Annotated in this window: 40 protein-coding genes (1 of these 40 only partly in view); 14 read left to right on the top strand and 26 right to left on the bottom strand. The window is 49.2% G+C overall.

Features of this window, described 5'->3' with window-relative positions; all coding sequences use genetic code 11:
• The 6 genes from SPL68_RS04610 to SPL68_RS04585 form a co-directional block, all read left to right on the top strand.
• Window positions 1-710 carry the 3' end of a tetratricopeptide repeat protein gene (locus tag SPL68_RS04610; RefSeq protein ID WP_323813898.1) on the top strand. The gene continues 1687 nt to the left of window position 1, outside the view, so 710 of the gene's 2397 nt are visible here — the last part of the coding sequence; the start codon falls outside the window, past its left edge; it ends in the stop codon at window positions 708-710.
• A gap of 287 nt (window positions 711-997) precedes the next feature.
• Window positions 998-2623, top strand: a complete 1626-nt coding sequence (locus SPL68_RS04605; protein WP_323813897.1) for an arylsulfatase — start codon at window positions 998-1000, stop codon at window positions 2621-2623.
• Window positions 2624-2711: 88 nt separating this feature from the next.
• Complete coding sequence (locus SPL68_RS04600; RefSeq protein WP_323813896.1) at window positions 2712-3716, top strand: HAD family hydrolase; 1005 nt, start codon at window positions 2712-2714, stop codon at window positions 3714-3716.
• A 289-nt stretch (window positions 3717-4005) separates the two neighbouring features.
• Window positions 4006-5340, top strand: coding sequence for an ammonium transporter (locus tag SPL68_RS04595; protein WP_323813895.1), 1335 nt, complete (start codon window positions 4006-4008; stop codon window positions 5338-5340).
• A gap of 99 nt (window positions 5341-5439) precedes the next feature.
• The gene (locus SPL68_RS04590; protein WP_323813894.1) at window positions 5440-6057 is read left to right on the top strand and encodes a hypothetical protein; all 618 of its coding nucleotides are present in this window, start codon (window positions 5440-5442) and stop codon (window positions 6055-6057) included.
• A gap of 163 nt (window positions 6058-6220) precedes the next feature.
• Window positions 6221-7003: a sulfite exporter TauE/SafE family protein gene (locus tag SPL68_RS04585; RefSeq protein ID WP_323813893.1), complete on the top strand. Its 783-nt coding sequence runs from the start codon at window positions 6221-6223 to the stop codon at window positions 7001-7003.
• A gap of 100 nt (window positions 7004-7103) precedes the next feature.
• On the opposite strand, the gene tfpB is transcribed toward SPL68_RS04585, so the two are convergent.
• The gene (tfpB, locus tag SPL68_RS04580; RefSeq protein WP_323813892.1) at window positions 7104-8867 is read right to left on the bottom strand and encodes a type IV pilus assembly ATPase TfpB; all 1764 of its coding nucleotides are present in this window, start codon (window positions 8865-8867) and stop codon (window positions 7104-7106) included.
• A gap of 282 nt (window positions 8868-9149) precedes the next feature.
• Between tfpB and SPL68_RS04575 the strand changes: the two genes are divergently transcribed.
• From SPL68_RS04575 to ilvD, 5 genes are all read left to right on the top strand, one after another.
• Window positions 9150-9827: a TIGR00153 family protein gene (locus tag SPL68_RS04575; RefSeq protein WP_323813891.1), complete on the top strand. Its 678-nt coding sequence runs from the start codon at window positions 9150-9152 to the stop codon at window positions 9825-9827.
• A gap of 25 nt (window positions 9828-9852) precedes the next feature.
• A complete protein-coding gene (locus SPL68_RS04570) occupies window positions 9853-11127 on the top strand; it encodes an inorganic phosphate transporter (RefSeq protein ID WP_323813890.1) in 1275 nt (424 codons plus the stop codon).
• Window positions 11128-11280: 153 nt separating this feature from the next.
• Window positions 11281-12435, top strand: coding sequence for an acetylornithine deacetylase (argE, locus tag SPL68_RS04565; RefSeq protein ID WP_323813889.1), 1155 nt, complete (start codon window positions 11281-11283; stop codon window positions 12433-12435).
• A 24-nt stretch (window positions 12436-12459) separates the two neighbouring features.
• Window positions 12460-13791 carry an amino-acid N-acetyltransferase gene (gene argA / locus SPL68_RS04560; protein WP_323813888.1) on the top strand — a complete coding sequence of 444 codons (1332 nt, stop codon included), beginning with the start codon at window positions 12460-12462 and terminating at the stop codon, window positions 13789-13791.
• Between the two features lie 165 nt (window positions 13792-13956).
• Window positions 13957-15801 carry a dihydroxy-acid dehydratase gene (ilvD, locus tag SPL68_RS04555; RefSeq protein WP_323813887.1) on the top strand — a complete coding sequence of 615 codons (1845 nt, stop codon included), beginning with the start codon at window positions 13957-13959 and terminating at the stop codon, window positions 15799-15801.
• Between the two features lie 174 nt (window positions 15802-15975).
• Here ilvD and SPL68_RS04550 read toward each other — a convergent pair whose 3' ends face one another.
• From SPL68_RS04550 to SPL68_RS04500, 11 genes are all read right to left on the bottom strand, one after another.
• Complete coding sequence (locus SPL68_RS04550; RefSeq protein WP_323813886.1) at window positions 15976-17349, bottom strand: tetratricopeptide repeat protein; 1374 nt, start codon at window positions 17347-17349, stop codon at window positions 15976-15978.
• 12 nt (window positions 17350-17361) lie between these two features.
• A complete protein-coding gene (locus SPL68_RS04545) occupies window positions 17362-17988 on the bottom strand; it encodes an energy transducer TonB (protein ID WP_323813885.1) in 627 nt (208 codons plus the stop codon).
• 6 nt (window positions 17989-17994) lie between these two features.
• Entirely contained in the window at window positions 17995-18399 is a 405-nt protein-coding gene (locus SPL68_RS04540; protein ID WP_323813884.1) for an ExbD/TolR family protein, read from the bottom strand.
• Between the two features lie 38 nt (window positions 18400-18437).
• On the bottom strand, window positions 18438-18965 hold the full coding sequence (locus SPL68_RS04535) for a MotA/TolQ/ExbB proton channel family protein (RefSeq protein ID WP_323813883.1): 528 nt from the start codon (window positions 18963-18965) through the stop codon (window positions 18438-18440).
• 10 nt (window positions 18966-18975) lie between these two features.
• Window positions 18976-20349 carry a MotA/TolQ/ExbB proton channel family protein gene (locus SPL68_RS04530; RefSeq protein ID WP_323813882.1) on the bottom strand — a complete coding sequence of 458 codons (1374 nt, stop codon included), beginning with the start codon at window positions 20347-20349 and terminating at the stop codon, window positions 18976-18978.
• Window positions 20346-21128 (bottom strand): DUF3450 domain-containing protein, encoded by a 783-nt coding sequence (locus tag SPL68_RS04525; protein ID WP_323813881.1) that lies wholly within the window; start codon window positions 21126-21128, stop codon window positions 20346-20348. The genes SPL68_RS04530 and SPL68_RS04525 overlap by 4 nt, the downstream gene beginning before the upstream one ends.
• 257 nt (window positions 21129-21385) lie before the next feature.
• Window positions 21386-21910 (bottom strand): dihydrofolate reductase, encoded by a 525-nt coding sequence (locus SPL68_RS04520; RefSeq protein WP_323813880.1) that lies wholly within the window; start codon window positions 21908-21910, stop codon window positions 21386-21388.
• Between the two features lie 54 nt (window positions 21911-21964).
• A complete protein-coding gene (locus tag SPL68_RS04515) occupies window positions 21965-22804 on the bottom strand; it encodes a thymidylate synthase (RefSeq protein WP_323813879.1) in 840 nt (279 codons plus the stop codon).
• Between the two features lie 32 nt (window positions 22805-22836).
• Window positions 22837-23682, bottom strand: a complete 846-nt coding sequence (lgt, locus tag SPL68_RS04510; protein ID WP_323813878.1) for a prolipoprotein diacylglyceryl transferase — start codon at window positions 23680-23682, stop codon at window positions 22837-22839.
• 74 nt (window positions 23683-23756) lie between these two features.
• On the bottom strand, window positions 23757-26027 hold the full coding sequence (gene ptsP, locus SPL68_RS04505) for a phosphoenolpyruvate--protein phosphotransferase (protein WP_323813877.1): 2271 nt from the start codon (window positions 26025-26027) through the stop codon (window positions 23757-23759).
• Window positions 26028-26088: 61 nt separating this feature from the next.
• Window positions 26089-26601, bottom strand: coding sequence for an RNA pyrophosphohydrolase (locus tag SPL68_RS04500; RefSeq protein WP_323813876.1), 513 nt, complete (start codon window positions 26599-26601; stop codon window positions 26089-26091).
• 229 nt (window positions 26602-26830) lie between these two features.
• Between SPL68_RS04500 and SPL68_RS04495 the strand changes: the two genes are divergently transcribed.
• Window positions 26831-27484 (top strand): histidinol-phosphatase, encoded by a 654-nt coding sequence (locus SPL68_RS04495; RefSeq protein ID WP_323813875.1) that lies wholly within the window; start codon window positions 26831-26833, stop codon window positions 27482-27484.
• A 34-nt stretch (window positions 27485-27518) separates the two neighbouring features.
• Here SPL68_RS04495 and SPL68_RS04490 read toward each other — a convergent pair whose 3' ends face one another.
• The 14 genes from SPL68_RS04490 to SPL68_RS04425 all read right to left on the bottom strand — a co-directional run bounded on the left by SPL68_RS04490 (window position 27519) and on the right by SPL68_RS04425 (window position 54742).
• Window positions 27519-28712 carry a class I SAM-dependent rRNA methyltransferase gene (locus tag SPL68_RS04490; RefSeq protein WP_323813874.1) on the bottom strand — a complete coding sequence of 398 codons (1194 nt, stop codon included), beginning with the start codon at window positions 28710-28712 and terminating at the stop codon, window positions 27519-27521.
• Window positions 28713-28922: 210 nt separating this feature from the next.
• Window positions 28923-31610: a hypothetical protein gene (locus SPL68_RS04485; RefSeq protein ID WP_323813873.1), complete on the bottom strand. Its 2688-nt coding sequence runs from the start codon at window positions 31608-31610 to the stop codon at window positions 28923-28925.
• Between the two features lie 45 nt (window positions 31611-31655).
• A complete protein-coding gene (locus SPL68_RS04480) occupies window positions 31656-34808 on the bottom strand; it encodes a TonB-dependent receptor (protein ID WP_323813872.1) in 3153 nt (1050 codons plus the stop codon).
• Between the two features lie 625 nt (window positions 34809-35433).
• Window positions 35434-38448 carry a TonB-dependent receptor gene (locus tag SPL68_RS04475; RefSeq protein WP_323813871.1) on the bottom strand — a complete coding sequence of 1005 codons (3015 nt, stop codon included), beginning with the start codon at window positions 38446-38448 and terminating at the stop codon, window positions 35434-35436.
• A gap of 453 nt (window positions 38449-38901) precedes the next feature.
• The gene (locus SPL68_RS04470; RefSeq protein ID WP_323814308.1) at window positions 38902-39417 is read right to left on the bottom strand and encodes a glutathione peroxidase; all 516 of its coding nucleotides are present in this window, start codon (window positions 39415-39417) and stop codon (window positions 38902-38904) included.
• Between the two features lie 457 nt (window positions 39418-39874).
• The gene (locus SPL68_RS04465) at window positions 39875-41413 is read right to left on the bottom strand and encodes a tryptophan halogenase family protein (protein WP_323813870.1); all 1539 of its coding nucleotides are present in this window, start codon (window positions 41411-41413) and stop codon (window positions 39875-39877) included.
• A 127-nt stretch (window positions 41414-41540) separates the two neighbouring features.
• Window positions 41541-44813, bottom strand: a complete 3273-nt coding sequence (locus tag SPL68_RS04460) for a TonB-dependent receptor (protein ID WP_323813869.1) — start codon at window positions 44811-44813, stop codon at window positions 41541-41543.
• A gap of 380 nt (window positions 44814-45193) precedes the next feature.
• The gene (locus tag SPL68_RS04455; RefSeq protein ID WP_323813868.1) at window positions 45194-46354 is read right to left on the bottom strand and encodes a helix-turn-helix domain-containing protein; all 1161 of its coding nucleotides are present in this window, start codon (window positions 46352-46354) and stop codon (window positions 45194-45196) included.
• A 274-nt stretch (window positions 46355-46628) separates the two neighbouring features.
• Entirely contained in the window at window positions 46629-49025 is a 2397-nt protein-coding gene (locus tag SPL68_RS04450; protein WP_323813867.1) for a beta-N-acetylhexosaminidase, read from the bottom strand.
• A gap of 59 nt (window positions 49026-49084) precedes the next feature.
• Window positions 49085-49474 carry a RidA family protein gene (locus SPL68_RS04445; RefSeq protein WP_323813866.1) on the bottom strand — a complete coding sequence of 130 codons (390 nt, stop codon included), beginning with the start codon at window positions 49472-49474 and terminating at the stop codon, window positions 49085-49087.
• Window positions 49475-49636: 162 nt separating this feature from the next.
• On the bottom strand, window positions 49637-51094 hold the full coding sequence (locus SPL68_RS04440) for an N-acyl-D-amino-acid deacylase family protein (RefSeq protein WP_323813865.1): 1458 nt from the start codon (window positions 51092-51094) through the stop codon (window positions 49637-49639).
• A gap of 89 nt (window positions 51095-51183) precedes the next feature.
• A complete protein-coding gene (locus SPL68_RS04435) occupies window positions 51184-52056 on the bottom strand; it encodes a MurR/RpiR family transcriptional regulator (RefSeq protein ID WP_323813864.1) in 873 nt (290 codons plus the stop codon).
• 19 nt (window positions 52057-52075) lie between these two features.
• A complete protein-coding gene (locus SPL68_RS04430; RefSeq protein WP_323813863.1) occupies window positions 52076-53431 on the bottom strand; it encodes a GntP family permease in 1356 nt (451 codons plus the stop codon).
• A 9-nt stretch (window positions 53432-53440) separates the two neighbouring features.
• A complete protein-coding gene (locus SPL68_RS04425; protein ID WP_323813862.1) occupies window positions 53441-54742 on the bottom strand; it encodes an amino acid deaminase in 1302 nt (433 codons plus the stop codon).
• A 417-nt stretch (window positions 54743-55159) separates the two neighbouring features.
• Here SPL68_RS04425 and SPL68_RS04420 point away from each other — a divergent pair, with 417 nt between their 5' ends.
• Entirely contained in the window at window positions 55160-56611 is a 1452-nt protein-coding gene (locus SPL68_RS04420; RefSeq protein ID WP_323813861.1) for a glycoside hydrolase family 19 protein, read from the top strand.
• Window positions 56612-57126: 515 nt separating this feature from the next.
• Window positions 57127-57567 carry a PA2169 family four-helix-bundle protein gene (locus SPL68_RS04415; RefSeq protein ID WP_323813860.1) on the top strand — a complete coding sequence of 147 codons (441 nt, stop codon included), beginning with the start codon at window positions 57127-57129 and terminating at the stop codon, window positions 57565-57567.
• Window positions 57568-57671 lie beyond the last annotated feature (104 nt).

Raw genomic sequence — 57671 nt, 5'->3', positions numbered from 1 at the left:
TAGGCGCCGCTCTAGAAGATGAAGACCCGCTGGTGCGCATGGGCGCATTGGAGGCGATGCAAAATGCGCCGCTGCAAGCGCGTGCGCAATATGTATCGCCACTGCTGGATGATCCATCGCGTGTGATTCGCGCCCTCGCCGCTGCGCAATTGGCAGAGCTTCCGCGCCAAGCCGCCTTGCCGCCAGCGATCACCGCATCGCTGCAACGCGGCCTCGACGACTACATCAAAGCCCAGCAATTCAATGCCGATGATCCAGCCGCGCAGGTGAATATGGGCAATATCTACGCGCAGAGCAATCAGCCCGCTAAAGCCGAAGCGGCTTATCGCGAAGCCTTGGCGCTGAATAATCGCTGGACCTCGGCCTACGTCAATCTGGTTGATCTCTATCGCCAACAGAACCGCAACGATGATGCGGAAGCCCTGTTGAAAGATGCGCTCAAACTGGAGCCAGACAACGCCAGCCTGCACCACAGCCTCGGCTTGGTTCAGGTCAGACGCAAACAAATGGCGCAGGCTTTGGCACCACTAAAACGCGCCGCCCAGCTCGCGCCAGACAATGGCCGCTATGCTTATGTTTACGCTGTCGCCCTGCTCGACCAACAACAAGCCGCCGAGGCGTTAAAAGTGGTGAATACCGCGCTCATGCGCAACCCAAGCGACCCGGATTTGCGCGGCTTACAGCAGCAGTTAACTACGGGCAGCAATTAACTGCAGGGAACAATTAACCAAGGGCAACAATTAACTACAGAAACAGGTAATTTTTATCGATTTCTAATTCGGTTTCTGAATGAGAAAAAACAAAATGTCGCATCAATCACTAATTTTTAGATGATAAATGCGACATTTTTTCATTTAGAGCCATTAAAAAGTGGCGCATTAAAATCCCTGTAGTACCTTTAGAGTTCATCAGTTCCTGATGTAACGAAATAGCAATTTTTCACGACGAAAATATTTTGTAATTTCACAAAAAAACCATGCTAGAAAAGGAGTCAACAATGAGCGGCTTACGCACTTTCTCAAAAGTCTGTATCCAATCAATTGCGGTCGCATCGATGTGTGTTGTCGGTGCAGTACACGCGCAAAGCAAATCTGAAAAACCCAATATTCTGGTGCTCTGGGGCGATGATATCGGCACCTGGAATATCAGCCACAACAACCGCGGCATGATGGGGTATATGACCCCTAACATCGACCGCATCGCCAACGAGGGCGTCTCGTTCACCGATTATTACGCCCAACAAAGCTGTACTGCTGGTCGCGCTGCCTTTATTGGCGGCAACGTGCCAGTGAGAACGGGCATGACCAAAGTTGGCCTGCCCGGCGCAAAAGAAGGCTGGCAAAAAACCGATGTCACTATGGCGACGGTACTGAAAAGCCAAGGCTATGCAACCGGCCAGTTTGGTAAAAACCACCAAGGCGACCGCAACGAACATTTGCCAACCACCCACGGTTTTGACGAGTTCCTCGGCAACCTCTACCACCTGAACGCGGAAGAAGAACCAGAGCATGAGGATTACCCAGGCGATATGAAACTCGCCAACGGCAAAACCTTTAAAGAACAGTATGGCCCACGCGGCGTGCTGCACTGCTTTGCGACAGACTCTGCCAATACCGCCAAAGCGGATGAGCGCTCAGGCCCTTGGGGCAACCAGCGCTGCGAAGATACTGGCCCACTGACCAAAAAACGTATGGAAACCGTAGATCAGGAAACCGCTAGCCGCGCGCAGGAATTCATTCGCGAGAATGAAAAAGCAGGTAAGCCCTGGTTTGTATGGTGGAACGCTTCACGTATGCACTTCCGCACTCACGTGAAAGACGAGAACCGTCACAAAGGCAACGATGAATACACCGATGGCATGATTGAGCATGACGGTCATGTAGGCCAATTCTTGAAGCTGCTGGACGACCTGAAAATCGCCGATAACACCATCGTGTTCTACTCCACCGACAACGGCCCACACTACAACAGTTGGCCGGATGCAGGCACAACGCCTTTCCGCAGCGAGAAAAACTCCAACTGGGAAGGTGCCTACCGCGTACCTGCATTTGTTCGTTGGCCGGGCAAATTCCCCAAAGACGTAACCCTGAATGGCATCATCTCCCATGAAGACTGGCTGCCAACCTTTGCAGCAGCAGCGGGCAATACCGAGATTGCCGACCAATTGCGCAAAGGCACCTCGCTCAATGGCCGTAAATACAAAAACTACATCGATGGCTACAACATGCTGCCCTACCTGAAAGGCGAAGTGAAAGAGTCACCACGCCACGAATTCTGGTATGTGAACGATGATGGCCAAGTGGTTGCTGCCCGTTACGACGCTTGGAAAGTGGTGTTTTTGGAGAACCGTGGAGAGGCTTTCGGAGTATGGCGTGAACCCTTTACAGAGTTGCGCGTCCCGTTGCTATTCAATTTGCGTCGCGACCCATTCGAGAAGGCACAACACAACTCTAATACTTACAACGATTGGTTCCTGGAGCGCGCATTTGTACTAGTTCCAATCCAAACCAAGGCGGCACAATTCCTGAAAACCATGCAGGACTTCCCGCCCAGCCAATCACCAGGCTCCTTCAACCTGAGCAAAATTGAAGAACAGCTAAAATCCACTGCGGGTGCTCGCTAACCCCTCCAATGCCGCTAAAGAAATTTAGCGGCATTTTTGTTTTACCTTTCGCCGATTTTTTAATAGATAGAACAGAAGGAAACAGATCATGAAAATCGCCAGCTTTATCCACTTTCGCTACCTGTTAAGCGCGCTTTTATTGCTGTTTTTCACAGCCAGTGGCGCCAGCGCCAAAGATCTCGCCTCTTGGGAGAACACCGCGTCCAAGCAGGCGATTGTCGATTTCGTCAAAAAGACGACCAAGAAAAGCTCGCCGGATTTTGTCCCCGAAGCTGAACGTATCGCCGTATTCGATAACGATGGCACTCTCTGGGCTGAACAACCCATCTACTTTCAGGCCGCGTTTGCGTTTGATCGCATCAAGCAAATGGCACCGCAGCACCCGGAATGGAATACAACTGAACCCTATGCCTCTGTGATCAAAGGGGATATTAAAGGTGCTTTGGCAGGCGGAATGCCCGCGCTTAGCAAGATCATCATGGCCAGCCACGGCAACATCAGTTCGGATGATTTCTCTGCCGCCGTGAGCAACTGGCTAGCGACCGCCAAGCACCCAACCACTGGCCTGCCCTACAACAAAATGATTTATCAGCCGATGTTGGAGTTGCTGCAATACCTGCGCAAAAACGGATACAAAACCTTTATCGTCTCAGGTGGCGGCATTGATTTTATGCGTGTCTTCGCGCAAGACGCTTATGGCATCCCGCCCGAGCAGGTTGTTGGCAGTAGCTTGCAGGCAAAATATTCGGTGGTTAACGGTGTGCCCACCATCACCAAAGCGCCCGATCTGGGCTTTTATGATGACAAAGAAGGCAAGCCCGTTGGTATTTACCAACACATTGGCCGCCGCCCGGTGTTTGCCGCAGGTAACTCCGATGGTGACTACCAAATGCTGGAGTGGACTACCGCCGGTACAGGTGCGCGTTTTGGTTTGATCGTTCACCACACTGACGCCGAGCGCGAGTGGGCTTATGACCGCAATTCCCATATCGGTGAATTAAACAAAGGTCTGACCGATGCACCCACCAAAGGCTGGTTGCTGGTGGATATGAAAAAAGACTGGAAAGTCATTTACCCCGCTAGCAAGAAGTAGTTAATCGACCTCCATTCGGGTGCTGCAGGGCTGGTAAGCCACGCACCCGGATTGGGCTGGGCAAAATCGCCGCGCCAAGCCCATGCCCAACTTCAGTGCAATCTTCTTCACCAGCCCTTTTTATCCCTTCTCAATAGAATCCAATCGTTTAACGCAAAACCTTTCTAATAACCCCTTAATGCGTTATTCGCCCTTACATCCTGTCGCAAAATTCCACACTTTTTCGCTCTTTTCCTCCTCTGGCACATGAGTTGCAAAATCCCTCTCATTCTCATGGCGGGTGCTGACTATGCGTGCAAGTTCTTTGGCAGTGGGTGGATGGGCGCTTCTGATAAGTTCGATTTTTGGTAGCAGCAGTGCGCTAGCGGCAGAACCCAGTATTCTCGATGTAACTCGCTCGCTGGACACCAGCTGGGTGGTGATCACCGGAGTGCTGGTGTTTTTGATGCAGGCCGGTTTTGCCTTGGTTGAAAGCGGCATGTCGCGCGCCAAAAACGCCGTGAATGTGATTATGAAAAACTACATGGATGTGTGCGTGTGCAGCGTGATTTTTTGGGCGCTGGGCTACGGCCTGATGTTTGGTGCCAACAGCACCGGTTGGTTTGGCGAGAGCCATTTCCTGCCTAATGCACTAGCCGGATGGGATTGGACGTTTCTGTTTTTCCAAATGATGTTCGCCGCCACCACAACCACCATCGCCAGCGGCGCTATGGCCGAGCGGATACATTTCCACGCTTACTTGATTGGCGCCTGTGTAATTGCCGGGCTTATCTACCCCATATTCGGCAGCTGGGCTTGGGGCAGTGCCCACGGCGGTAACGGCTGGCTGAAAGAGTTGGGCTTTATCGACTTTGCCGGCTCCACGGTCGTTCACTCTATTGGCGGCTGGGTAGCATTGGCGGGCATCATCGTACTTGGGCCGCGCTTGGGGCGCTTCTCGGCCAATGGCGCGGCGCGCACTATTCCCGGCCATAACCTGAGCATGGTCGCGCTGGGCGGGTTTATCCTCTGGTTCGGCTGGTTTGGTTTTAATGCCGGTTCAACCCTCGCGGCCAATCTGGATATCGGCAAAATTGCACTCAACACCCACCTTGCCGCCTGCGCTGGTGCACTGGGTTATATGCTCACCGCCAAAGCCTTCAAACACGCGATTCTTATGACTGGCACGGTCAACGGCAGCCTTGGCGGGCTGGTCGGCATTACTGCCGGTTGCGCCACTATGGACCCGCAATTTGCGCTGCTTACCGGTGTTATCGCCGGGGTGATCACCTTTATCGCACCCAAATTTATCGCCAGTTTCAAAATCGATGATGTGGTCGATGCCGTCAGTGTGCATGGCTTTTGTGGCGCTTGGGGAACACTTGCAGCGGGTATTTTCTTTGCGGGCGATATGTTCAACCTTGAGCGCATCAGCATTCAGGGGTTGGGAGTACTCGTCGCCTTTGCCTGGGGCTTTGGCGTGGCACTCATCTGTTACTTTTTGATCGACAAAATAATCGGTATGCGTGCTAGCAGCCAGCATGAACAGCGCGGGCTGGATTTTACCGAACACGCCGAGATCGGCTACCCGGAATTTCAGGATACGCGCGCGCTCAATACCGAGGCGCTGCAATCCCAGCGCTAAAACGGAATCCGTAAGCAATCCATAAGCGGCGATAACAACAGGCATAAGCCATACATCGACCAAGCCGCACAAGCCACCACTACGTCACAGGAACCAAGTGTGAATCCAAGTCAGAAACGCAAAGCGGTTGAGCAGGCGCTCATGCCGTTTTTACAGGGGAACGGCCTCGCCAGCGCGCTTATCCTGTGGGATGAAAAGTACGCCCACAAACCTACCTTTGCCCTGCAACATTACCTGCGCGAGCTGTGCAGCGATCTTGAGATCGCCCATATGCGCTCGCGTATGTTGCAGGCGCTGGTGGCTGCTATGTCATCCGCGCAAGATGAGCACCAGAGTCGTGTCACTGAAACCAGCCGTCCTGCGGTAGCCAAGCCCCAAAGCTCACCTTTTTTACTAATGTTTATGGCACTGGTGGATGGCCTGATCGACGCTCCCGGCGGCGAAGCCTCTACCCGCACCCGCCTTTATGTGCTGGAAAATCTCGCCAAGGTATCGCTCTCACCTACCGAGCGCTGGGCTTTTCACGCATGGCTCAATCAGGTTGAACCGCTCACTGGCACTACCCCCAGCATCCACACCTTGCAACAGGTGATCAACCTCGCTTATGTCGCGCTCTGCGAATATCTGGGGCCGATCAAAGCCGACCAAATCCTGCAAAACACCGTCAGCCGCGTGCAAAAAGCTCACCCCCAAAATAACGTCCGCAGCCTGCTCTAAGCGGCAGGCCACGCGCACTTGGTTATAAGCACCTAACTAATAAGCATTAGCCAGACTCCTTTTAGGCTGTTAGCCTGCGCGACCTGTTTATTTATCAACACTTTAGCTGCCTGACTTGGCGAGTTTTCCATCGCTGGCGTGCCGCTTTTTGGTATCGAGTTTTATGGATTTTCAACTGGGTTATATAGTCGCCGGATTGGTGGTGGGCTTTATCGTAGGCATGACCGGCGTGGGCGGCGGATCGCTAATGACGCCCATTCTTCTCTATTTCGGCGTCAGCCCCGCCAATGCTGTAGGCACAGATTTGCTCTACGCGGCGATCACCAAAGCAGGCGGCATTCACGTCCACCACAAAAAGAAAAATATCGATTGGAAGATCACCGGCGAACTGGCGCTTGGCAGCCTGCCCGCTGCGGCTATTACTCTGTGGGTGCTACACAGCATCAAGCTCGATACCGACACGCTCAACAGTGTGATCAAAACCACCTTGGGTTACGCGCTGGTATTTACTGCTGTCGCGATTCTGTTCAAACGCAAGATTTTTGATTACAGCCAGAAAAACAACAGCTGGATCACCCGCATGACCCGCCAGCAGCAGATGATCGCCACCGTCCTGACCGGCATACTGCTCGGCGCGGTAGTGACCCTGACCTCTATCGGCGCTGGCGCCTTGGGTACTGTCGCCCTGTTTATGCTCTACCCATTGCTCCCAACCGTACGTTTGGTCGGCACCGAAATCGCCCACGCCGTACCGCTCACACTGGTAGCAGGCATGGGTCACGCCGGTTTAGGTAATGTAGATTGGCATTTGCTCGCCAACTTATTGATCGGTTCACTGCCCGGCATTTATATCGGCAGTCACCTCGCCAACCGCGTCGCCGACCACTATTTGCGCCCGGCACTGGCGATTATGTTGGTGTTTGTGGGGATTAAACTGCTGGTTTGATTGGCGCACGACACCCCTCTCCCACAGGTGGGAGAGGGAGCAATAAAAATGGCGACTCATTGGTCGCCATTTTTATTTGTCTCAGGAAAATTGTTTTCACTTAACCCGCTTTTTCCGGCGGCGGTGCGACGCGCAACACCTCTTCCAAGGTCGTCAGACCCGCAGCGATTTTCTGCGCGCCCGACAAGCGCAAAGTGCGCATCCCCTCTTTCATTGCCAGTTTACGCAGTTCTTGCAGGTTGCAGTCGGCGGTGACTTTTTCTTTGAGCGATTCCGACAGCATCAGAATTTCATACAAGCCCTGTCGCCCCATATAGCCGGTATTGCGACATTCCAAACAACCCACGGGGCGATAAATTTTTGCCGGCACTTGTACTTTCCAAGGCGCGACCAACTCTTGCCAATCGCTCTGGCTGATTTGGCCTTCCTCTTTGCAGTGCGGGCAAAGAGTGCGCACCAAACGCTGCGCCATCACACCCAACATAGTGGCGTTGATCAGATAAGACGGAATACCCAAATCCAGCATACGCGCCACGGTTGAGGGGGCATCGTTGGTATGAACGGTGGAGAGCACCAAGTGGCCGGTAAGCGCCGCTTGCACTGCCATTTGCGCGGTTTCCAAATCGCGGATCTCACCCACCATAATGATGTCCGGGTCCTGCCGCATCAGGCTGCGAATACCAGCGGCGAAATTCAGCCCAATCTTGTGATGCACCTGGGTCTGATTGAAAGTCTCTTCCACCATCTCAATCGGATCTTCAATGGTGCTGACGTTCACCTCGTCAGTCGCCACCTGCCGCAGCGATGAATAAAGCGTGGTGGTCTTACCGGAACCAGTCGGGCCGGTCACCAGCAAAATGCCGTTGGGGCGAGTGAGCATGGAATTCCAGCGGTTGTAGTCATCGCCCACCAAACCCAAGTCACTAAAGCTGCGCTGCAAGACTTCCGGATCGAAAATACGCATCACCAGTTTTTCGCCAAAGGCGGTCGGCAGAGTAGACATACGCAGTTCGATTTCGCTGCCGTCGTTGCGGCGGGTTTTGATGCGGCCATCCTGCGGTTTGCGCTTTTCGGCAATATCCATGCGCGCCAACACCTTGAAGCGGCTGGTCACGCCGGTAGACACATTGGCGGGCAGCTCGTAGACGTAATGCAAAACACCATCAATACGGAAGCGGATGCGCCCGACTTCCCTGCGTGGCTCTATGTGAATATCCGAGGCGCGCTGGTCGTAGGCGTATTGCAGCAGCCAATCGACGATTTTGACTATGTGCTGGTCGTTGGCATCCGGGTCGCTCGCTTTGCCCAGTTCGACCAACTGCTCAAAGTTGGTGATAGCCGAGGCGGCAGTCGCCCCGCTGGCACCAGAGACGGAGCGCGCGAGGGTATAAAACTCCACCATAAAGCGTTCGATGTCGGCGGGATTGGCCACCACGCGCTTCACTGCGCGGCGCGCCACATGCTCCACCTGCGGCTCCCAGCCCGCCATAAACGGCTGGGTACAGGCGACGACCACATGATCAGCTTCGACTTTTACACAGAGGATGCCGTGGCGTTTGGCGAAGGCGTAACTCATCACCTCGGTGCATTTGGCCACGTCGATTTTCATCGCATCTATATGGAATAGCGGCAGCTTGGCTTTGTTGGCCAGCCATTCGGTGAGCACATCGCCATTGAGACTGTGACCGGGGCGCTGCACATCGTCCAAATTCTGGCTGGCAATGTAAGCCAGCGGGTGCATGATCGCCTGTTCACGGGTGCGCGAGGCGCCCAACAGCATATTGGCATCGGCCTGTTTCAGGCGCCCGTCGGCGACCAAATCCTGAATCAACCCGCGCAAATCCAATACCCGATCCAACACCATCTTATTATTCCTGTTTATCTGTAAAAGGAGATCGGCTGATTGTAGCGCCTCCGCCGCCGAGCGTCTGCCCAGCACTGCTCAGGTTGGGCTCAGGCTGGTATTTCCGGTGGCAGCAGCTAGGCTCAAGACACGAAGCAGGACGAAAATCACCCAAATCAAGACATTATTTATACACCCGCATAAAAAATAGTCATGAAAACACCATAAAAATGTCACAAAGCAGCGTGACCCTGAGGGATGATCTTTTTATACTGCGCGCACTTTTAACCGGAGGGGTCGTTGATGCCTTTTGCAAATCTGTCAAATCTGTTTGGCCGTTCACCCATCAAGCCGATGCAAGAGCATATGGCACTTGCGATTAAAGCCGCCTCGGAATTGGTGGGTTTCTTTGAAGCCGTCACCAGCGACGACTGGGAGCGCGCAAGCGACATCCAAAAGAGCGTGGTCAAGTATGAAAACGAGGCCGACGAGATCAAAAAGCATCTGCGCCTGCACTTGCCCAAGAGCTTGTTCCTGCCGGTACCGCGCACGGACTTGCTGGAATTGCTGACCATGCAAGACCGCATCCCCAACCGCGCCAAAGACATCGCCGGCATCATCATGGGCCGTCGCATGGCGATTCCCGCCAGCATGAAAGACCAAATGAACGAATTTGTCCGCTCAAGCGTCGCCGCTGCCGAACAAGCACTGACCGCGATTAATGAGTTGGATGAACTGCTCGAAACCGGATTTAGCGGGCGCGAGCTGGTAGTAGTAGAAAACATGATCAAGGAGTTGGACATACTGGAAGAAAAAGCCGATCAACTTGAGATTGGCGTACGTACCTCCCTCTTTGCCCTTGAAGCCCAACTACCACCGGTAGACGTGATGTTCCTCTACAACATCATCGATTGGGTGGGTGATATCGCCAACCGCGCCCATGATGTAGGCGGCCGCTTACAACTGCTGCTGGCACATTAATCCTGTTTAGATTGGGGAATCCACAATGACTTTATTAGCTGAACACGGCCAAACGCTGTTCGTACTGGCCTGTGTCTTCGGTTTGTTTATGGCCTGGGGTATAGGTGCCAACGATGTGTCCAATGCGATGGGCACCTCAGTTGGTTCGCGCGCACTCACCATGAAACAAGCCATCATTATCGCGATGGTATTTGAATTTACCGGTGCCTATCTCGCCGGCGGCGAAGTAACTGAAACCATTCGCAGCGGTATCGTCGATGTTGCAGTCATGGTCGATCACCCCGACCTGTTCATTTTCGGCATGCTGTCATCGCTGTTGGCAGCCGGTAGCTGGCTATTAATCGCCAGTATCCTCGGCTGGCCGGTATCGACCACTCACTCAATCGTGGGCGCGATCATCGGATTTGCAGCGGTCGGTATCTCGGTGGATTCGGTGCAATGGGGCCAAGTCTGGGGCATTGTTGCCAGCTGGGTTACCTCGCCACTCGTGGCGGGCATTATCTCCTTCTGGATTTTCCGCTCGGTGCAACACCTGATTCTGGATACAGAAGATCCGTTCGCCAATGCCAAGCGCTACATTCCTTTTTACATGTTTGCGGTGGGGTTTTTCCTGTCGATGGTGACCATTCTCAAAGGTCTGAAACATGTTCTGAAGTCTCACCATTTTGAACTTAATTTCCTGCAAGCCATGATGATTGCCACTGTTATTGGAGCAATTGTTGCTGCTATAGGCATCTTCCTGTTAAGCCGGATTACCCCGGATGCCACTGCTGACAAACACAACCGTTTCTCCAGTGTTGAGCGCGTATTTGGTGTACTGATGATTTTCACTGCCTGCGCCATGGCGTTTGCGCACGGCTCCAACGACGTAGCCAATGCAGTTGGCCCAATGGCAGCTGTGGTTAGTGTGATCCAGTCTGGCGCGGTGGGCGCCAAGGCAGCGGTAGCGCCCTGGATTCTGCTGCTCGGCGGAGTCGGGATAGTGGTGGGGCTGGCGACTTACGGTTACAAGGTGATGGTCACTATCGGCAAAAAAATCACCGAACTGACCCCCAGCCGTGGCTTTGCCGCCGAAATGGCAGCCGCTGCGACTGTAGTAATCGCCTCGGGAATTGGCTTGCCCATCTCTACCACCCACACTTTGGTAGGCGCGGTACTCGGCGTTGGCTTGGCGCGCGGTATCGGCGCATTAAACCTGCGTGTGATTGGCGGCATCTTCGCCTCTTGGCTGATTACGCTGCCTGCGGGCGCGGGTCTGTCGATCCTGTTCTTCTTCTTTTTCAAAGGCGTGTTCTACTAAGCTAAACCTTAGCGCGCAACAAAAAGCCCGAGCCGGTTCGCTGCCTCGGGCTTTTTGTTGTCTGGATTTCGCGGCAAACTTGCAATTTGGGGCGCAATCGCCGATAACGATAAACCACATCGAAACCGATCCGGTCTTACATCGAATAGAGTCATGAACATGGATTTCAAGCGCTACCAACACCATTTGAGCAACTTGGTCGCCCTGCCCTCGGTCAGCTGCGCCGTGCCCGAGTGGGATATGAGCAACCGCGCGGTGATCGACTATCTCGCCAACAGCTTTTCTGACCTTGGTTTTAACACCCAGGTGATGCCCATCGGCGATTCAGGCAAAGCCAATCTGATCGCCACACTCGGCCAAGCTGATGGCGGCTTGGTGCTCGCTGGTCATAGCGATACCGTCCCCTATGATGCCGACCGCTGGCAGTCCGACCCTTTTGCGCTCACCGAAAAAGACGGCAAGCTCTACGGCCTTGGCGCCACCGACATGAAGGGCTTCTTCCCGGTGATTATCGAGGCGGTAAAACCTTATCTCGATAAACCTTTCAAGCACCCGCTGATTGTGCTCGCCACCGCTGATGAAGAGAGCAGCATGAGCGGTGCGCGCGCCCTTGCCCAAGGCGGCATCCCCGGCGCCAAACCGCGCTATGCGGTGATCGGTGAACCCACCGAGCTGACACCGATTCGCATGCACAAAGGCATAATGATGGAAGCCGTGCGCGTGCGCGGCCAGAGTGGCCATTCGTCCAATCCGGCGCTGGGCAATAATGCGCTGGAAGCGATGAATCAAGTGATGAGCGAACTCATCAGCCTGCGCAATGAGTTGCAGCAAAAGTACCGCAACCCCGGTTTTGCGGTGCAAGTGCCAACACTGAATTTAGGTTGTATCCACGGCGGCGATGGTGCCAATCGCATCTGCGGCAGCTGCGAATTGCATTTTGATTTGCGCCTGTTGCCGGGCATGGATAATGATGAAGTCCGCGCCGCCATCCAGCAGCGCCTCGCGCCCATCGCCGAGCGCAGCGGTACCGATGTGGTGTTATCGTCACTGTTTGAAGGCGTTGATCCGTTCGGCGAAGATGCGCACAGCGAACTGGTGCAACTTTGCGAGCAACTTACCGGGAATACCGCTGAAAGTGTCGCCTTTGCCACCGAAGCGCCGTTTATGCAGCAGCTCGGGATGCAAACTATCGTACTAGGGCCTGGCTCGATTAATCAGGCACACCAGCCGGATGAATTTATCCCGCTCGACCAGCTTGAACCGGCAGTGAAAATTCTGCGCGGGCTGATCGAACAATACTGTTTATAACACTGATCCAACAAGAGACACATCGTGCCTGCAAACACTCAAGAATCGACAACAAAAGACTACGTAAAATGGTTCCGTCATTCGACCCCTTACATCAACCGGCACAGCGATAAAACTTTCGTGGTGATGCTGCCGGGAGAAGCGATTACTCACGCCAATTTTCACAATATCGTGCACGACATCGCCCTGCTCTGTAGCCTCGATGTGCGCTTGGTACTGGTGCATGGCGCGCGTCCGCAAATTGATGACCGCTTGCAGGTAGCCGATACCTTTAGCCACTTCCACAATCACCTGCGCATCACCGACAGCGACAGCTTGCGGCTGGTGATTCAGGCAATTGGCGAAGCACGCACTATTGTCGAGGCGGCGCTTTCCACCAGCTTGCCCAACTCGCCCATGCACGATGCGGACATGCAGGTCATCAGCGGCAACTTTGTGGTCGCCATGCCTTACGGCGTCATCGACGGCGTGGATTTGCAGCACACTGGCAAGGTGCGCAAGGTAAATACCCGTTCACTCAATGCCGCGCTGGATTCTGGCGCCGTGGTGCTCTTATCACCACTGGCTTATTCGCCCACTGGCGAGATTTTTAATCTCACTTTCAGTGACGTCGCCACCCATGTCGCCGGCGCCATCAAGGCCGATAAATTATTGGCGTTTGTGGAGGGCAACGGCCTGACCGATAGCGAAGGCAATCTGATTCGCCAGCTTTCGTTGCCAGAGTGCAAAAACTATCTCACTGAGCACGGCGACAAAATCAGTTTTGATTTACAACAAGCCGTTAGCGCCTGTTATCTGAGTTGCCTGCAAGGCGTGCAGCGCGCGCAGTTGATCAGCTACGAAACCGACGGCGCACTGCTCACCGAGCTGTTCACTCGCGATGGTTTGGGCACTATGATTTATTCCGGCCAGTACGAACAACTACGCACCGCAAGCATTGATGATGTCGCCGGTATTCTGGAGCTGATTCGCCCACTAGAAGAACAGGGGATTCTGGTGCGCCGCTCGCGCGAGGTGCTGGAGACCGAGATCAACAAATTCCACGTAATGGACAAAGACGGCACTATCGTCGCCTGCGCCGCGCTCTACCCTTATGGTGATATGGCAGAGCTATCCTGTGTGGCAACTCACCCTGAGTATCGCAACGGCGGCCGCGCGGCAACCTTGCTACAACAGATGGAGGCACAAGCGCGCAAACAGCACATCAAACAGCTATTTTTGCTCACCACCCAAACCGCGCACTGGTTTATCGAGCAAGGGTTTGTACAGGGCAAGATTGAAGATCTCCCCATCGCCAGGCAAGAGCTTTATAACTACCAGCGCAACTCCAAGATTTTTATTAAATCGCTGATTTGATACTGAATTCCGGCCGCACTCGATAGCATCGGGCGCGGCCTTTTCTATTCCATCCCCTCAAGCGCAAGCTGCCGGAAAGCCCGCATTCTGGTATTATTTACGCCCTCCTATAACTCGATTTCTCCGCCGTTAGCCATAGCTACCCGCTTTACGAGGTTAAGTGTCATGCCAATTTATCGCTCCAAAACCACTACGTCCGGCCGCAACATGGCTGGCGCCCGCGCTCTGTGGCGCGCAACCGGGATGAAAGACGGCGACTTTGATAAACCAATTATCGCCATCGCCAACTCCTTCACCCAATTCGTACCCGGCCATGTACACCTGAAAGACCTCGGCCAATTGGTCGCGCGCGAGATCGAAAAAGCTGGCGGCGTCGCCAAAGAATTCAACACTATCGCGGTCGATGACGGTATCGCCATGGGTCACGATGGCATGCTCTACAGCCTGCCAAGCCGCGACATCATCGCCGACTCAGTGGAATACATGGTTAATGCCCACTGCGCAGATGCGATAGTGTGTATCTCCAACTGCGACAAAATCACCCCCGGTATGCTGATGGCCGCGATGCGCCTGAATATCCCGGTGATTTTTGTATCCGGCGGACCAATGGAAGCGGGCAAAACCAAACTGGCCGATCACAAGCTCGATTTGGTTGATGCCATGGTGATTGCGGTAGATGACAAAGCCAGCGATGAAAAAGTGAATGAATACGAGCGCTCGGCCTGCCCAACTTGCGGCTCCTGCTCAGGCATGTTTACCGCCAACTCCATGAACTGTTTGACCGAAGCGCTGGGCCTGTCCCTGCCGGGTAACGGCTCACTGCTGGCAACTCACGCTGACCGCGAACAACTGTTCCTCGAAGCTGGCCGTCGCATAGTTGAAATCACCAAACGCTACTACGAACAAGACGATGAAAGTGTTCTGCCACGCTCCATCGCCTCTTTTGAAGCCTATGAAAACGCCATGGCGCTCGATATCGCTATGGGCGGTTCAACCAATACCATCCTCCACTTGTTGGCAGCCGCTCAGGAAGGCAATGTGCCTTTCACTATGTTCGATGTGGACCGCATGAGCCGCAAGGTTCCGCAATTGTGTAAGGTTGCACCCAACACTCCAAAATACCATATGGAAGATGTACACCGCGCCGGTGGTGTAATGGGCATTCTGGCCGAGCTGAACCGGGGCGGCCTGCTGCATAACCAATTGCCCACCGTGCACAGCAAAACCTTTCAGGAAGCACTGGATAAATGGGACATCATCACCACCTCATCCGAAGCTGTTGCAACTTTCTACAAAGCTGGCCCTGCTGGCATCCCAACCCAAGTCGCCTTCAGTCAAGCAACCCGCTGGCCAACACTCGATGGCGACCGCGCGGAAGGCTGCATCCGCTCCGTTAAAAATGCCTACAGCAAAGAAGGCGGCTTGGCCGTTCTCAAAGGCAATATTGCTCTTGATGGCTGCGTCGTAAAAACCTCAGGTGTTGATGAAAGCATCTGGGTATTCGAAGGCAAAGCTTACGTCGTCGAAAGTCAGGACAAAGCAGTTCGCGATATTTTGGATGGCAAAGTGAAAGAAGGCGATGTGGTGGTAATCCGCTACGAAGGCCCTAAAGGTGGCCCGGGCATGCAGGAAATGCTCTACCCCACCAGCTATTTGAAATCCAAAGGCTTAGGCAAGGCTTGCGCACTCCTGACAGATGGTCGCTTCTCAGGCGGCACTTCTGGCTTATCGATTGGCCATGTATCACCTGAAGCAGCCTCTGGCGGCGCCATTGGTCTAGTACAAACTGGTGACATTATCCGCATCGACATTCCCAATCGCAGCATCAATGTTGATCTGACCGAAGCCGAATTGGATGCGCGCCGCGCCGCCGAAAACGCCAAAGGTCCATTGGCTTGGAAGCCAACCGAAGTACGCGAACGCAAAGTCAGCGCATCACTCAAAGCCTATGCAATGCTGGCCACCAGTGCGGATAAAGGTGCGGTAAGAGATTTAAGCAAGCTGGATTAATTTTCATCGCTTAAATCAGCTTATAACTCAAACGTAAAAGGCACTCCAGCTAAAAACCGGAGTGCCTTTTTCTTTACAGCAGAATAATCAAATCAGTGTGTTACTAATACAAAAATTAAGCATTAAAAAGCCAGCAATTGCTGGCTTTTTAATGCTCTAGATCAGAACCGGTAATTATTCTTGCTGTGCAAGCGCCTCCAAACGAGCCTTTTCTCTTTCAGAGAAAGTTACCCATTGGCCAGCAACTTTAGCACTGCGAGCATCTTTACCTGCTTCTTTAAAGTACTTGATTGCTTCATCAAAGTTTTTCAACTCAAACTCAGCTTGAGCTACAGTCAGATTGGCGTAATCAACACGCTTAAGCTTGCCAGCTTTAAGTGCTTGACGCCCCCATTTAGATGCTTCTTTGTATTTATCAGTTGCCAGATAAGCCTGCGCAAGACCAATAATCAAATCACCATCAGTAGACTTCTCTGCAGCTTTTTCATACTCAACCAATGACTCTTTTGCATTTTGTGCTAAACGCAGAGAGTCAGCGAGCAACTTAAGATTTTTAGCAGTTGGCTCAACTATTTTGTCAGTATAGATACCTTTTTTCAGCACTTTAGCTGCTTTATAAGGAACCTCTGACTCCAGGTACATACTTGCCAAGCGGATGATATCTTTCTCAGTGGATAACCCCCCCATCAGATAGCATGTTTCAAGTGCATACAAAGAGTCTTTTTGACGCTCAACTACATAATAAACTTGTGACAATTGTTTCCAGTATTGGGCTTTTGGATAATGCTTGATCAACTTCTCCAATACCACCAAACCGCTTTTGTAATCTTCTTTATCGAAATACAAACCACGCTGCAGCACATACCAAGATTCTGCTGGAACTTTACCAGCGGCTTCCTGATTTTTTACCGCCTCATTAATGTTGAGTAGCGCGTTTTTATTATCTTCAAGTTGATAATAAAGCGTTGAAAACATGTACGAGTCTTCAGGCTTAAGTGAATCCGCATAGTCTGTCCATTTCAGCAATGTCTCCAATGCTTTTCTTGGATTGTCCATTTGCGAATACAGTTGACCAACAATACGAATCGTTGCAGCTTCAGTGGCAACTGGCATATTGGGAGTTTGCGCAAGCATTTTGTTAAAGCTTTCAATTGCTTTAGCATAATTTTCACTGCCCAAATATGCATAACCCATATATTGGTTTAACAGCACTTTTTCATAAGCATTGGCTTTGGCGGAATTCGCAGCCATCTCGTTCAGCAACTGCATTGCTTTACGAGGATCTGGTTTGGCGTCTTCAGGAGGCTGCAAGTAGTTAGCAGCTTCGGTAATTTTCTTACCAAAAGATTCAGTCACATTAGGGAACTTACGCTGCTCCCCCGCATGCTTATTCTTTGCTTTTACTTGAGCTACAGCACTAGAGATTTCAATCACTCCAGGCGCCACCGCATCAACTGCCTTACCTACCAACAATGGAGACACAGCAATAACACCGGCCAGCAAAGTACGGTTTAGAGCAACTGAAACAGCAGGAAATACTTGTCTCATGTTATTACCCCTTTATTTCTGCATCGTATAGGTGAAACGGTTCTTCACCCCGGGAACCTCAACAGGCTTCCCATCTACCACTTTAGGCTTGTACTTAAACTTCAACGCCGCTCTGACAGATGCACGGTTAAATACAGAAGTAGGCTTACCTTCTTTGGTTACACACTCGCTCTCAATAGGCTGAGGATCACGAGTAGTACCTGTTTCGGTAACCGTATACACAACTGTACAAAAACCTTCAATTCCACGAGATAGTGCTGTGCTTGGGTACTCAGGTGGAACCTTAACAATAGGAAGATATTCACCTTCACTGAATGCTAATGAGTTACCACCAACATCTAACCCAGCTTTAGCCACGGGAGCGGTCATATTCAACGCCTCACCGGATACATCAGGAGCTTCAAACTCAGGCTCAGGTAAATCTGGTGGAACATCTGGCTCTTGTGGTTTTTCAGGTTTAGCGTCTTCAAATCGGGTTTCGATTTTTGTATCAGGCATATTGATATCAGGAATCTTCACAGTTTTTTTCTGTGTAACTTCGCCGAGATCGTTATTCACCAGCTCATACATCAAAAACAGCAGCAAAAGGGTGGTAATAACCCCCAGAAGCCCTGCTACACCTACTTTTGCGAAGTTCATAGCAACCTATTTCTCTTCAGTAGAGACAGACACATCGTTAATACCTGCTTCACGAGCAGCATTAGCGACTTCCAATACATATTCAATATCTGCCTTGGCATCAGCCTGGATTGAAACGGTACCGTTTGGATTATCAGCACGCATGCGCTCAATCACATTTTTAACGCCACGTGGATCAACTTGCTTTTTATCGATCCAAATTTCGTTATCGTCACCAACGGCAATCAGAATACTGGCGTTAGGCTTTAAATCAGCAGTAGTGGCATCAGGTCTATTCACCTCTTTACCAGCTTCTTTGATGAACGTCGCCGTAACGATGAAGAAGATCAACATGATGAACACCACATCCAACATTGGAGTGAGGTCAATTGCCTGAGCTTCTTCTTCAGGTTTTGCGTTATTCCTGCTCATGAGACATCTCTTAATTACAGGTGAATATTGCTTATTGTTTAGTGATCCATTGTCAAATGGTCAGCAAACAAATGATCTTCACGTTCAGCAATACGCGCTAGATAAGTGTTAGCAAAAATTCCGGAAAGAGCAGCAACCATACCTGCCATTGTTGGAATTGTTGCTTTGGATACACCACCAGCCATAGATTTTGCGTCACCACCACCGGTATAAGCCATCACACTGAATACCTCGATCATACCGGTTACCGTACCCAACAGCCCCATCAACGGGCAGAGTGCGATAAGCGTAACGATCATATCCATGTTGGCATTTATTTTGGCAGACATGCGCGAAATCATTTTTGCGCGAATTTGATGAGCATTCCAGGACTTGCGCTCTTTACGCGCTTCCCAGCTTGCTAACGCTTGCTGAACATCGCCTTTTAGACCACCTTTGAAGTACCACGCTCGTTCAAATACGAGCGTCCACATGATAAAGGTAAGGGCGGCAATGAGGTACATTACCCAACCGCCCTGATCCATAAAGGCTCCAATGGCACTAAAAACGTCCGTTAAAGCCTGCATGTGCTATCTCCTACTTAGAAGTACGCTCAGAGTTCTCAGCGATAATACCGGTGGTTTGCTCATCCAACACTTGTACAACCGCTTTTGCACGGCCATTTACCAAGGTGTGCATCAACACTACCGGGATAGCAACAACCAGACCTTGAACAGTAGTAACCAGCGCAGAAGAAATACCGCCCGCCATATTCTTAGGATCACCAGCACCGAAGATGGTAATAGCTTGGAAGGTTTCAATCATACCGGTAACGGTACCCAAGAGACCTAACAGTGGCGCAACAGCAGCAATAATCTTCAATACAGACAAGCCACTTTCAATTGATGGACGCTCTTTCAAAACAGCTTCTTCAAGCTTCAGCTCAAGAGTTTCGGTATCAACATTTTTATTCTCTTCAGCAACTTTCAATACACGACCCAGCGGATTGTTGGTATTTGCTTTATCAGATTTGAGTTGTGCATTTACCTTTCCGCTCACAGCTAAAAGAACCAGAATACGGAACAAACCTAAGAGCACACCAATAACACCGACAGCAGTAATCACATACCCTACTGAGCCACCCTGATGCCAACGCTCAACCAAAGTTGGAGTATCAATCAAAGCAGTCAACAATTGACCGCCAGCAGGTCCGGTTGGATCCACACCAAAATCAACAACACCAGAGGTAGCATTTTGCAACGCTTGAGCATCTGCTGAGTAGGCATCAGGTTGACGAGCCAGCTCTTGAATTTTTGAACCGTCAAAAGTCAGGTATTTACCTTCAGACACAAGATTGTAAGTACCAACACGCACAACTTCTTGTTGCGCTTGCTCACCACTTGGCTTGATAACAGTAGCGTTGAACTTCACAACACGACCAGTTTCAACCATTTCGCGTTGAACTTCGTACCACAAACGCTCAATCTCTTCGATGTCCGGCAACTGGGTGCTGCTATTCATCTTTTCGATCAAAGCATCAAGGAACTCGCCGCGGCTAGGGTATTGAGCACTAACGATTGAAGATTCAAGTCCAGAACGCAGGTCACCTGCAGTAGAGGTCAAATGACCAAACAGCTCTTTCATTGATCCCAAACGCTCGTTCAGCTGCGTTTTCTTTGCCGCAACAAGAACGTCTTGCTCTTGGTATTTTTTCTCAAGGGCAACAGAGCGATTATCTTCTGCTTGGCGAGTTGCTTTTGCTTGAGCCAAAAGATTTGCTTGATTTGCCTTATCGCGAGCGAACTCAGCTTCGCGCTGCTTGTGTTCAGCAGATTCACTGATTTGCGATTTTTTTACCATATCCAACAGCTGGTCAAGAGTTTGTGCTTTTTCTTGAGCCACAGCGAAGGAACTACTCAAAACGCCAGCGGCAGCCAGCATCAAGCAGCTTTTTACAAACTTCATTTTCATTGTGCTGCCTCCGGTGCCTGAACAGTCATGGTCATAATATCTTTAGACGCCTGGCCGCGAGCAATACGCAAACCTTTCAGAATATTGGCGTTGTATGAATCATCCAGTGCAACCCATTGACCTTGAGACGCATCCCAAGTGCCACATTGTTTAGCATCGGTTGTTTGATACATCAGAGAGATACGACCAACACGCAGAATGTTTACTTCGCGGTCTTGACCGTCAACAGGCAGAGTGCCTTTGTAGGCTTCGATAGTGCTGCCATAAGCAGATTCGATTTTGTAGGCCTCAAGAACTTGACGGAATTTCTCTGAAACAGAGATATCTGCACGCTCCTGGTTATCGCGCAACATAGCGATACGCGCTTTGCGCTCTTCTACTTGGAATGGTTTATCCAAACTTACAAATTGATCCAAGCTTTCCAACATACGGAAAATCAATGGTTGAATTTGACGCTCGATAACAGTCACTTTCTCAATGGATTGTTCCAGATCCTGAACAACAACAAGTTGCTTGGCAACTTGCTTTTCCATTTGCGCGTTGAACACACGGAGATCGTCGATCAGTTTGTTTTGCTGTTTGAATTGCTGGGTCAGATCATCGGTTTCCTGAGCCAGTCTATCAATACGCTTCTGTGAATCTTGCGCCATAGTTGTCTTGGCTTGACCAACTTTCAGCACAGAATCCAGAGCTTGATCTGCCATGGCAACGCTACCCATTAGCGCGCCCGCAGAAAGCATCGTGGTCAGTGCCACCGCTTTCAATCGCTGCTTTTTCATAATCCCCCCAACTGGGTGTTCAATCAAGTGAGTTTGCGACAACAAGCTGCCACAGACGCGTTATCCACGTAACCTCTTAGAGGCAGTTAAGAACGGCGGCATTGTAATAAGCACACTGGCCCACTTCCAATGATTTATCCCTTAACTTTTTACGTGTGTATTTAAGTATCACACCGGTAACACACCTTTGCTTTCAATAAGCGCACCGGTAACACAAAAGCAAAAACAACCTACAAAAAACAAACCAAAAATCTTAACTACTGATCAATTTTCAACCCAGAAACACGTTGATAAACCAAAAACTCGTGCGGAATTTCAGCGGATTCATCGCCACTCAAACGCGACTCTAGTGCCCACTCCGCCTGATTTAACGACGCAAAAAAGGCATCCCCCTCAGGCGCAAGATTTACTCTGGTCAAATAAACCCGATCAACAAATGACAAAGCTGAGCGGTAAATTTCCGCACCACCTATGATCATCGCCTCAGCAGCATCAGACAGCCCAGCACTCATTGTTTTTTGTGCTTCGTGTAACGCCTGCTCGAAACTATTGGTAACAGTCACACCCTCAGCAACCCAATCCTTAGTACGCGTAACCACTATATTGGTTCGCCCCGGAAGCGGCCTGCCGATAGACTCAAAAGTCTTACGCCCCATAATGACAGGCTTGCCCAGAGTCACAGACTTGAAGTATTTCAGGTCTTGCGGAAGATGCCATGGCAATTGATTTTTACAGCCTATAACACCGTTTTTAGCAGCCGCCACTATGATGGCTAATTTCATGCAGAGCCTTCGCCTTTACTTACTACTTTTATTTTGCCAACAACCAACAAACCACTATACGGCAATAGGCGCGACTATACGGGGATGGGGTTGATAACCTTCAAACTCAAAATCTTGCAGCTCGTAACCGAAAATATTATCTGGCCGACGTAAAAGCTTCAGTGTAGGCAAGTTTTTCGGCTCGCGTGTTAATTGTTCGTAAACTATGGCGTCAGTTATATGATTATTGTAGAGATGGCAATCACCGAAGGTGTGCACAAAGTCCCCCACACCTAAATCACACTGCTGCGCAATCATGTGCGTCAAAAGCGCATAGCTTGCAATATTGAAAGGTACACCCAGAAACAGATCCGCACTGCGCTGATAGAGCTGACACGAGAGCTTACCCTCTGACACATAAAATTGAAACAGTGTGTGACATGCGGCAAGCGCCATACGCCCCTGCTCAACATTTTGCTGCGGGCTCATAGACTCATCCGGCAAATCCGCCGGGTTCCATGCACTCACAATCAAGCGGCGCGAATAGGGATTCTTTTTAATCTGCTCGATTACCTGCGTTATCTGGTCGATAGTTGAACCATCAGGACAAGCCCAACTGCGCCACTGCTTACCATAAACTGGCCCCAAGTCACCCGACCCTGTCGCCCATTCATTCCAGATATTGCAGCCGCGCTCTTTTAACCAAGTTACATCGGTACGACCCTGCAAAAACCAAAGGAGTTCCACAATCACGCTTTTCAGGTGGACAGTTTTGGTGGTTACCAGAGGAAAACCCGCATTGAGATCAAAACGCAATTGACGCCCGAACACCGAGCGAGTACCAGTACCAGTGCGATCACCACGTTGGACTCCGTTTTCAACTACATCGCGCATCAACTCAAGATATTGCTTCATCTACCTACTCACACAGAAAATTTGAATAAATACTAGGCGCTTTTAGCTTCTTTTGACGCGAACACATAGGCATAGACCAACAACCCAAGCCCCAACAAGAACATAGGTACGCACAACAATTGGCCGCGCGTCATCCAGCCCAGCAAATCAAAACCTATACCTTGATCCGGCTCGCGCACGAACTCAACCGAGAAGCGGAAAATAGCGTATCCAATAAGAAACACACCTGACACAGCACCACGCGGGCGCGGTTTAGCCGAAAACCAAAACACAATGATAAACAGCACCAACCCCTCAAGAAATGCTTGATACAGCTGACTTGGATGACGCGCAATACCCTCCGGATCCATCGCCTTGGGAAACACCATCGCCCAGGGCGCATCACTGACGCGCCCCCACAATTCCTGCCCGATGAAATTACCCAAACGACCAAAGCCCAAACCAAGCGGCACTATAGGAGCGATAAAATCGGTCACCGCCAAGAAAGGGCGATTGATGCGATAGGAGTAAATCAGCATGGCCAGAATGACGCCAATTAAGCCGCCGTGAAATGACATGCCACCCTCCCACACCCGGAATAACCAGAGCGGGTCGCGCAACCACTGATCAAAGTTATAAAACAATACATAGCCTACGCGCCCACCGAGAATTACCCCGAAGGCACCATAGGTGATTAGATTTTCCACCTGCGTCCGATTAATTGTCGCCATTGGCGACTTGGCGCGGTGCATCGCAATCAACCAAGCGCTGGCAAACGCCAGCAAATACATGATTCCGTACCAATGAACGCTAAATGGGCCAATGGTCATATTGCCCAGAGATATAGGGCCGATAGGGATGGTAAAGGCGATAGGATTTAAATCGGGGTATTGCAACATAAGCAGTTAAACCTGATACAGCCACTTCAATGGGCGATGATTATGGCGCGTAAATATGACTCGCCCAAGACAATTTATTCATTTGCATCCGATGCGACCGGGCGAATCAGGCGATTCAAGCCGGTTTCACGCAGTTCGCGTGCGATATGTTCGCGGATCAGATCACCGTTTGACATGCGCATCACCTCCGCCAACAACTGTTTGGCGCGCTCATAGGTGACGCCGCGAATCACGGATTTCACCTTGGGCAAGTTGGTGGCATTCATCGACAACACATCGTAACCCATGGCCATCAGCAAAATTGCCGCGCCCGGATCACCGGCCAACTCGCCACAAATACTCACAACTATGCCTGCATCATGGGCGGCATAAACAATGTACTGCAAAGCGCGCAACACGGCTGGGTGATAAGCCTGATACAAATCAGCCACCTGCGCATTATTGCGATCTACCGCCAGTAGATACTGGGTGAGGTCATTACTACCGACCGACAAAAAATCCACCCGGCGCGATAATTCTGGCGCCAGATATACCGCAGCTGGCACTTCGATCATCACCCCGACTTGCGGCTTGCGAACCCGGAACCCCTCTTCCAGCAGCTCTTTATAGACACGCAGGATGAGCGCTTTTGACGCCTCCACCTCCTGCATATTGGTGATCATCGGCAGCAGAATGCGCAGATTATCCAAGCCTTCACTCGCCTTGATCATGGCGCGAATTTGCGAGAGGAAAATCTCGGGGTGGTCGAGGGTAACACGAATTCCGCGCCAACCAAGGAAAGGGTTATCTTCTTCGATAGGAAAATAAGGCAATGCCTTATCGCCGCCGATATCCAGAGTGCGCATAGTCACCGTATGGGGCGCAAAAGCTTCCAGCTGCTCGCGATAAATAGTGCGCTGCTCCTCTTCACTCGGGAAACGGTCGCGCAGCAAAAAGGGAACCTCAGTACGATACAGGCCGACACCTTCTGCGCCGCGCTCCAGCGAACGCACCACATCGGCCATCAAACCGGTGTTTACATGCAGCGGCATGCGGTAGCGATCTCTGGTTTCACTCGGCAAATCCTTGAGCGCTTCCAAGCCCTTAACCAGCGCCTGCTCCTCAAGGAAAATCGCCTTGTATTGCTTGCGCAGTTGCGCGCCCGGATCGCAGTACACCGTGCCTTTGTAGCCATCCACAATAATCGGGCGACCATCGATTTGGGTGAATGGCAAATCCACCGCACCCATGACCGTGGGAATATCCATCGCCCGCGCCAGAATCGCCACATGAGAGTTGGATGACCCCAGCACCGATACCAAACCCGCCAGTTTTTCGGTGGGAATTTCGCCCAGCATAGATGCCGTTAACTCTTCACCAATCAGGATAGTTTTGTCAGGGTAGACGCGAGTTTTCTGATTGGATTCTTGCAAGTAAGCCAGCACACGCCGCCCTAAATCGCGCAAGTCGGTCGCCCGCTCGCGCAAGTAAGGATCGTTCATACTGTTAAAAATATCTTCGTGTTCGAGAATCACCTCACTCCAGGCATAGGAGGCGTTGGCACCCTTGCGAATGCGTTCAACCACTTCACCGCCGAGTGAAGCATCGTCGAGCATGGCCAGATAGGCATCAAACAACGCCTGCTCTTCACGGTTGATACGCGCTTTTAGCTGCTCACCGAGGGATTTGATGTCATCGCGCACCGCGGTCAGACTGCGCAAGAAAAAGGCAATTTCAGCATCTACATCCTTACAAGCCTGATAGCGCACCGAGCGCAGATCGGCCGATGGCGCGATAACTACAGCCTCGCCAATCGCGATTCCCGAAGCGCCAGACACACCGATAAATTTGGATTGGGTTGCCTTGGTACCTACCGGCACCACACCACCGGTCGCCTCTGCATGGGCAATCACGCCAGCCAATTGCGCCGACATGGTGACTAAAAAGGCTTCTTCACCCTCATCAAAACGACGCTGCTCAACCTGCTGAACAACCAGCACCCCCAGCACTTTGCGGTGATGGATGATAGGTACGCCAAGGAAAGATCTATAGCGCTCTTCGCCGGTTTCAGGGAAGTATTGATAGCTGGGGTGAGCTTCCGCGTGCTCCAGATTTATAGGCTCTTCGCGCACTACTACACGCCCGACCAAACCTTCACCGGCGGCCAAACGCACCTTGCCGACCGCATCGGCATTGAGGCCATCGGTCGCCATCAAGACATAGTCGCCTTTGGGGTCGCGCAGATAGACTGAGCAAACCTGAGTGACCATCACCTGCTTCACCCGCGACACAATAATCGCCAGCGCGGTTTTCATATCGCGCGCGGCGTTTACTTCCTGAACTATGGAGCGGAGTGAATTCAGCATAGGGTGAGTCGATCAAACCTGTCAGTGGATTAATTTATTGTATGTTTTAGTCAGCTAGTGGCTAGGTATTTACCAGCGTGCGGGTGCTGCGATCCTCCAGATGCGCGTGGAACAATGACAACTCTTTCAAGGCGCGGCGATAGACATCGCGCTTGAACGACACCACCTTGCCCAGCGGATACCAGTAACTCACCCAGCGCCAGTCATCGAACTCGGCGCGACCGCCATTGTTGAGGCTAACTTTCGCGTCATCGCTCAACATACGCAGCAAAAACCACTTCTGTTTTTGACCGACACAGAGCGGTAGCGAATTGTGGCGCACCAACCGATGGGGCAGGCGATAACGCAGCCATCCGCGAGTGCAAGCCAGTATTTGTACGTCTTCCGGGCGCAAACCCACTTCCTCATGCAGCTCGCGATAAAGCGCCTGCTCAGGTGTTTCATTCGGGTTGATGCCGCCTTGCGGAAACTGCCAGGCATCCTGCCCCCCGACACGTCTGGCCCAGAGTAACTGGCCCTGATCGTTAGTCAAAATAATGCCCACGTTCGGGCGAAATCCATCGGAGTCAATCACGGGGAACTATCCATATAAAAAGGTTCTGCTGCGGTAGAAAACACAACTCCTGCGACAAAGCGGACATGTTCCACAAAACAGCGTTTTCCGCACTATATCAGGCTTGCTTAAACCCGCAACCCTGAACATGGAATTGGTTTTCGTTGAGCGCATCAGCCTCTGCCGCTATCCTAGCGCCCCATTGCCGCATCGGCGGCCAAGACTCACTTCATCTATATGGGGAATGCGCGTGGCACTGGCTATTTTTGATCTCGATAACACTTTGATTGCAGGCGACAGCGACCATAGCTGGGGCGTGTTTCTGGTGGAAAAGCTGTTGGTGGATGCGGAAACCTATCGCCTCGCTAACGATAAGTTCTATGCCGACTATAAAAACGGCACGCTCGATATCCGTGCTTATTTGCAGTTTTCACTTGCGCCACTGACACAGCACAGCATGGAAACCTTGCAAAAATTACACGCAGAATTTATGCGCGATCACATAGAACCGCTGATGCTGAGCAAGGCAGAAGCGCTACTTCAACAGCACCGCGACCAAGGCGATCACTTACTGATCATCACTGCTACCAACGGTTTTGTAACTCGCCCCATCGCCAAACGTTTGGGAGTTGATGACATTCTGGCAACCGATCCGGAAGTGGTCGATGGCGCCTACACCGGCAACTTTGTCGGCACACCTTGCTTTCAGGCGGGCAAGATTACCCATCTGCACGAGTGGTTAAAACACAATCATCACTCACTGGACGGCGCTTACTTTTATAGCGACTCGATTAATGATTTGCCGCTACTGGAACAGGTTGATCACCCTGTTGTAGTGGATGCAGACGAGAAGCTCACCGCTATCGCCAATGAGCGCAACTGGAAAGCAATAAGCCTGCGCTAGGCAGGCTTATCGATGAGACAGAACGACGTTTTTATCAGGCTAAATAGACCCGCGCAAATACCGCTTTCAAGTAATCAGTTTCAGGGATTGCCGGATGGATTGGATGATCCGGCCCCTGCCCGCCCTGCCCGATAATCTGCACATGGCGATCCAAATGGCGACCTGCCGCGCGCACGATTTCCAACAACGTATCCTTGCCCAAATGCATGGAACAGGATGCCGACACCAGCAGACCATCGCGACCGAGCAAACGCATACCCAACTCATTAATATGGCGATAAGCCGCCTCGCCTGCTTTTTGATCTTTGCGTTTTTTGATAAATGCCGGTGGGTCCAGCACCACCACATCGAAGCGTTCATCGTTGGCGATCAACTCTTTCAGCACATCAATCGCCTTGCCCTGAATTGCCGCCACGCGGTCAGCGACGCCATTAAGTTGGGCGTTTTCCAACACGGCATCACTTGCCGCTTCAGATACATCCACACAATAGACTTCGCTGGCACCAGCAACTGCGGCTTGCACGCCCCAGCCGCCAATGTAAGAGAACACATCCAATACACGCTTGCCTTGAGCATATTGCTGTAGTTGCGCGCGATTCATACGGTGATCGTAAAACCAACCGGTCTTTTGACCTGCCTGCACTGGCGCCATAAAGCGGGTGCCGTTCTCTACCAATTCAACCGAATCCGGCACTTCGCCGTAGGCAACTTGTGTGTATTCCGGCAAGCCTTCCAACACCCGCGCGCTATGTTCATTGGCGAGCAAAACACCCTGCGGATTCAGCACCTGCACCAATGCTTCTACGATTTCATCTTTCACCAGCTCCATACCGGCGCTGGCGATTTGCACCACCAAATAATCGCCAAAACGATCCACCACCAAGCCCGGCAGCAGGTCGGCATCACCGTAGATCAGACGATAAAAAGGTTCATCAAACGCCAATTCGCGCAACGCCAATGATTGCTTGATACGGTGTACAAGAAGGGATTTATTGAGCGGATATTTTTCATCGCGGCTCACCAAACGCCCGCAGATCAGACCGTTAGGATTAATCAGGGCAATGCCGAGCGGCTTGCCGCCCTGCGTTGTCACCAGCGCCTGCTGCCCCATCGAAAACGACTTGAGCGGCGCCTTGGCGGTATCCACCTCGTTGCTGTAAATCCACAAATGGCCAAGCTTCAAACGGCGATCACCTTGGGAGTTAAGAACAAGGACGGGCAGACTCATGGCAGGACTCACATAGTAAAAAGTGCGCGAATTATAAGCCTTGCGCGGATTGGGCGCTGAAATAAAAACAATCTCGCCGCGAAAAACATCAAACGCCTATAAATACGCCGCGCCGAAAGATATGCCTAGCAAGATAGCAAAAGCCCAAACATTTCTGCTTGGGCTTTTGCTTTTACCTGTCAGTCAGTTCGTCCTTGAACCCTGTAGTTTTTATTGCGCTACCGGGGTAGTCTCTGGGGTTTCAGTTTCAGGGACTAAATAGCTGCGCATTTCTGCCAAGCCGCCGGGAGTGTTGACGATCAGCTCGCCGCGTTCGGTTAGAGTTTCTGCGTTGGCAAGATCGGTTACCAGATCATAACCAGCATTTTCAGGATCTGCAGCAAACCAGGTAGACGCAAACCAACCCAGCGGATCGCTTATCACATCTGATGCGATAACCGTTGCTTGCTCTTCGGTAATAGCACCATCGACAAAGTCAACCAACACATTTTGTGAGCGATTGAAATCTACTGCGCCCAACACAACCTCCTCTGGCTCTACCGGAATCTGCCCCTCGAAGAGGATACTGCCGATAATCACTTCGTCGGTTGTTTTAAAGCCGCCAGCACCTTTACGAGCAAACATGTCGATACCTACAAATTTAGGAGTACCAACTAAATCGAAACCGGGCGGGAACGCTGGCTCAACGCTAATGGTCATCCACTCACCGTATTTCAGGTCTTCACCCGTCATATCGATTGGTGAGTTATGGTGACTCCAGTTTGAGTCCTGAAAGAACATCTGGAAGTTGAATTCAGTATCGCGCAGCGATTCAGGGATAAACACATTAACAGTGACCTTGAAGCCTTCACCCAAATTCAATGAATCCAGTGAGTTCAGGTTGTTTTTCTGCAAGCTGATACGTTCAACACCATCTTTTGAGCTAGCAGCAATCAGACCATCAGCACTTGGCGTCAGTACCGGCGATGATGGAATCTGATTGTCATCTGGCCAACCAGTATTGCCCCATCCATCGGTGCTAGTGGTGAAGTCAGAGCGATATTGAACACCAAATTCAGTCTCGGTCGCACCTGCACCCGCCGCACTCACAATTTGTAAGTTCTCGATCAGAATGGCATCGCCTTTAATTTGATCTGCAGTGAATTGACTGAATTGAATGCCCAAGCCGCTACCACCTGATGCAGCAAATTGTGCAAGCGTCGCTTCATCAGGAGTAAACGAGTAGTCATTCCACTGTCCCGGAATCAGATTCCAGGTACCCGCCCAGCCTCCGCCTGCCCAGTTAGTTGAGTTAGCCGCAAAAACGCCCATACCAAATGCGGTTATCGACGATGGTATGTAGATTCGTGCGGTCATGGTGAACGACTGAGTCAAATCAACGGTTAAACCTGCACGAGTAATTTCAAATTGATCGTCCTGAGGAATCAAAGAAATTGCTTTGGTAGTTTCGCCGTCAGCCGTTGAAATGGTTGCCGTTTTACCCTCCCACTGGGAGTTGGCCCAACCATCGGGACCGGCACTAAAGTCACTGGCATAAACCACTGCTGGGCCAGTACCCTCAACCAGTTTGAAGTTATCCATTTTGATCGGCCCAGCGACTGACGCCGGCTTATCTTGAGCAGCCAACTCCATACCTACTGCAACAACTTGGGTCATATCAAAACCCTCAGACACCCAACCAGTGGTTGGCATGTTTGCACCGATTTTGTAGGTGAAGTTGTTCCAACCGGACGATGCGGCTTTCACTTCATTCCACTGGATATTGGCGTAGTTGTCGTTCACATCGCGCAGGTAGAGTTGGTAGCCCATGGAGGCTGCACCTTCTACTGTCAGATACTCAGCATCGAGGTAGGCATCATCAAAATTGATGTCAAAACTCAGCTGGGTATTTTTCAGGTTTTGCGTTGCCGCAAATGGGAAAAGATAAGCGACTTTATCCCCTGGCCCTTGCCATTGCGGATTGACGGATACCGCCACATCGACAAACGCACCGTTAATCACCTGCTCAGCTTTAGCACCTTTTTCAACAACATCACTACCGCCCACCTCGGTGAAAATCACCGGCGCACGCTGGCTGCGAATTACGTTAACAGCGTTAGCGATTTTGGCGGAGGTGTTATAGGTTCTGCCTTTGGTGGCCAGACCAAAGATCAGGTTTTTCTCGGTATCGGCCGCTAAGAGTTCGCGCACACGATTGGCATCAAAAGCATTGAAGTCTTCGCCACAGCCAGGCGCTTCTACCACCAATGGAAACTTAAAGCCGGCTTTGCGGAAATCGCGGATCAAGGTTTTGGTGTAATCCATGTATTCGCGATAACCCGTTGAGGTAGGGTCAAAAACTTCTTTTGGACCCCAACCACGGGCGAGACTGATCATCATCATGGGCTGGAATTTATCCTGCGCAATGATCGGGCGCAGCGTGCCGAACCAGCTTGACTTGGTAATGCGCAATAGGTCTTCGCCGCTGTCCCGACAATAAAGTGCAGGGTCGTTGAGCGTCAGGTTCACAAACAAACCTTCAGCGGCAGCGCGATTCAATGCTGCCTCAAGGTTTGCTGCTGGCGTTTCTGGCGTTACCACTAGACGTATAGCGCCTGCTGATACTTTGGCAGCCTCACTAATAGCATCGAAGCGAGTGGTAGAGTCGGCGCCGTAATCCAATTCAACCCCAATTGGCAATACCTGATGAACACCGTCCGTCCACATAATTTTGGTTTCACTGGTACGCAGCACAGGTGCATTTTCCGAAGGGCGCGCTGCAGTCGGGTCTTCAGTTACCACCTCGGGAATTAACTTGTGGGTTTCAGAGTCGGAACGGCTCAACATATCGCCACCGCCACAAGCAGTTAACAAACTTGCACCGATAATCGATGCCAACAACGTCAATTTGGTTCTCATAAAATTCTCCTCAAACGGATTTATCGTTTTATGCCGCTCGATTAATTAGAAGCTCAGGTTCACGCCAGCCGAGTAGCGGGTTTCTTGTACCCACAGGCTGTGAAACTGACTCTCGTATTGGGTATAGCCTTTACGGCTTTGGCCGGTCAGGTTGGTGCCGTTAACAAACACATTCACGTTGTCGGTGATGTTGTAGGAGACGGACAAATCCAAGTAGCCCGCAGGCTCTGCCCAGTTAGCCAAGTTGAACGAGTTACCCGCCGCGTTGTTTACTCCCGCCAGACCGGTGTACTCCTCACTGCGCCAGTTGTAGGCCATACGCACATTGAGACCTTCATAGTCGTACCAGAGAATCAGGTTGGTTTGATGCTCGGAGTTGGAGACCAATGGCAATTGATTACCTTCGATATCCATATCTTCCGACTCTGAATGCGACCAGGTGTAGTTGAACTCGATACCGGTGCGATTGATGAACCAGTTATCGAACATGGTGAAGGGCTGTTTGTAGCCAAACTCCAAGCCGTACAAATCGGCTGCGCCGGTATTGCGGGTTGACCAAACAGTCGCGTAACGGTTGCGATCCATACCATCCATATCAAGGAAGTGGCGCTGCTCTTGATAGCTCTGTACCGCAGTATCTACATCGATGTAGAACAAACCCAAGCCCAAAATAGCGGATTCGTCGAAGTACCATTCGGACGACAGGTTATATACGTTAGCCATCCAAGGCTTGATATAAGGATCACCTTTATCTGAACCACCACCGATACAACCGACAGTGTCATGCACCATAGCGCCCGAGTTAGGATCAAGTATCTGAACTTGATTGCCATCTTCGTCAGTTTTCACGCAGCGACCGTACCACAGCACCATAGAGGAACCGATGGTATCCATGTCGTTAGTGGTCATGGTGCGTGCCGCGCTTGCACGCAGGATTACATCATCACGCGGGAAGAGGTTCACACTGATCGAGGGCAACAACTCAAGATAGGAGTGGTTGAAGGTCTCGGTCTCATAGACATAGGCGATTTTCTGCCAATCGTCATAACCAATCGAGTTAAATGAATCGAGCACTTCCGGTACGACACTCTTACCCACTTCACGCGCGGTATGAGCCAACTGCAAGCCCACATTGGCGTTGTAGGGGATACCGAACAAGCCTTCATCCTCATTGGCGAAGTTGAACTGCATATACGCATTCATGGTGTCTTCGGTAACCGCGTAAGTTTCACCTGGCTCATCTACCGTACGAGTACCAGGGTAGAGGCGATTCATAAACTCGTAAGGCGAGTCCCAATTGCTGGGCGCCAAAGCTGCCACGCCATTTTCAAAGCCTTTGATGGGGCCAAAATCATAAAACACGCTGGTATCAGCAGCACTAAAGCCGTTATCGACCAAACCGCCAATATCGATCAGGTTGGTATCTGTCTCAGCGAAATTAAACTTGTACCAATCGGGAAATTTTTGCCAAATCGCGTTGCCCGGCAGTAATTTGTAACGCTTATCAGCCGGAACGCGCGGGTCGTTATAGTTGGAGTAACGGCCAGTGGGAGTGACGTACCAAAACTTGTTGTAATTGGCTTCACGGCTACCGTAACGCACCCCCATTTCCATCGATTCGAAATGAGAGGCATCAAAAATAGTTTTTACATCGATGCGCGCCACATTCAGCTCGGCATCCGAGTTAAAGCCACTCGCAAAGCCTTGATACTGTTTAAGGAAGTTCGCGTCAGCAACATCACCTTCATAGGAAAAGCTCGGATAGTCACCGCGGTAATCCACCGTCATGCGGAAGCCATCTACCGGGTCTTTACCGGCGATGCCATCTTCATCTACCCATAACCAGCCGGGCGTACCCTGCTGGAATGTCGCCGCACGCTGCTGCATTTCAGCCTTGGAGTGAATCACACGAAATTTGGCTTCAAAAAACTCATGGTCGGTATAAGCCACCTCAAAGTTGGTGTTATAGGCAGCCGTTTTTTCGATAGTGTTTTTAGAGACGGATTGGAAATCACCAGCCCAGACATTAGCCAGCTGAATGGTGTTGATATCGATAGTGCGCGAATTACCTTGCGGATCAGTAACCGAAATGGATGAACCAGGCGATACAATCGAACCGGGCTTTAGGGAATTGTAAGTTTCTGCGTATGGATCAACTGGCAAGGCATTGTTAACGGGCCATGCATCTGGCGTTTGCTTGGCGTTGAATTGCGCCGACACACCGCGGTCATATTTATCCATCTCAGTGTAGAAAACGTCGCCGCGTACACTCCAGTTGTCGTTGATTTCAAACACACTGGTAAGCGTTCCGCCAAAACGTTCACGTTCAAGGAACTGACTGGTGGCAGAGAATTGCTCAGGCACTATGTACCAGTCGTTGAGATAGTCCCCATCGCCATCAAGATCATATATATCGGTAGGCGTACCGCCGGTTTGGTCAAGGAACGCGAAGGTTTGATTTTCATACATCGAGTAGTTGGCGTTGTAGCTTTCGGCAGTGTAGAGCGAGCCGATGATTGAGAAATTGTCGCCATTGTTAAACCCAGCAACCAAACCAACGTTATAGTCAGGCTCACGGCGGGATTTATCGCCATTTTCATCATATTCACGGCCAGAGTATTCGCCTGTGGCACCTTCGGCGCGAATCTTTACCGTAAACCCTTCATCCAACTTGCTTGGATCCCAGGTTTTGAGATCGACCACACCAGAAATACCCCCTACTAGGGTAGAGGCGTCTTGTGACTTGTATACATCCACGCCGGAAATCAGACCGGCAGGAATATCCGAAAAGTTAGCCTGTACGGTGTTAATACTCCAAGGGCTGAGGAATTGCTCACCGTTCAAGGTGGTCAGTACCTGCGGCATACCGCGCACGTTAAGCGAGGTCCCCTCACCTGCTTCACGCTTGATTTGCACCCCGGTCACACGCTGCAATGAGTCAGTGATGGTGGTGTCGGGCAATTTGCCTATGTCTTCGGCCACGATGGAATCCACCACCATGGTCGAATTACGTTTGATATCAATCGCTTGGGATTGGGATGCACGCACACCGGTTACAAAAACCTCTTCCACCTGCTCACCATCTGTTGGTGCTTCGGTTTCAGGCTCCTGCGCGTAAACTTGTCCGCCATACAGGGCACAGCCTATGGCCAATACCAGCGCTTTTTTTCGAGTGGATATACCGCCAGGTCTATTCATCTTGAGCTTCCTCTTTGTTGTTATCTTTTATAAGTGGTTATCTTTTATAAAAATCAGAGCTGTAGCGCTGTGCAAACCCAACAGATAGACGCAGCTGTCCCACTGGGAACAAAAGCATTCGAGAATGAGTTTTACAGCGTGAAATCTATTTTTTATTGACGAACGATTATTGTTTTTTTACTTACGGGTAGAGCGTTGTTTACTTAAGGTTAATACGACTTATTGGATTTATTAGGTGTCGATATTGAATCGAAATGTAATCGTTTTCAAGCGTGTTTTGTGATCGTTTCACGAACACTCTGGCAAGAGAGCCGTCACTGCGTCAAAAAAGTCTTAGACGATGCACTCTATATATTTGAAAAATAAGAAAAATTTAAAACCCGTCAGTAAAAAAACAAAATGTTTACTGACAAACAGGTATTGATACGCGAAAAGCGTGACGGAAACACCGCCAAAAAGAAAACGGTTTCAAATCGTAACAACGACACCAATAACAGCTCCTCGCCACAGTTTTACCTGCCAATAAAAAACGCCCAGCAGCATTACACCACTGGGCGCTTTCATTCACCCGCTTGCCTCGCCTCCAATAATGGCAGCAAGGCAAAACGGAAGATTGCACGGGTAATTACAAACGCACACGCACTCCCAAAGCCACTCGGCGCTCTTGTACCGAGAGCGAATGGAATTGGTTTTCAAACTGCGCGTAGTTGCGATAGTTGGTTTCAGTGAGGTTGGTACCTTGCAGGTACACAGTCACATTGTCGATCAGGTCATAGTTGATCGATGCATCCAAATAACCCGCAGGTTCAGTCCAGTTACCCAAGCTGATCGCCGCTTCGTTGGTGTTCAACCCCACGCGACCTTGGTAGATGTCGCTGCGCCAGTTGTAGGCGATACGCGAGCTGAGCTTGTCGCCTTGGTACCAGAGAATCGCGTTGTATTGATGCTCGGAGTTGGATTGCAGCGGGAAGCTGTTGCCTTCCAAATCTTCATCGCCCGAGTCGCTGTCGGAGTAGGTGTAGTTGAATTCCACACCGGTATTACCCCAGAGTCCAGGCAGGAAATTGAAGGATTGCTTGTAGCCCACTTCAAACCCTTTGAGGTCAGAACCGGTTACGTTTTGGGTAGTCCAGACGTTAGCCGTACGGCGCACCACACCATCGGAATCCGCATAAGCACGCGCTTCTTGCAGGGTTTCAGTAGCCGTTTCCACATCGATCAGGAACACACCAAAGCCCAAAATACCGCCTTCGGCAAAGTACCATTCGGTCGAGGCGTTCCAGTTGTCCGCGCGCCAAGGCTTCACGTTCGGGTTACCCTGATCGTTACCGCCACCGGGGCTATTGACTACTTTGTAGGTGCCATCGGCATCTTCACGGTCGCCGTCCGGGGTATACACCTTGTATTCCTGATACCACAGGGTTTCGTTTTCGCCCACATTGACCAAGTCGTTGCGACTCATGGTTTTGCCATATCCGAAACGGACGATCACATCATCATGCGGGAAGAAATTGATGTTGGCCGATGGCAATACATCAGTGAAAGAAGCATGGGTAGTTTCACTGCCGGTCGATTTGAGCATCACCTGCCAGCCCTGCGGCGAGCGCCCCAATGCGGCATCAGCACCACCACCGTAGTAAGTACCCTCCGCAGGCGTGGCACTGGCAAGGTAGGTGCTATTAACAACTTCGCGGTCAGTTTGTACGACGCGTACACCAACATTACCCGAGTAAGGCATGCCGAACAGGCCTTCATCGCTCTCAAAATTACCCTGAAAGTAAGCCGAGGTAGATTCTTCGATCACCGAGTAGGTTTTTGCCGGGTCGGCAAACTTGGTAGCACCCGGGTAGATGAAGTTCATAAAGCCGTTTACGTCGTCGAGCGATTTGGGATCGAGCGCCGCAACACCGGTTTCAAAACCATTGAAAGGGCCGAAATCATTGTAGGAAATCAGCTGGGATTTCAGATCATCAAAAGGTGCCAAGCCCAAGTCCGCGTTACCTTTGAAGTCGTTCCAGTCGGGATAACGTTGCCACACATAATCGCCCGGCAATGGTTGATACCACAGCTCTTCCGGCACATTGGAGTCAGCCCAAGTGGAGTAAACACCGGTCGGGGTCAGGTAGTCGTACTTGGTGGTATCGACATCGCGTCTATCCCAGCGCACGCCGAAATCGAAGGAATTGAACGCAGCAAATTCAAACTCGTAAGAGCCGTCTGCACGTAGCACATCCATAGTCGCTTCGTCTTTTTGGCCAATCGCAAAGGCTTGGAAAAGATTCAAGCGGTCGGTGCTGGACAGGTCATCCGCATAAGTGAAGGTTGGGTATTCACTGGTGTAATCCACGGTCACAAAGAAAGGATCAACCGGGTCATCCTGGCCATCGCCATCTTCATCAACCCAGTACCAGACGGGTGTGCCCGCTTGGAAGGTCGCCTCTTCCATCACCTTTTCTGCTTCAGAGTGCACATAGCGCACCGAGCCAGTGAAGGCGCCGCCGTTATCAAACGCCAATTCAAAATTGGTGTTCAGCGCATCGGTATGGTTTTGTTTGCTTTTGGTGGTCGCCTGAAAGTCCGGCGCTTCAACTACAGCAACTTGCAGCGAGTTGATTACGCGATCAGGCGCACCATCTACACCCGGAACAACCGCTTCAAAACTGGTTTGTGAACCGGGGCGCAGTACGTCGTAGTTGGAGTCACGGCTGCCGTTAAATTGGGTTTCAACACCGCGGTCGTATTGATCCATCTTGGTGTAGAAAGCTTCACCGGTGAAGGTCAATGAATCGCTCAGGCGCGACTGGAATGAGCCGGCAAAACCTTCGCGCTCGCGCTCCATCACATAGGCTTTGACGCCGTAGCCGCCGGGCACCAGATAGCGATCAGTTGTGGTGTTGCCGTCATTATTCAGATCGTAAGGGTCACCGCCGGAGTTGACGAAGCCCAAGCGCGAATCTTCGTACATTTGGTAGTTGGCGGCGTTAGTCACCGAGGTAAACGCACCCAAAGTAAAGCCGAAATCGCCATTGTTCCAACCCACAAAACCGTTAACGTCGTGGTTTGCATCTTTGGTGATGGAGCCTTCAGAACCTTCAACTGCAGCCGTTGCAGTCCAGCCCTCGTCCATATCCAGAGCGCGACGGGTTTTCAGATCAACCACACCAGAAATACCGCCGGCGGTGGTGGATGCCGATTGGGATTTGATGACATCCACACCGCCAATCATGGAGGCGGGAATATCGGAATAGTTAGCACCTACGCCGGTAATCGACCAAGGGCTAAGGAAAGATTCACCGTTCAGCGTAGTCAACACCTGCGGCATACCGCGTACGTTCAGGCTTGAACCTTCACCCGCAGTGCGCTGGATTTGCACACCGGTCACACGCTGCAATGAGTCAGCGATGGTAACGTCGGGCAACTTGCCGATATCTTCGGCGACAATGGAGTCAACTATCACGGCAGAGTTGCGCTTTACGTCTACCGCTGCTTTTTGCGAGCCGCGGATGCCAGTAACCACAACCTCTTCAATCAAACCGCCATCACTTCCCTCTTGAGCAAAGGCGTGAGAGCCAAACGCAGTAACCGACAGCGCAGCCACAACGGATGACAAAACCGTTTTTCTAAAGCTTGGTGTATTCATGATCTACCTCTTGGGTTATGCCTTAGCTATCGGTCCAGACAGATCAACAGCTACACGTCACCCGCCAATCAGGAGAGGTGAGAGATAGGAAAACGCCGCAGCCAATTCGATTGAAACTGATTGGGGTTGGATACTAAGGCTCTATTTTTATCGTTCACCGAAGCCTTGACCTCGGTGTGGCGCCATATTGCACAAAAATGTAATCGTTTACAAATTTTTTACAAAAAAGACGTTTCTTGAAGTTGACGAAATAGAAAGACCAAGAAAGCAGACAGAAGGAAAAATAAAAATATCCATATAAATCAATACATTAATATTTTTACAGTTAAAAATAAGGCAGAGGGAATATCTAGGAAGAATTTTTTACCATCGAAAACAACGGTAATCGTTTACAAAACGGTCACATAAAACAACATTAAAAGCGCATCCTTGCGCCTGGAAAAACTCAAATTCTTAAAGCACAGCATCTATCGCAGAGGTCAATTTCTCTGAATCCGGCTTGGTCATACTGCCGAAATACTCGACCAATTTGCCGTCCTTTCCTAGCAGATACTTGTTGAAATTCCACTTGGGTTCCTTCGACTGCTCGGCCAACGCCTTGAACAAGGCATTGGCATTTTCACCGGTGACATGGGTAGGCGCGACCATGGTAAAAGTCACCCCGTAATTGAGGTAGCAAATCTCTGCCGCTTTTTCCTCATCGGCATCTTCCTGCTTGAAATCATCGCTGGCAAAACCAACTACAACCAAACCTTTGTCTTTGTATTTTTTATGCAGCGCTTCCAGCTCTTTGAACTGGGAAGTAAATCCGCAGTGGCTGGCGGTATTCACCACCAACACCGCCTTGTTTTCCATCAAGGCACAAATATCGACTGAATCTTTTGAGTGCAATTTGCGATATTCGCCTTTCATATAATCCGGACAAGCCGAGGCCGCCCCGCTTACCAAACTCATCATCGCAACTCCCATTAAGCCAATGGATTTAATCACCGCTTGCACAGACCGTTTCACAATTCGCTCCTCCTTACAGGGCATTGATTGAATATCAACCGCAGTCTATGCCTTTTTACAAGCAGCAACCGTTAAAGTTTCGCAGCTTAACCAATCCTTACCAAAGGCAAATTCAGGGCAAAAAAAAGCCAGAACTGGGTTCTGGCAAGTCACGGGAAAACAAAATCGAATTATTTAATCAGAATCAGCGCTACAAACATCACTAACATCGCCGCATTCAATGCATAAAACGCGGGATACAAAATATTTTTTTGAATTTTTAAATTAACCATCGCCGCGTTACATCTGCTGATTCGTTAAAGTCAAATTAACACCGGAAAAATGGCGCCGCAATAACGATTTTTGGTAGGGATAAAAGTCGAACCTCCAGAAAACATCGAACGAACATAAAAATGCAGTGATTGAAAAAATAATTCTATCTACTTAAGTTTTTTCTAGCCGTGTCCGCATAATTATTAAATTCATTGATCCATTGCCTTTGTTTAATCAGTGAGTCGGCAAGAGATTTTGCTTTGATAAAATGTTCGTTTATCTTAGCCTCCACAAACCGAGAATAATCTCTTGAATTTTCAACAGCTTTAGTTGGGTAATCCATACCATAGAGCACAGCTAAATAGCTTTCTCGCTGAAAAAATTCTATTTCGGCAGCAAAGTCGTAATAAGTAGGAGAGAAACTTTTCCATAATGATAAGCGTTCCTTTAATACGTCTGAAATTTTTGCATTCTCTGTGCAATCAAACCAAAAATCACTATCGCGACGATCCGAAATAAAATAATGCATCTGGATAAAGTCAATGATTCTTTCCCAAATTTGCTCTACTCGCCTATTAACTTGCAGTGATCGCACTTCAATATCATCAAAACAATCCGGCAGCAGCTTAGCTATTAACGACGCGCATCGATCAGCAACAATGATTGAAGTCGCTTCCAGCGGCTCAACAAATCCTTGCGCCAAACCAAGAGCAATACAATTTTTTACCCAAAACTTTTCCCGATAGCCAGCATTCATAGGAATTTTTCTAACGTCACCCTCATTAAAGCTAGCTCCATGATAACGAGAAAACTCTGCTAGAGCTTCTTGCTCATTCATATGACTTGATGAATATACAAATCCTGTACCTCGACGACTGGTGAGTGGAATATCCCAAATCCATCCCGCCTTATGTGCTGTGGCTTTTGTATAAGGGAAAATATCATCCTCAGGAGCGGTTGCAACCTGTAAAGCTAGCGCCTGATCTGCAACAATTTGCTCTCTTTTATCAACTAATGGAACACCCAATGTTTTGCCAAGCAAAAGGGCGTTAAATCCACTGCAATCAATGAAAAAATCGAAATTTTCTACTTCACCATCATCGTAACCTAAGGTACTGATGAACCCTCTTTCATCCAAGTCGACTGACGATATTGTCTTTTGCTTATATAAAATTCCGAATCTTCGCTTTGCATTATCTGCCAATAAATCAGCAAATTTTTTAGCATCAAAATGATACGCATAGCTAATCACTCCCTTATACGGGGGAGAATTTCGCAATTTCGGAGATAGATTGTCTTCCGCAACACAATAACTCATCGCCAATTCCGAGAATTCGCATGGTTTATTTTTCAACCAGAAGTCTGTAGCATCTTGCCCTGCCGGATAGGGAGAATCGAATGGATGGTAAAAAAAATTGCTTTCCCGATTTTCGTTTGGCGTCATCCAGTTTATAAATTTAATGCCTGTTTTAAAAGTAGTATCACAGCGCAACAAAAAATCCGCCTCGCTAATACCGAAGCTTTCTAAGCTACTCCTAATTACGGCCACAGTTCCCTCACCGACACCAATAATAGGAATATCTTTTGATTCAATTACAGTAATACTAAATCCGGCTCTTTTGCTGAGCTCTAGTCCCATATGATTTGCAGCCAGCCAGCCAGCCGTACCACCTCCGACAATGGCAACTTTTTTTATCTTCATAGTCACACCTATAAGTTGAATTCAAATCATATAAAAACACAGCTTATCTAAAAATAATAAATAATAAAAAGCGCGCAACATTTCTGCTGCACGCTCTTCAAAACCCATTTAACAAGTAATATTGCTATTAAAAGGTTGCACGAACACTCAAAGCATAACGACGGTCAGTTGTGAAGCTCAAAGCATCCGTTTTATCACCTTCTTGATTAAGTTGATATTGAGTTTTGGTTTCTGTGTTCAGCAAGTTACTGCCTTCAAGACCCACTTTCCAATTATCATTAATCGTGTAATACAAGCTCGCATCCATCATGCCGGCAGCTTTAGCAAACGCTGGTACGAATTCTTCAGACTCACGCATAGTTAGCATGTATTCTGAACGCCAGGTGTATGCCAAACGGAATGCAATAGCATCGTATTCGTACATACCAACAATGTTCATGTTCTCGTCTGAATAGCCTTGCAATGGCAAACCAGTGAAGCTACGGAAGCTATTACGGAAATCCGTTACAGGCACACCCGCTCCATTATAGCGAATTGGCTCGGCTGGATTTTCGTTAGGATCGTTCAAGCCATCCTGATCGATATAGGTAAAGTTGAACTGCAAGCCCAAACCGCTCCAAGCACCCGGCAGCATGTCGTAGAACTGCGAATAGGAAAACTCCACACCGCGAATTGTGCCGGAGCCAGTATTGTCCGGACCGTAAGCTGATACTGGATAGGTATAACCAGCATAATCAATTTCGGAGGAAAACTGTTTATTGCGGATAATGTTGTCCAACTTTTTATTGAAGAGCCCAACAGTCAAAGAACCCGCATCCGCAAAATACCATTCTGCAGTCAAATCGTAATTAATTGATTCTTCCGGCTCCAAGAATGCATTGCGAGAGTTGGCGCTAATTTCGATATCTTCCAAATCAACAACAGGGTTATAGGTCGCACTATTTACGTCATCATTTTTTCCTGCTGTCGGATCTTGCAAAACTTCTGTGTAATCCAAGCTCACAACCATACTATTGCGAGTATCGAGCAGGCTAGGATAATAAAGCCCTTTAGATGCACCGAAACGAACGACCACATCATCAGTTACGCTCATGCTAACGTTAAAGCTTGGCAATACCGTGTTGTAATCAGTACCGTCAACTGTGCTTGGAATCGAATCGCCAGATGCCAAAGCGAAGATGCTTGGATACATTTCCTCCATCACTTGATAACGAGATTCAGTCGGAGATGTTCCGCGTCTAGATGTAGGAGGTAGCGTCATGCCACCAGTAGATTGCAATTGGTAACCAACATAACGCAAACCAAGATTACCCTTTACCGGCATAGACAAGTCGTCGAATTGGAAATCACCGCGAACATAAAACTCTGTACGCTCCTCCTTACTTGAACTGAGGTGGCGCGCTGCGAAGGAGCCATCAATACGGTCAGCAAGATCTTCATATGGAACTGCACAATTTCTAAGGCCATCTTTAACTGCCCCCATTGCATTACCCAACGCACTCCAACTACCGCAACCTTCGCGCAAAGTTTGAATGTAGTTTTTCGTCAGATCCATTTTAGGAAAGAGGAAGCTGTTATTAGCCCCTTTCAAAATATCGCCATTGTAATGATCAGCAAAACTGACACGTTCAAACAAATAACCCGCCGCTTGGGGAGAAGCATTGTAAGAGCCTTGCGCACTCCAAGGAGTTCCCAGCGCTTGCCAGCCTTCATACTCCGTATCACCCATATTGAGTTCTTTTTCTGAATAGTAGATACCAGCTTTTATAGCACTGAAGACACCATCAAAGTCATACTGAACATCAAATTTAACAGCGTCTAACTTAGCCTCGGAATAAACTTCCTGTTGCATACCAGAAGCCAAACGTAGAATTGGGTTAGTGTAAGTAACAGTTCCATTCCCAACGACTGGCGCAGCAACATCTGGCGGATAAGAAGTATTTGAACTTAAGAAAGTAAACGATGGTGTAGAGCCTCTTAGATCCAAGAAATACGGAGCATTCACAGCATTTTGATCACCATTGATACGTGAAGTTAAACCGTAGTTATGAACAGTTTGCTCAGAATCAACATGCTGATAATCAAATGACGCAGTCAAGCGATCAGTTGGTTTTAGAGTCAGATTGAACGATGTATCTTCTACAGTATTTTCGTTGTAGTTATAGCGAGAACGGAATTGCAGCGGGAAGTCACCACTAACGCCTCTACCTACGCCTGAAGTAAGGAACCCATTCTCATCGATAGTCAACGGCATACCATTAGCAGAATCATCTGACCAAGAGGTAGCAGAACCATTACCGTTCAAGAAACCACGGTCACCAGAGGCAATAACACGCTCACGCCAATCAAGTGAAGCCGTAGAGTTAATGTGCTCCAAAGTCGTAGTGATAGTTTCGTCAGCATTAGCCCACTGCAACGAGGTTGTAAAGCCAGCACGCTCACGAGTATTTTCAGCTGTACTTATGTGGAAGTTTGCAGGAATCCACCAAGTTTCACCTTCTGGTTGACCGGGCAATGGAGGGCCATCAACTGTCGCCACATGTGCGTTTTCTGGCGTAACAATATTAGCCGAAGGGCCTGTACAGTCTGGAGACCATGTCCATACATTCGGGTTATTGTTGTTAGCATCCTGAGGCACACAAGGGCTGTCATACATACCTAACACAGCCCCAGGGCCCTGCGCACCACCCCAACTATCCCAACTTGCTGCAGGCGTGTTATCAATACCACGAGCGTGGAAGTTACCCAAGCCAAAACCATCACCACGTGTTTCATACTCAGAGTAAGAACCAGAAATCAAGAAACCAAACTTGCCCGCACTCGTCTCCCATGTATCTGCAAATAAACCAGAGAAAGAAGGCGTTAACTCTTCAGCGAAATCACCATAGTTAGCTTTAGCATTGAAAGAAAGCAAACGCTCATTTGAATCGAAAGCTTTACGGGTAATCAAATTAACCGTACCAGCAATACCACCAGAGATTCTGTCAGCAGTTTGGTTTTTAGCAACCTCAACCGCCCCCAGTAATTCAGCAGGAAAATCTTCATAACTCAAACCACCCCATGGGTTAGCACTGAATGCATCGCGACCGTTGATTTCTGAACGTACACGATCCAAACCACGCACTAACACACCGGTACCCTCGTCAGCATAGTGCTTAGGATCATCTGAAGATGCAAAACGCTCGATGGTTACACCTGGAACACGTTGCAGCGCTTCAGTTACCGACTTGTCGGGCAGAGCGCCAATGTCAGAAGCTGTAATAACATCCACAACCGTGTCAGAGTTACGCTTTAATTCTTGAGCGGTATCCAAGCTGTTGCGCATACCTGTTACAACAACTTCTTCAAGATTCGCATCTTTCGAGTCTGTTTGCGCGAAAGTAGGAACACTCAGCGCCATAATTGAAACGGCCAGCAAAGATTTTTTAAATCTTGTGCGTGAAGTTTCAGATACATAGTTTTTACTTGTCATATCCAACCCCTTAGTTGTTTTCTCTCGTATTAAACCCAGGATGCGCATGCTTAATTAATAATGGTGCACATCTTATTGAGCATTCTTCCTACTACACATTTACTACTTTTTTAGAACTTATCCATTTTTCACTTGACCCTCGACCTAAAAAACACCTCAGGACAATGATCAAGCGCGAATGATTAAAATCGAAGCAGTAGCCGAATCTAACATTCGATTTTTTGCGACACCACATCAAAACAAAACTCGAACTACACACTACTAAAAGTCGAACCACGCACAACACAAACGACAACAGCGTCAAAAAATCAATGCAGATGCTGTTGTCGGTAATGACTTGGGGTAACGCCAACTGTTTTCTTAAACGCCTGATTGAAAACTGATTTGCTATTGAACCCACAGCTTTTCATGATTTCGCCTATAGGTTTTTGGCGTAACTCAGTGTCCGCTAAACGCTTTTTGGCCTCTGCAACACGATAAGTACCAATCAATTCAAAAAAATTCATATGCAATTGGCTATTGATGGTGCATGACAATAACTTGGGCGATACATTTAATTTAATCGCCAGCCGCTCTACCGTAATGTGAGGTTCCAGATAAGGTTTGTTTTGCTCCATAAAATCAGTCAATTTTTCAGCCAACTGTTGTTGCGGCTCTTCTACTGAAGGAGCTGAATCAACTGATTTTTCGATCTCTTCACAGGAAAACTCAGTTGAATGCTTTAAAAAGTAAATCAGCAATGCGCCTACATAAACTAGCAGTGCAAAACCTTCTACAGAGCCAAATACATCTGGTGGCAACAACTGAAAAAAGCGGGTTTCTATTAACCCCATAAGAACCCAGCAGTTAATCGCGAAAAAACCACCTAACAACAATCTCAACCACTGCTTATCTGTTTTATTTAAGTGGTAATGATCAGCTTGTTGCTGACGCTGGTACAGATAAAGCTGATAGAAGCAGAAGCCACTGTAAACAAATAAAACTATACGCTGCGCCCAAATCAAACCTTCAAAATAGGAGTCGCCCGCTACATGTACCCAATCGTGCACATACTGCATTTTTTGCTCTGGCGCTAGGCGATGAAAAATTTGGTAGATATAAAATGGATAGCAAGCTGCAGGTAATAAATGCAAAAGCTCAAATTTGCGCAGGGAAAAATTTCGCTTTAATGATGCACGTGTAAACCAGTACAGCAGCGGCCCCTGTAAAAAAAATACGAAACCAAATAAAAAGAAAACATTGGAAGACAACATCGACAAAGTGTCGCGCACGCTGACATTCCAATACACCAAAGTATCGAACGCACGCAAAGCACCAAAGAAAAAGAACAGAGCTAAACACTGCCAATAGATTTTATTAACGTGGCCAAGTTGTTGGGAGAAAAACAACAGGCACGCAAGCATCAACGCAAGAAAGCCGCCAAATAAAAGCGGGATGTCGTTGATATTAAACAGGGCTACTTCAACCATATCAGTCTACCGATAGCGCAGGTCATCATAGATAACGTATTTATATTTAGCGCAGTAGTAACCCAACCTCATGCCGCTGCTCTTATGGTTTCATCCCAACCATAATCCCGTGAGTCCAGCGCTATGCACTTAGTTATGAGGTTATTACCCCACGCACCTTCAATTATTGTTCGTCACCTGAGTAGCAAGAAGAACCCGCTACCCGTCCAACTTATATACAAAAGGACAACGTTGTCAATCCGGTTTACATTTCTTCATCTGATAAAAATTTTAATCAGTGAGATGTAAACGTATTCAGGATTTTTTCCAACGAAGAGGCGACTGCAACCACCATTTCTTGATCCAACATTTGCGCCTGCTGAATCAATTCTTTTGCTTTTTTATGCTCATCCTGTGCAAGTACAGACACTCTCGACCGACGCTCAAGTAGATCAACACATGCGCGCGCTACCGAGTCCACTTTATTTGCAAGCGATGCCAATTCTGGATGCGCCAATAAAAAACCATCCAAGGCAATCCGATTGGCAGTCCAGCCTTTCATTTCCACTTGAAGAGCAAAATACTCTTCATTTACTTGCGGGTTTTTCAACCATTTTTCCAAGCGCAAATTAAATTGGCGTACATATTCATTTTCAGCAGGTAATGCATCAACCAATCGATTTAGTGGGTCTGCTTTTGAGTAGGTCTCATAGGCTGACTTTTCATGCTGCCGATGGTAGTAATGCGCTGGCTCCAGCATATCCGCAAACATTTTTACTGGTGCCGATTCATTTTTACCGGCAAGTGTTTTCAGTGCGTTTATTTGTTGCTGACGATGCAATAAACCGATCGATTTCTCTGCCCACACCTCAATTACATTTGCACGCGAATACATACTGTTTTCATCCTGCAAATTTCGCGCCGACCATAAACGTTCTGCAACAATAAACGCACGAGGCCACAAACGTAGATCAATACTCTGCTCATCAACTATTTCAGCCCAAAGTGCAGCTTCGCCACCGAGGATTAATCCCTCTTGCTGTGCACTCAAATGCACCACTTGCTCTGTTTTTGTTAGCTGTTTTTGTGCATTTTCTTGTGTTAATTTTTCACCAGTAATTGTGTAAGGCGCATTGCCAACGATGGCCTTTCCTTCAATTTTATCTGCAACAAAATTCACATAAAAATCGACAGAGCCCATCCAGGTATCTATTGAAAATATTGCCGAGTTATCCGCATATTTTTTGATTAAAACTTCGCGCCGCGACTTTCCTTTGAAATCAACAAAAGCCTGTATGACTTTTTTATTATTGTTGATGAAAGTAAATGTACCTGTAACAGGGTTTCCGCGCTTGCGTGGCATTTCAAAACGCCAAGTGTTTATCGCTTCATTTTCATTGATTGGATGAACCACGACCGGTTTGGGCGGAATTGGATCATTACGGTAGTGATACGCAAAACTTTGCGGTTGATCTAAATAATATCCAGTCGACAAAATCGCCTGAAAACCGTGACTCACTGCATCACTTACGCCATCCAGCCCCTGCCATGATTGAATCACAATATCCTTAGGTAAATCTTTGTGTTGGATTTCATCCCAACCAATCATTTTGCGCTTGTGCTGCTGTAATATTTTTTGCAAACGCTGATTGAAATATGCCTGCAACCCGTGATGATCTTTTAAATTATTTTCTTTGATGAAAGTTTGAATAACAGGATTGGTATTCCAGTGCTCAGGATCAACTTCATCGCCGCCGATGTGAATGTACTCGAACGGAAATAATTCGGTTACTTCAGCAAGAATCGCATCGGCAAATTTATATACATCTTCATTTGCGGGATTTAAGGTTGGCTTGTGCACACCCCAGCGATATTCCATTGCATAAGGGCCAGGCGCAGACATTAATTCCGGGTAGGCAACTGCAATTGCACTCGCATGTCCGGGCATATCAATTTCCGGCAATACCTGAATGCCACGCTCAAGTGCGTAAGCAACAACCTCGCGAATTTGTTTGCGTGTGTAATATTCGCCATCAGAAGCTAGCCTATGTAATTTGGGATATGCCTTTGACTCTAAACGCCAGCCCTGGTCATCCGTTAAGTGCCAATGAAAAATATTGTATTTGGCTACCGCCATCGCATCGATTTGACGCTTGATGGTTTCAACCGAGAAAAAATGGCGCGATGTATCCAACAACAATCCGCGCCATTTAAAACGTGGGTAGTCATTAATCGCGACTAAAGGCAGTTTAATTTCTGAACCGATACCGACTAGCTGTAAGAGTGTTTCCATACCACGCTCAACACCTAGCCATTGGGGTGCAATCAATTCGATTTTTTCAGCAGTGATATGCAATTGATAAGACTCATCCCACTCACTGATTTTGTCTGACATTGGCTTGCTGTCGGTAACACGAATGATTAGCTGCGCTTTAGCTTCAGACGATTTTTTAACGCGCAGTGAGCGGCCAGCTTGTTGTTCAACTCTGCGCGCAAACGACTGCACTTGCTTTTTCGTGACAACGTTGTTCTTTGAGTTTGAAAAAAAACTCAATGAGCTGCCAACAACCAATTCACCAGCTTGTTGCTCCACTTGCTGCGGATAAGGCATTAATGGCAACTGTTCCGCTTGAGCGCTAGCCCAAACAGAACACAATACACTGGCAATCAACAGCAAATATTTCGTCATCATTTGTTACTTAATTTTCTGTGGCTTCTTTGCTAGATAATTTTAATTTTTTGTTGGTTCGCTTAAGGTTTTTTATAAGCAACGCAATCAACTTCAACTTTACAGTCCACCACCATGCTGGATACCACACAGGCGCGCGCCGGTGGATTAGCACCGAAGTACTCCATAAATACACGGTTGAATGACATAAAATCGCGCGGGTCATCTAGCCACACACCGCAACGCACTACATCTTCCGGGCCATAACCTGCTTCAGCCAAAATAGCTAACACGTTTTTAATGGCCTGATGCGATTGCGCGACTATGCCGCCATCAATAATTTCGCCATTCACCATAGGAACTTGACCGGACACAAACAACCAGCCATCGGCACCAGCTGCACGCGCAAATGGCAAATGCTGCCCACCAGTACCTTTTCCACCTTCAACGCCAATACGTGTTATCTCTGACATAAAAATCTCTTTTAATTTGTTGTAACCACACTCTTTGAAGTGAGCTTCGATATTTGTTCTGTGACCGTCTGCGACATGGATGTCGCAGTCGAGCCTACAAGGATGTATTTACGGCGAGTCACAGAATGAATATCGAAGAGCACATCGCTCGTACCCGTACCACTAATAAAACCCGATTCGTAAATCGCGCTGTCTTGTTAAAAATTTTCCCGCACGCATTCCGGTTACTACTTTTTGTGTGTAACTCAATACGCCGTTCACCCAAACTGACTCGATGCCTTCGGCCAATTGTTGTGGTTGGGTAAAGGTTGCCGCGTCTTTTACTTTCACCGGATCAAACAAAACCAAATCTGCCGCAGCGCCAACTTTAATGCGCCCGCGATCATCCAAGCCAAAACGATCTGCCGACATAGATGTCATTTTGCGAATCGCTTCCGGCAAACTAAATAATTTCAAGTCGCGACTGTAATGCCCCAGCACTCGGGGAAATGCCCCCCACAAACGCGGATGCGGTAGCGGATCTACAGGCAAACCATCAGAGCCAACCATGGTCAGCGGGTGCGCCAAAATATTTTGCACATCCTGCTCACTCATCCCGTGATACACAGCACCTGCTGGCTGCAATTTTTTTGCAGCATCAAGCAAACTCACATCCCACTCAGCTGCGATTTCCGCCAATTTTTTTCCACCCTGCTCCGGGTGCGGATCACTCCAGGTGATGACAATATCGAAGTCGCTGGTGACCTGTTGTAAATCGAGCGTCGATGAACTGGCACTGTAGGGATAACAATCGCAACCGACAGGATGTGTTTTCGCAGCAGACGCTAATTTACTTAGCACCTCTGAACTGCGCCCCCAGTTTCCGGCACCAGCACACTTTAAATGCGACACAATAATTGGGGCTTTAGCGTGCTCACCTATTTCAAATGCTTCATCCAACGCCGAAAGAATTTCATCAAACTCTGTACGCAAATGCGTGGTGTAAACAGCGCCGCTTTCGTTTAACACTTCCGCTAATTTTTTTACTTCTTCTGTTGTGCTGGCGATAGCAGAACCATAAGCCAAGCCAGAGGACAAGCCCAAAGCACCTTCGTTTAGCGCAGCGCGCAATTGAGTGCGCATTAATTCAATTTCGTTTTCTGTCGCAGTGCGATCCAAGCGATCCATATGATTGTTGCGTAATGCAGTGTGCCCAACCAAGGCTGCAACATTAACCGCCGGCTCTGCCTGATTTACCGCATTTTTATAGCTGGCAAAATCAGCGTAACTAAATTGTTCTGGTGCACCGAGCAAATTCATCGGGTCAGGCAATTCACCCGTTAAGGTCACGGGGCTAGCACTAATTCCGCAATTACCCACAATCACCGTAGTAATTCCCTGCGAAATTTTTGGCAACATTTGTGGAGCATGAATCACTTGTAAATCGTCATGGGTGTGCACATCGATAAATCCGGGTGCCAACACCAAGCCGTTTGCATCGCACAGATGTAACGCATCTGCATCAGATAGCTGACCAATTGCCGCAATGGTGTTACCGCTAATAGCAACATCTGCGTTGTATGCTTGCTCGCCAGTGCCATCGATAATCTGTGCATTGCGAATTATCAAATCAAACTTCACCCACTGGCTCCCTACTACGCAATTACTAAAATGTTATTTATTTAAATCAAAAGCCAATTAATTTCCGAGAGACTTAACTACCAAGAGCATTAGTCCCCAAGAGGCAGGCGATTGTCGCCACCACGATATTCATCCAAAGCAAATTTTACGCGGCGCAACAATTCTTTGCTTTCGTTTTTACGCACCAATGCCAGTTCGGTTGCAAGAATATCGATTGCCAACAACATGCCGTAACGCGATGCCGATGGCTTGTAAATAAAATCGGTTTCTTCAGTCACTACTGGCAGCACAATATTGGCTTTTTCGGCAAGCGGTGAATTATTGGAGGTGAGCACAATAATGCGCGCACCGTATTCACGTGCAATGTCAGCTACTTCCAACAACTCCGGAGTAACACCAGTAACGGACAACAGCACTAATACATCTTTTTCAGTGAGCGTTGCCGCCAACATACGCAGCAATACTGGATCGTGATATGCCGTTACCGCCATACCCAAACGGGCGACACGAAATTGCACTTCATCAGCCAACATGGTGGACCCACCACCCATACCACCGATATAAATCAAACGCGCTGAATTCAATAAGCCTGCCGCTGCACGAAAATCTTCTTCAACAAAACGCGCAAGATTTGCGCGTAAAGTAGATTCAACATCGCTGCAAATTTGCGTGTAAAACGCACTTTCTTCTACCGCAGGCACTTCTGCCAAAAAGCGTGAACCTACCGCATTGGCCTGCGCCAGTTTTAATTTCAAATCGCGAATATCTTCACAGCCAACCGATTTAGCAAAACGCGAAATAGTGGCAATACTCACCGCGGCTTTTACTGCTAGCTGATCGATACTGGCAGCGGCGGCAAAGGCAATGTCTTCCAAAATGGCATCGGCGACTTTTTGTTCGGTCGCGGATAAGCGATCGCGACTGGCACGCATGTGGTACACAATATCGAACAAAGCCGTCATATCTTTTTCCGAAATCGATTTAAATAAATGCTGCTACGAGCGAAACAAACACCAGCGCAACAATTGAAATAATAGTTTCCAAGACCGTCCAGGTTTTTAACGTCTGGGTTACGGTCATATTGAAATATTCTTTGATCAGCCAAAAACCACCGTCATTAACATGCGACAAAATTAATGAACCGGCACCAGTGGCGATAACCAATAATTCCGGGTGCGGATAACCGGCAGCCAAGGCGATAGGCGCAACAATTCCCGCCGCAGTGCTCATAGCCACAGTCGCAGAACCTGTTGCGATACGCATTAACGCGGCAACCAACCAACCCATCATTAATGGCGTTAATGACATGTGCGAAGAGAAATCCACAATTTCTTTGGCGATGCCCGCTTCAACCAAAATACGATTCAAACCACCACCTGCACCAACCAATAAAGTGATACCTGCGGTTGGCGCAAGACAGTCGTGACTGAATTTCAAAATCGAATCGCGATTAAATCCACGCGCAATTCCCAAGGTGTAAAAACTCACCAGCGTGGCAATTAAGAGTGCGACTACCGAGTTGCCGATAAACAATAAAAAATCATTGAATGCTGTGCCCGGTGCAGCAATTACATTTGCCCAACCGCCCAGCAACATTAAAAATACCGGCAACAAAATAGTGGCGAGAGTGATACCAAAACCCGGTAACTGACGTTCGGCATCGGCGTGAATAAATTGCTCTTCCAATGGATTCACTGCTGGCAATTGAATGCGCGGTGCAATCCACTTTGCAAAAATTGGCCCGGCAATAATGGCAGTAGGAATTCCCACCAGCAGTGCATAAAAAATCGTGCGACCGACATTGGCTTGATACTCACCCACCGCGATCATCGCAGCCGGATGCGGCGGCACTAAACCGTGTACTACCGACAAACCCGCCACCATCGGCAAGCCCACCAACAACATCGAAGTGCCAGTCCGACGCGCGACGTTAAACGCAATTGGAATTAATAAAACAAAACCAACTTCGAAAAAAATTGGAAAGCCAACAAGGAATGCGATAAACACCATCGCCCAGTGAACATTTTTTTCACCGAACCAGCGGATCATGGTGCGCGCGATCTGCTCCGCGCCACCTGACTCGGCCATCATTTTTCCGAGCATGGTGCCGAGCGCAACCACCAAGGCGATATGACCGAGGGTTTTGCCGACGCCGGCTTCGTACACAAACACCACATCTTTAGCGGGAATGCCGGCCATCAAACCCAAACCGAGCGACACCAGTGTGAGCGTGATAAACGGGTTGAGGCGATAGCGTGCGATCAACAACACCAAGGCGATGATGCTGATGGCGGCGTAGACGAGTAGCCAATGGCCGGGGCTAAGTAAATGTTCCATTGCCGCCCCTTAGAAGAAAGTTTCCACGGCATCGATCACCGTGTAGTTGTCATCCACCACCAGAAGCTGGCGCCACTTATCGAAGGTCAGGCAAGGGTGGGAAATATCCAGCGCGAGCATATCGCCCACTTGCAGATCAGCATCGGCACTGACTTGCATAAAGGCATGCTGATCCATCATCGCCGTCAGCTTCCAGTCAGCAGATGCCGCAACTGGCGCCTCAGAGCCGGGGCGCCCCTTGTTTTGAGGTCTGAAATGCAATGCAGGAACAGGCAAGCCGGCATCAAAGGCGGCATCGCGTTTGCCCAGACCGAGAATGGCCAGACCTGGCTCGGGAATAGATTGCACATAAGCCCAGAGTTGTAGCGCGGGCAGCAAACTGGTTTGCATCTCACGCGCAACCGGGTTGCTGGCGTGAATGCGCGCCTCTGCGGCCTTGTAGATGCCCACATCATGGGTGAGATAACAGCCGGGGCGCAGAATGATATCGAGCGGGCGATCCAGAGTGACGCCAGTCCACTCCTCGGCCACCAGATCGAACCATGCAGAACCGGCGCCGGTGAGGATGGCGGTATCAGTCGCCAATAGTTTGTGCTCGGCCAGCGCTTGCAGCTCACTCACCGCGCGACGCAGGAAGGCGCGGATTGCAGCATCGTCTTTCAAGACGCCTTCGTAAACTTCGATACCAGCCAAGGCCAGAGATTGCGGGTAGCGCGCAATAGTATCCAACACCGCGGTGCGGGTTTGTTCATCGCGTACACCGGTACGGCCGCCCATCACACCCAACTCCAGCAGCAGATTCAAACGCTGGCCGGTATGTGCAAAGAATTGCCCCAGCTGCTCCACATTGGCAGCGGAATCCACAATGACAAAAAAGTCGAACTCGGGGTTTTGCAGCAAGCGGGAGATGATTCCCATATTGGCGCGGCCAACCAACTGGTTAGCCATAATCACGCGGCGCACACCAAAATGATAAGCCGCCTGCACCTGAGGAGCGGTTGCCAGAGTGATACCCCAAGCGCCATGTGCCAACTGCTGATGAAAGAGTGCCGGGCTCATGGTGGTTTTACCATGAGGTGCGAGTTTCAGCCCATAGGTGCTGATAAAGGACCTCATCCAATTGAGGTTGTGCTCAACACGACTATTACTGAGTACCGCCACCGGCAAGCTCACATCCTCCTGCAAGAGGTTCCAGCCCAATTGGCTGGTAGCGGCAGTTGTCGGCTGGGAACTCAGATCGCCCAAGCCTTTACCGGCAGGGCTTAGTAATCTTTCAGCTAGCACTTTTTGTAAATTATTTTCTTTATACATGCCTTTTTCTCATCGAAAGCAGAAAAAATGATCATTTTTACTAGCGTAACACCAAAAAAATGAACTTTAAAGAAAATAATTTACAAAATTAGAGGATATTAACGCCAGATTGTGACAATTTTTCGCGCCCTAAAACGGGTATAAATGCGCCAGAAGAGTGCAGCATCATCTACCTACTGACACACAATCACCAAGCTGCCGATACCTTAAGCGAGTTGAACAAAAGTCAAACCTACCGATTGCCGCACTTGCGCCACCATGGAGCAAAGTCGAACGCACCTCCCCTAAAGTGCAAGCAAAGTGGCAGTTAATGCCAAACCCAAACTGGGACTGGCCATTGAGCACTGGTTATTTAATGATCGGCAGTGCGAGCAAAAAACCTGCTCTGCTATCAATAAATAATCGAGGACAATAACAATGCTTAGTCTACAAAAAGGTCTACGCAGCCATCGGCAATCTGGTCTGCTTCGCTGTTCGTTAATTGCTGCAGCTGGCTGTTTACTCTTCGCCGCTTTTGCCGCGCCCACTCAGGCGGTGGTTTATCAAGCCGAGAACTACACCAATTATTTTGATACCACGGCTGGTAACAGCGGCGGCGCCTTCCGCAATGACGGCGTCGATATAGAAGCCACCACCGATTCCGGCGGTGGCTACAACATCGGCTGGATCGAACCGAATGAGTGGCTGGTTTATGGCGGCCTGTCGATCCCCAGTTCCGGCAGCTACACCATTCGCTTGCGCGTCGCGAGCCCATCGGGTGGAACTGCATCGGTCGATCTCAACGGCGGCAGCATCCTGCTGGGCGATCTTGCAATCCCCGCAACGGGCGGCTGGCAGAGTTGGACGACGGTCACCCGCACCGTCAACATCAATGCCGGCACCTATAACCTCGGCGTCTTCGCCAAAACCGCCGGCTGGAATCTCAACTGGATTGAAGTCGTCGCCAATGGCGGCAGCGGCAATACCACGGGATTACTCACGGTGTATGAGCACTGCAACTATGGTGGCTGGTTTAGAGGTTTTGGCACTGGCTCATTTGATGGCAACGTGATGACTTCAATGGGCGCGGCCAGCAACACCATCTCCTCGGTGAAAGTTGCGGCCGGCTATGAAGCGGTGCTGTTTGATAATTGGGATTACAGCGGCGCCTCGGTTGTCGTCTCCGGTGATAACACTTGCCTGAGCAACTTCAATGACCGCACCTCATCCATCATCGTGCGCCCGGCGACTACTGGCGGCACCGGCTTTGCTGCGATAGTTAACGAAACCCAGTTCAACCAAATGTTCCCCGGCCGCAATAGCTTCTATACCTATGCCGGTTTGGTTGCGGCGGCGCAAACTTACCCCGCATTTGCGGGAACGGGTGATCTAGCCGCTAAAAAACGCGAAGCCGCAGCAGCGCTAGCCAACTTCTCCCATGAAACCGGTGGATTGATCTATGTGACGGAAATCGCCCAAGGCGAATACTGTGGCGACTGGGATAACAACCCCAACACCTGCCCCTGCGCGCCCGGCAAACGCTACTACGGCCGCGGCCCAATCCAACTTAGCTGGAACGGCAACTACTGCGCAGCGGGTGCAGCTTTAGGCCTGGATTTGCGCGCCAACCCGGATCTTGTCGCACAAAACCCGACAGTCGCATGGCAAACCGCACTCTGGTTCTGGATGACACAAGCAGGCGCGGGTTATCGCCCCGCGCACGATTCTATGGTGGGCGGCTACGGCTTTGGCGAAACCATCCGTACCATTAATGGTTCACTCGAATGTAATGGCGGCAATCCGGCGCAGGTGCAAAGCCGTATCAATGAATATCAGCGCTTCCTGAATATTTTGGGGGTAAGTGCGGGAGCGGGTAATTTGGGCTGTTAACACCATGGCATCACTAGGGAACCCCTGAAAAATTAACTTGTTTGCTCTGGTGTCGTTAAATTTGTTCCGCGCGGCGTCCGTTCAAAATGCTCATTTATTTCAATAAACTCCGCTTTTTCAAACAAATTTGCCTAACCAGAGCTGCACCGTAAACATTTTTCAGAGGCTCCCTAGATTAAAAATGAATGGATTTCTAAACAATCTGTTATGACAATCCGTTATCCCGCACTGGTAATCAGTGCGGGATTTTTTATGCCGCAAGATAATTTCCGCATCCAATAAGAAAATTTTTTTGTAAAAACTACTTTTAAATCCCGCCATTGAATTGAATTAATTTTATTTAGAAAAATTAATTCAATAATTTAATTTTTAATTAAATACCAATAAGTTAGTGAACAAATATCAGTTCAAAAACAAGAAAAATCTGCTGCTGGCATAGTTTCTGCAAAACTCTTACTGAGCTTTATGTTTTTCACAAAACATAACCCATTCATTATTTTTTATGGAGAATGATTATGGCTAATCAAGAAATTTCCGCCGTACGCGATCTTATTCGAGTATTGAACGATGGCGTTGAATTTTATACAGACGCCAAGATGGAATTGCGCGGTTCAGGCTACGAAAATATTTTTCAGGAGATGATTGATGCACGCCAAGCCGCGCTGGTGCGTTTGCAACCACTCGTATACCAACGTGAAGGTGAAGTAGAAACAGGACAAACTCTGAGTGGTTCTGTACGCAAAACCTACACTGACTTGCTGGCAAAAATGAAAAGCAACAAGTCGTCAACCTACATTGCACAGCTGGAAGAACTGGAAGACAGAACGCTGGAGCATATTCGCGACGCCATCAGCGAAGTCAAATCGGAAGACCTCAGTGTTGCCTTGAATCACATCTATTCATCGCTACAACACTGCCACAACCGCATGCGCACCTTAAAGCGCAATGCAGCGTAGTTTCGGTGGTTTGGTTTAACTAAAACTCCGAGTTTTAGTAGGTACAAGTTTTAAATATGTACAAGGTTTAGATATGTACAAGGATTAGATAGGCACATTGAAAG

The sequence above is a fragment of the Cellvibrio chitinivorans genome (assembly GCF_035117775.1).
Lineage (GTDB): Bacteria > Pseudomonadota > Gammaproteobacteria > Pseudomonadales > Cellvibrionaceae > Cellvibrio > Cellvibrio chitinivorans.
The sequence above is the reverse complement of the archived record's forward strand: the minus strand, read 5'-3'. Positions and strand labels throughout refer to the sequence as shown.

Excerpts from the sequence above, each read along its gene's own strand:
- SPL68_RS04605 (WP_323813897.1), top strand. The coding sequence starts at position 998 with ATGAGCGGCTTACGCACTTTCTCAAAAGTCTGTATCCAATCAATTGCG.
- SPL68_RS04600 (WP_323813896.1), top strand. The coding sequence starts at position 2,712 with ATGAAAATCGCCAGCTTTATCCACTTTCGCTACCTGTTAAGCGCGCTT.
- SPL68_RS04595 (WP_323813895.1), top strand. The coding sequence starts at position 4,006 with ATGCGTGCAAGTTCTTTGGCAGTGGGTGGATGGGCGCTTCTGATAAGT.
- SPL68_RS04585 (WP_323813893.1), top strand. The coding sequence starts at position 6,221 with ATGGATTTTCAACTGGGTTATATAGTCGCCGGATTGGTGGTGGGCTTT.
- tfpB (WP_323813892.1), bottom strand. The coding sequence starts at position 8,867 with ATGGTGTTGGATCGGGTATTGGATTTGCGCGGGTTGATTCAGGATTTG.
- SPL68_RS04575 (WP_323813891.1), top strand. The coding sequence starts at position 9,150 with ATGCCTTTTGCAAATCTGTCAAATCTGTTTGGCCGTTCACCCATCAAG.
- SPL68_RS04570 (WP_323813890.1), top strand. The coding sequence starts at position 9,853 with ATGACTTTATTAGCTGAACACGGCCAAACGCTGTTCGTACTGGCCTGT.
- argE (WP_323813889.1), top strand. The coding sequence starts at position 11,281 with ATGAACATGGATTTCAAGCGCTACCAACACCATTTGAGCAACTTGGTC.
- ilvD (WP_323813887.1), top strand. The coding sequence starts at position 13,957 with ATGCCAATTTATCGCTCCAAAACCACTACGTCCGGCCGCAACATGGCT.
- SPL68_RS04550 (WP_323813886.1), bottom strand. The coding sequence starts at position 17,349 with ATGAGACAAGTATTTCCTGCTGTTTCAGTTGCTCTAAACCGTACTTTG.
- SPL68_RS04545 (WP_323813885.1), bottom strand. The coding sequence starts at position 17,988 with ATGAACTTCGCAAAAGTAGGTGTAGCAGGGCTTCTGGGGGTTATTACC.
- SPL68_RS04540 (WP_323813884.1), bottom strand. The coding sequence starts at position 18,399 with ATGAGCAGGAATAACGCAAAACCTGAAGAAGAAGCTCAGGCAATTGAC.
- SPL68_RS04535 (WP_323813883.1), bottom strand. The coding sequence starts at position 18,965 with ATGCAGGCTTTAACGGACGTTTTTAGTGCCATTGGAGCCTTTATGGAT.
- SPL68_RS04530 (WP_323813882.1), bottom strand. The coding sequence starts at position 20,349 with ATGAAAATGAAGTTTGTAAAAAGCTGCTTGATGCTGGCTGCCGCTGGC.
- SPL68_RS04525 (WP_323813881.1), bottom strand. The coding sequence starts at position 21,128 with ATGAAAAAGCAGCGATTGAAAGCGGTGGCACTGACCACGATGCTTTCT.
- SPL68_RS04520 (WP_323813880.1), bottom strand. The coding sequence starts at position 21,910 with ATGAAATTAGCCATCATAGTGGCGGCTGCTAAAAACGGTGTTATAGGC.
- SPL68_RS04515 (WP_323813879.1), bottom strand. The coding sequence starts at position 22,804 with ATGAAGCAATATCTTGAGTTGATGCGCGATGTAGTTGAAAACGGAGTC.
- lgt (WP_323813878.1), bottom strand. The coding sequence starts at position 23,682 with ATGTTGCAATACCCCGATTTAAATCCTATCGCCTTTACCATCCCTATC.
- ptsP (WP_323813877.1), bottom strand. The coding sequence starts at position 26,027 with ATGCTGAATTCACTCCGCTCCATAGTTCAGGAAGTAAACGCCGCGCGC.
- SPL68_RS04490 (WP_323813874.1), bottom strand. The coding sequence starts at position 28,712 with ATGAGTCTGCCCGTCCTTGTTCTTAACTCCCAAGGTGATCGCCGTTTG.
- SPL68_RS04485 (WP_323813873.1), bottom strand. The coding sequence starts at position 31,610 with ATGAGAACCAAATTGACGTTGTTGGCATCGATTATCGGTGCAAGTTTG.
- SPL68_RS04480 (WP_323813872.1), bottom strand. The coding sequence starts at position 34,808 with ATGAATAGACCTGGCGGTATATCCACTCGAAAAAAAGCGCTGGTATTG.
- SPL68_RS04475 (WP_323813871.1), bottom strand. The coding sequence starts at position 38,448 with ATGAATACACCAAGCTTTAGAAAAACGGTTTTGTCATCCGTTGTGGCT.
- SPL68_RS04470 (WP_323814308.1), bottom strand. The coding sequence starts at position 39,417 with ATGGGAGTTGCGATGATGAGTTTGGTAAGCGGGGCGGCCTCGGCTTGT.
- SPL68_RS04465 (WP_323813870.1), bottom strand. The coding sequence starts at position 41,413 with ATGAAGATAAAAAAAGTTGCCATTGTCGGAGGTGGTACGGCTGGCTGG.
- SPL68_RS04460 (WP_323813869.1), bottom strand. The coding sequence starts at position 44,813 with ATGGCGCTGAGTGTTCCTACTTTCGCGCAAACAGACTCGAAAGATGCG.
- SPL68_RS04455 (WP_323813868.1), bottom strand. The coding sequence starts at position 46,354 with ATGGTTGAAGTAGCCCTGTTTAATATCAACGACATCCCGCTTTTATTT.
- SPL68_RS04450 (WP_323813867.1), bottom strand. The coding sequence starts at position 49,025 with ATGATGACGAAATATTTGCTGTTGATTGCCAGTGTATTGTGTTCTGTT.
- SPL68_RS04445 (WP_323813866.1), bottom strand. The coding sequence starts at position 49,474 with ATGTCAGAGATAACACGTATTGGCGTTGAAGGTGGAAAAGGTACTGGT.
- SPL68_RS04435 (WP_323813864.1), bottom strand. The coding sequence starts at position 52,056 with ATGACGGCTTTGTTCGATATTGTGTACCACATGCGTGCCAGTCGCGAT.
- SPL68_RS04430 (WP_323813863.1), bottom strand. The coding sequence starts at position 53,431 with ATGGAACATTTACTTAGCCCCGGCCATTGGCTACTCGTCTACGCCGCC.
- SPL68_RS04425 (WP_323813862.1), bottom strand. The coding sequence starts at position 54,742 with ATGTATAAAGAAAATAATTTACAAAAAGTGCTAGCTGAAAGATTACTA.
- SPL68_RS04420 (WP_323813861.1), top strand. The coding sequence starts at position 55,160 with ATGCTTAGTCTACAAAAAGGTCTACGCAGCCATCGGCAATCTGGTCTG.
- SPL68_RS04415 (WP_323813860.1), top strand. The coding sequence starts at position 57,127 with ATGGCTAATCAAGAAATTTCCGCCGTACGCGATCTTATTCGAGTATTG.